General features: G+C 57.8%; 43 protein-coding genes (1 of these 43 only partly in view). 38 read left to right on the top strand and 5 right to left on the bottom strand.

All coding sequences use genetic code 11. The features are described 5' to 3' along the window. From RDQ42_RS03535 to RDQ42_RS03480, 12 genes are all read left to right on the top strand, one after another. The coding region (locus tag RDQ42_RS03535; protein WP_308588300.1) for a cobyrinate a,c-diamide synthase at nt 1-988 on the top strand (988 nt) is incomplete at its 5' end. Nucleotide 989: 1 nt separating this feature from the next. Further along, entirely contained in the window at nt 990-2,048 is a 1,059-nt protein-coding gene (gene cobT / locus RDQ42_RS03530; RefSeq protein ID WP_308588298.1) for a nicotinate-nucleotide--dimethylbenzimidazole phosphoribosyltransferase, read from the top strand. Between the two features lie 9 nt (nt 2,049-2,057). Continuing rightward, entirely contained in the window at nt 2,058-2,585 is a 528-nt protein-coding gene (locus tag RDQ42_RS03525) for a bifunctional adenosylcobinamide kinase/adenosylcobinamide-phosphate guanylyltransferase (protein ID WP_054330988.1), read from the top strand. Next, nucleotides 2,582-3,364 (top strand): adenosylcobinamide-GDP ribazoletransferase, encoded by a 783-nt coding sequence (locus tag RDQ42_RS03520; RefSeq protein WP_308588296.1) that lies wholly within the window; start codon nt 2,582-2,584, stop codon nt 3,362-3,364. Before RDQ42_RS03525 ends, RDQ42_RS03520 begins: the two co-directional genes overlap by 4 nt. Next, nucleotides 3,361-3,744 carry a bifunctional adenosylcobinamide kinase/adenosylcobinamide-phosphate guanylyltransferase gene (locus RDQ42_RS03515; protein ID WP_071427198.1) on the top strand — a complete coding sequence of 128 codons (384 nt, stop codon included), beginning with the start codon at nt 3,361-3,363 and terminating at the stop codon, nt 3,742-3,744. Before RDQ42_RS03520 ends, RDQ42_RS03515 begins: the two co-directional genes overlap by 4 nt. Next, nucleotides 3,741-4,337 (top strand): histidine phosphatase family protein, encoded by a 597-nt coding sequence (locus RDQ42_RS03510; RefSeq protein WP_308588294.1) that lies wholly within the window; start codon nt 3,741-3,743, stop codon nt 4,335-4,337. Before RDQ42_RS03515 ends, RDQ42_RS03510 begins: the two co-directional genes overlap by 4 nt. Nucleotides 4,338-4,340: 3 nt before the next feature. Next, nucleotides 4,341-5,306 carry an adenosylcobinamide-phosphate synthase CbiB gene (cbiB, locus tag RDQ42_RS03505; RefSeq protein ID WP_231358497.1) on the top strand — a complete coding sequence of 322 codons (966 nt, stop codon included), beginning with the start codon at nt 4,341-4,343 and terminating at the stop codon, nt 5,304-5,306. A 12-nt stretch (nt 5,307-5,318) separates the two neighbouring features. Further along, a complete protein-coding gene (locus RDQ42_RS03500; RefSeq protein WP_231358496.1) occupies nt 5,319-6,386 on the top strand; it encodes a histidinol-phosphate transaminase in 1,068 nt (355 codons plus the stop codon). A 214-nt stretch (nt 6,387-6,600) separates the two neighbouring features. Then, nucleotides 6,601-8,100 carry a cobyric acid synthase gene (locus RDQ42_RS03495; RefSeq protein ID WP_231358495.1) on the top strand — a complete coding sequence of 500 codons (1,500 nt, stop codon included), beginning with the start codon at nt 6,601-6,603 and terminating at the stop codon, nt 8,098-8,100. Continuing rightward, a complete protein-coding gene (locus RDQ42_RS03490) occupies nt 8,100-8,630 on the top strand; it encodes a cob(I)yrinic acid a,c-diamide adenosyltransferase (RefSeq protein WP_054330992.1) in 531 nt (176 codons plus the stop codon). The genes RDQ42_RS03495 and RDQ42_RS03490 overlap by 1 nt, the downstream gene beginning before the upstream one ends. Before the next feature lie 41 nt (nt 8,631-8,671). Further along, nucleotides 8,672-9,373 (top strand): precorrin-8X methylmutase, encoded by a 702-nt coding sequence (locus RDQ42_RS03485; RefSeq protein ID WP_231358494.1) that lies wholly within the window; start codon nt 8,672-8,674, stop codon nt 9,371-9,373. Between the two features lie 176 nt (nt 9,374-9,549). Further along, nucleotides 9,550-10,059 carry a CarD family transcriptional regulator gene (locus tag RDQ42_RS03480; protein WP_071427191.1) on the top strand — a complete coding sequence of 170 codons (510 nt, stop codon included), beginning with the start codon at nt 9,550-9,552 and terminating at the stop codon, nt 10,057-10,059. 61 nt (nt 10,060-10,120) lie between these two features. Here the strand turns inward: RDQ42_RS03480 and asnS are convergent, their stop codons facing one another. Beyond that, nucleotides 10,121-11,515, bottom strand: coding sequence for an asparagine--tRNA ligase (asnS, locus tag RDQ42_RS03475; RefSeq protein WP_231358493.1), 1,395 nt, complete (start codon nt 11,513-11,515; stop codon nt 10,121-10,123). Nucleotides 11,516-11,883: 368 nt separating this feature from the next. On the opposite strand from asnS, the gene RDQ42_RS03470 reads away from it, so the two are divergent. From RDQ42_RS03470 to RDQ42_RS03455, 4 genes are all read left to right on the top strand, one after another. Then, nucleotides 11,884-12,840, top strand: coding sequence for a hydroxyacid dehydrogenase (locus tag RDQ42_RS03470; RefSeq protein ID WP_231358492.1), 957 nt, complete (start codon nt 11,884-11,886; stop codon nt 12,838-12,840). Nucleotides 12,841-13,007: 167 nt separating this feature from the next. Beyond that, complete coding sequence (locus RDQ42_RS03465) at nt 13,008-14,288, top strand: aminotransferase (RefSeq protein WP_054330997.1); 1,281 nt, start codon at nt 13,008-13,010, stop codon at nt 14,286-14,288. 256 nt (nt 14,289-14,544) lie between these two features. Beyond that, nucleotides 14,545-15,942 (top strand): preprotein translocase subunit SecD, encoded by a 1,398-nt coding sequence (secD, locus tag RDQ42_RS03460; protein WP_071427190.1) that lies wholly within the window; start codon nt 14,545-14,547, stop codon nt 15,940-15,942. Beyond that, nucleotides 15,939-16,859, top strand: coding sequence for a hypothetical protein (locus tag RDQ42_RS03455; protein ID WP_308588292.1), 921 nt, complete (start codon nt 15,939-15,941; stop codon nt 16,857-16,859). Before secD ends, RDQ42_RS03455 begins: the two co-directional genes overlap by 4 nt. A gap of 54 nt (nt 16,860-16,913) precedes the next feature. Here RDQ42_RS03455 and RDQ42_RS03450 read toward each other — a convergent pair whose 3' ends face one another. Beyond that, complete coding sequence (locus RDQ42_RS03450) at nt 16,914-17,174, bottom strand: hypothetical protein (protein WP_071427188.1); 261 nt, start codon at nt 17,172-17,174, stop codon at nt 16,914-16,916. Between the two features lie 385 nt (nt 17,175-17,559). Here RDQ42_RS03450 and RDQ42_RS03445 point away from each other — a divergent pair, with 385 nt between their 5' ends. Beyond that, nucleotides 17,560-17,859: a hypothetical protein gene (locus RDQ42_RS03445; RefSeq protein ID WP_231358489.1), complete on the top strand. Its 300-nt coding sequence runs from the start codon at nt 17,560-17,562 to the stop codon at nt 17,857-17,859. A 469-nt stretch (nt 17,860-18,328) separates the two neighbouring features. Further along, complete coding sequence (gene nrdR / locus RDQ42_RS03440) at nt 18,329-18,790, top strand: transcriptional regulator NrdR (protein ID WP_054331004.1); 462 nt, start codon at nt 18,329-18,331, stop codon at nt 18,788-18,790. A 167-nt stretch (nt 18,791-18,957) separates the two neighbouring features. Here nrdR and RDQ42_RS03435 read toward each other — a convergent pair whose 3' ends face one another. Continuing rightward, on the bottom strand, nt 18,958-19,338 hold the full coding sequence (locus tag RDQ42_RS03435; protein ID WP_054331005.1) for a DUF4363 family protein: 381 nt from the start codon (nt 19,336-19,338) through the stop codon (nt 18,958-18,960). A 4-nt stretch (nt 19,339-19,342) separates the two neighbouring features. Further along, a complete protein-coding gene (locus tag RDQ42_RS03430) occupies nt 19,343-20,020 on the bottom strand; it encodes a DUF421 domain-containing protein (protein ID WP_071427187.1) in 678 nt (225 codons plus the stop codon). 198 nt (nt 20,021-20,218) lie between these two features. On the opposite strand from RDQ42_RS03430, the gene RDQ42_RS03425 reads away from it, so the two are divergent. The 5 genes from RDQ42_RS03425 (at nt 20,219) to RDQ42_RS03405 (ending at nt 27,137) form a co-directional block, all read left to right on the top strand. Then, nucleotides 20,219-21,754, top strand: coding sequence for a spore germination protein (locus RDQ42_RS03425; protein ID WP_308588290.1), 1,536 nt, complete (start codon nt 20,219-20,221; stop codon nt 21,752-21,754). After that, complete coding sequence (locus RDQ42_RS03420; RefSeq protein WP_071427186.1) at nt 21,747-22,826, top strand: GerAB/ArcD/ProY family transporter; 1,080 nt, start codon at nt 21,747-21,749, stop codon at nt 22,824-22,826. Before RDQ42_RS03425 ends, RDQ42_RS03420 begins: the two co-directional genes overlap by 8 nt. Further along, nucleotides 22,823-23,959, top strand: coding sequence for a Ger(x)C family spore germination protein (locus RDQ42_RS03415; RefSeq protein ID WP_308588288.1), 1,137 nt, complete (start codon nt 22,823-22,825; stop codon nt 23,957-23,959). Before RDQ42_RS03420 ends, RDQ42_RS03415 begins: the two co-directional genes overlap by 4 nt. A gap of 332 nt (nt 23,960-24,291) precedes the next feature. After that, nucleotides 24,292-25,476: a hypothetical protein gene (locus RDQ42_RS03410; protein ID WP_071427184.1), complete on the top strand. Its 1,185-nt coding sequence runs from the start codon at nt 24,292-24,294 to the stop codon at nt 25,474-25,476. 47 nt (nt 25,477-25,523) lie between these two features. Continuing rightward, nucleotides 25,524-27,137 carry a gamma-glutamyltransferase family protein gene (locus RDQ42_RS03405; RefSeq protein WP_054331012.1) on the top strand — a complete coding sequence of 538 codons (1,614 nt, stop codon included), beginning with the start codon at nt 25,524-25,526 and terminating at the stop codon, nt 27,135-27,137. A gap of 341 nt (nt 27,138-27,478) precedes the next feature. Here RDQ42_RS03405 and RDQ42_RS03400 read toward each other — a convergent pair whose 3' ends face one another. Continuing rightward, nucleotides 27,479-27,856 (bottom strand): hypothetical protein, encoded by a 378-nt coding sequence (locus RDQ42_RS03400; RefSeq protein WP_054331013.1) that lies wholly within the window; start codon nt 27,854-27,856, stop codon nt 27,479-27,481. A 329-nt stretch (nt 27,857-28,185) separates the two neighbouring features. Between RDQ42_RS03400 and spoIVB the strand changes: the two genes are divergently transcribed. The 15 genes from spoIVB to smc all read left to right on the top strand — a co-directional run. Beyond that, the gene (gene spoIVB, locus RDQ42_RS03395) at nt 28,186-29,418 is read left to right on the top strand and encodes a SpoIVB peptidase (RefSeq protein WP_161802806.1); all 1,233 of its coding nucleotides are present in this window, start codon (nt 28,186-28,188) and stop codon (nt 29,416-29,418) included. 128 nt (nt 29,419-29,546) lie between these two features. Beyond that, nucleotides 29,547-30,320 (top strand): sporulation transcription factor Spo0A, encoded by a 774-nt coding sequence (spo0A, locus tag RDQ42_RS03390; protein ID WP_054331015.1) that lies wholly within the window; start codon nt 29,547-29,549, stop codon nt 30,318-30,320. 489 nt (nt 30,321-30,809) lie between these two features. Then, nucleotides 30,810-34,148, top strand: coding sequence for a PD-(D/E)XK nuclease family protein (locus RDQ42_RS03385; protein WP_231358485.1), 3,339 nt, complete (start codon nt 30,810-30,812; stop codon nt 34,146-34,148). Continuing rightward, nucleotides 34,135-37,692, top strand: a complete 3,558-nt coding sequence (gene addA / locus RDQ42_RS03380) for a helicase-exonuclease AddAB subunit AddA (RefSeq protein WP_308588284.1) — start codon at nt 34,135-34,137, stop codon at nt 37,690-37,692. The genes RDQ42_RS03385 and addA overlap by 14 nt, the downstream gene beginning before the upstream one ends. A 227-nt stretch (nt 37,693-37,919) precedes the next feature. Next, a complete protein-coding gene (gene infC / locus RDQ42_RS03375; protein ID WP_074026294.1) occupies nt 37,920-38,465 on the top strand; it encodes a translation initiation factor IF-3 in 546 nt (181 codons plus the stop codon). Nucleotides 38,466-38,485: 20 nt separating this feature from the next. Next, nucleotides 38,486-38,683 (top strand): 50S ribosomal protein L35, encoded by a 198-nt coding sequence (gene rpmI, locus RDQ42_RS03370; protein ID WP_054331022.1) that lies wholly within the window; start codon nt 38,486-38,488, stop codon nt 38,681-38,683. Between the two features lie 48 nt (nt 38,684-38,731). Then, a complete protein-coding gene (gene rplT, locus RDQ42_RS03365; protein WP_054331023.1) occupies nt 38,732-39,085 on the top strand; it encodes a 50S ribosomal protein L20 in 354 nt (117 codons plus the stop codon). 82 nt (nt 39,086-39,167) lie between these two features. Continuing rightward, the gene (locus RDQ42_RS03360) at nt 39,168-39,959 is read left to right on the top strand and encodes an RNA methyltransferase (protein WP_195254346.1); all 792 of its coding nucleotides are present in this window, start codon (nt 39,168-39,170) and stop codon (nt 39,957-39,959) included. 22 nt (nt 39,960-39,981) lie between these two features. Beyond that, on the top strand, nt 39,982-41,130 hold the full coding sequence (gene dprA, locus RDQ42_RS03355) for a DNA-processing protein DprA (RefSeq protein ID WP_054331025.1): 1,149 nt from the start codon (nt 39,982-39,984) through the stop codon (nt 41,128-41,130). Between the two features lie 52 nt (nt 41,131-41,182). Beyond that, complete coding sequence (gene topA, locus RDQ42_RS03350) at nt 41,183-43,285, top strand: type I DNA topoisomerase (protein ID WP_231358482.1); 2,103 nt, start codon at nt 41,183-41,185, stop codon at nt 43,283-43,285. Continuing rightward, on the top strand, nt 43,282-44,616 hold the full coding sequence (gene trmFO / locus RDQ42_RS03345) for a methylenetetrahydrofolate--tRNA-(uracil(54)-C(5))-methyltransferase (FADH(2)-oxidizing) TrmFO (RefSeq protein WP_071427176.1): 1,335 nt from the start codon (nt 43,282-43,284) through the stop codon (nt 44,614-44,616). The genes topA and trmFO overlap by 4 nt, the downstream gene beginning before the upstream one ends. Nucleotides 44,617-44,620: 4 nt before the next feature. Further along, on the top strand, nt 44,621-45,646 hold the full coding sequence (gene plsX / locus RDQ42_RS03340; protein ID WP_071427175.1) for a phosphate acyltransferase PlsX: 1,026 nt from the start codon (nt 44,621-44,623) through the stop codon (nt 45,644-45,646). 81 nt (nt 45,647-45,727) lie between these two features. Next, on the top strand, nt 45,728-46,396 hold the full coding sequence (gene rnc, locus RDQ42_RS03335) for a ribonuclease III (protein WP_054331026.1): 669 nt from the start codon (nt 45,728-45,730) through the stop codon (nt 46,394-46,396). A gap of 7 nt (nt 46,397-46,403) precedes the next feature. Next, nucleotides 46,404-47,405, top strand: coding sequence for a radical SAM protein (locus RDQ42_RS03330; protein WP_308588282.1), 1,002 nt, complete (start codon nt 46,404-46,406; stop codon nt 47,403-47,405). Nucleotides 47,406-47,443: 38 nt separating this feature from the next. Then, on the top strand, nt 47,444-49,456 hold the 5' portion of the coding sequence (smc, locus tag RDQ42_RS03325; protein ID WP_308588281.1) for a chromosome segregation protein SMC. It continues 1,548 nt past the right edge of the window; the window shows 2,013 of its 3,561 coding nt (coding positions 1-2,013); it begins with the start codon at nt 47,444-47,446; the stop codon falls past the right edge of the window.

Here is a 49,456-nt window from a genome sequence, read left to right as displayed (position 1 = left end):
TAAAGGCATGGGACTTTCCATCGCTGCGGTGGTGTCCGGATACCAAAATTTTCAGGAAAACAACATCCGCGGGGTGATTTTCAATCAGATTTCCCCGGGGATGTACCCCTATTACAAAAAGATTGTGGAGGAAAACACCGGCCTGCGGGCCTATGGGTTCCTCCCTCCGGACCCGTCGGTGACCCTGAAAAGCCGCCATCTGGGGCTGGTCACCGCCCACGAAACCCAGGAACTGAAATCCGTTTTGACCTGCCTGGGCAACCTTGGGGCCAGGTACCTGGATTTGGACGGCCTCCTGGAGCTGGCCCAGTCCGCGGGGGAGCTTCCCGCCTGCCCCGAGAGGGAACTCCCCTCCGGCCCCCCAGTGCGGGTCGCCGTGGCCCGGGACCGGGCATTCTCCTTTTATTATGCCGACAACCTGGAACTGCTGGAACGGCTGGGGGCAGAACTTTGCTTCTTCTCCCCTATGAAAGATGAGGAGATCCCCCAAGGCTGTCAAGGGCTCATCCTGGGGGGCGGCTACCCGGAACTCTATGGGGCGGCCCTCTCGGACAACCATCCCATGCGGTCCAGCGTCAAAAGGGCGGTGGAGGCGGGGATGCCTACCATCGCCGAATGCGGGGGGTTCCTCTATCTCCAAGAGAGCCTCACCGGGCCGGATGGCCGGGCATATCCCATGGTAGGAGCGCTGCCGGGCAGGGCCCGCATGACCAAAAAACTGGTCCGGTTTGGATACCTGACTTTGGAGGCCAAGGAGGATTCCCTGCTTTTGGCCGCTGGGGAGCGGATACCCGCCCATGAGTTCCACTATTCCGATAGCGACTGCTGCGGCGACGGGTACCTGGCACAGAAGCCCAGCGGCAAGTGCTGGGAGTGCGGCGTGGTCAACGAGAACCTCTACGCCGGATATCCCCATATCCACTTTGGGGGGAATCCCCAGGCGGCCCACCGCTTTTTAAACCGCTGCCGCAGATTTGGAGGAATGTAACATGACCCTGGAAGAAGCACTTACCCTTTTGCGGGACAAGCGCCCGGATGCCTCTGCTCAGGGGGAGGCCCAGGCCCGGCTGGACGGCATTGCCAAACCGTTGCACAGCCTGGGCCTTTTGGAGGATATGGTGGTGAAGATCGCCGGCATCACCGGGTCAGCGGAGCTGGACCTCTCTAAGAAATGCGTGGTGGTCTTCTGCGCAGACAACGGGGTGGTTGCCGAAGGAGTGACCCAGACCGGCAGCGAGATCACCGCCTTAGTGGCGGAAAACCTGTCCAAAGGGATCACCACTGTCAACCGGATGGCGGCCTGTGCCGGGGCGAAGGTTCTCCCGGTGGACATCGGCGTCGCCCGGGAGGTGAAGGGCCCCCTTTGCCGCAAAATCGCCTTTGGGACCAAAAACCTGGCTGTGGAACCGGCCATGACCCGGCAGCAAACTACCGCAGCCTTGGAAGTTGGCATCCAGCTGGCTGGGGAGCTGAAACAGGAGGGCTTTTCCATCCTTGCAACCGGGGAGATGGGCATCGGCAACACCACCACCAGCAGTGCGGTGCTGGCCGCTTTGCTGCAAATCCCGGCAAGGCAGGTCACCGGTCGGGGGGCAGGGCTCTCCACCCAGGGCTTGGAGCGGAAAATCCAGGTGATTGAGCAAGCCCTCGCCCTCCACAGGCCCGACCCTGGCGACCCGCTGGACGTCCTCTCCAAGGTGGGGGGGCTGGACATCGCCGGGATGGCCGGTCTGTTCCTGGGCGGCGGGGTGTACGGCATCCCGGTGGTGATCGACGGCTTGATCTCCGGGGTGGCGGCCCTCATCGCCCAGCGGCTCGCCCCTGGCATTGAGGCGTATATGCTCCCTTCCCACCAGTCGGCAGAGCCCGCGGGGGAGCTGGTCCTCTCCGCCCTCGGCCTGACAGCGCCTCTGCGGTGTGGCATGTGCCTTGGGGAGGGGACAGGCGCGGTGGCCCTGTTCCCCCTCCTGGACATGGTGGAGGCGGTCTACCGGGAGACCAGTACCTTTGCGGAAATCTCTATGGAGCCCTACCGGCCCCTTGTTTAGGAGGATGTTATGATCGCCCTTGTCACCGGCGGCGCCGCCAGCGGAAAATCGGAATATGCGGAGTCTCTCGCCTGCCGGTGGGGGGACGGTCCCCGCATCTACTTGGCCACCATGGAGGCGCGGGACGGGGAGAGCCTTTCCCGGGTGGACCGGCACCGGCGCGCCCGGGCAGGCAAGGGGTTTTGTACGGTGGAATGCCCCCGGGATTTGGAGAGGCTTTCCATCCCTTCCGGTTCCACTGTACTGTTGGAGTGTCTGACCAACCTACTGGCCAATGAGATGTATCCCCAAGGGGACTTTATCCCCGACCCCACAGGGAAGATCCTAGCGGAGCTGGAACACCTGCTGGAGCGGGCCGCCCACTTGGTGGTGGTTTCCGGGGAGGTGTTTTCCCAGCCGGCGCCGGAGGGGATGGAGGCTTACCTCTTTGCTTTGGGAACCCTCCACCGGGAGCTGGCCCGCCGGGCGGATCTGGTGGTGGAATCGGTCTATGGCATCCCCGTATACGGGAAATGCCCGAAAGGATGGGTGGAATGAAGGCTTTTTGGGAGACTGTCGTGGTGGCGTTTTCCCTCTATTCGGCCCTGCCTATGCCCCAAATCCCTTGGAATCAAGGGAACATGGGTTATGCCATGGCGGCTTTTCCCTTGGTGGGTCTGGTGGTGGGCGGAGCCCAGGTTTTGTGGGCATGCCTCGTCCCCCAGATGGGGTTTAGCACCCCTTGGGTCGCCGCAGCGGTGGCTGCCATCCTGCCGGTGGCAGTGACCGGGGGCATCCATCTGGACGGCTTTTGTGACGTTTCAGATGCCCTTGCCTCCCACGCCAGCCGGGAGAAAAAGCTGGAAATTATGAAGGATTCCCACGCTGGGGCCTTTGCCCTCATTGCGCTGGGGTGTTATTTTGTCCTAACCTTTGCCCTATGGGCGGAGCTGTACGCCGCCCCCTCCCGACAGGCGGAGATCCTAGTGGGTTTGGGGTACCTCCTCTCCCGGGGGATGGCCGCCTGTTCGGTGGTGTCCTTCCCTAAGGCAAAGGACAGCGGCCTTCTGCGCACCTTTTCCGACAGCGCCCAAAAACGAGGGGTATTCCTGTGGGGGATCTCCTGGTCGGCTTTGGCCGCTGTGGGTATGGTTGCCCTCCAGCCGGTGCAGGGGGGGATCGCCCTTTTGCTGGCAGCCCTTTGGTTTTGCTATTATTTCTACAAAAGCCGCCGGGAATTCGGGGGGATCACCGGGGATCTGGCCGGTTGGTTCCTGACGGTGTGCGAACTGCTCATACTGGCAGGGGTTCTCATTGGGGGGAGGATTCTGGGATGATATTGCTGATTGGCGGGGCTTTCCAGGGGAAAACCGCCCTCGCCTTAGAAAAACTGAACGGTTCTCCCACGTGGATTCTGGGGGAGGAAACCGCTTGGCAGGGGGAAGGGCAGATTGTCTCCCACCTGGAGCGGTTCATCCGCCGGGAGATGGAGGCGGGCCGGGACCCGAAAGAGGAGGTGAAGGCCCTCTTAGAGCGGTCCGATCCCCGGGTTGTCATCGCCGATGAAATCGGCTGCGGCCTGGTCCCCATCGACCCTTTTGAACGGGCTTGGCGGGAGGAAACCGGACGGATCCTCTGCGCCCTGGCCCGGGAGGCGGAGGCGGTGGTGCGGGTACACTGCGGGTTCCCCCAGGCCATCAAGGGGGAGTGGCGATGAAGGTTCTCCTGCTGCGCCACGGCGAGACCCCGGGCAATCGGCGGCGGGCCTACATCGGTTCCACCGATGAGCCCCTCTCTCCCCAAGGGCGGGAACAGGCCCAGGCTGTGGCCGTCCCGCCGGTGGAACGGGTCTATGGAAGCCCCATGCTCCGCTGCCGCCAAACAGCAGAGATTTTGTTCCCCGGGGCGGAGTATCACCCGGTTCCCGATTTGCGGGAATGTGATTTTGGAGCTTTTGAGGGCAAGTCCTATGAAGAGTTGAAGGACGACCCTGCTTACCGAAGTTGGATTGATTCCGGCGGGGAAGGGGAGATCCCAGAGGGGGAATCCGCCCCAGCATTCCGCCGCCGCTGCACAGAAGCCTTTGCCTCCCTTGTGGAGGACGCAGCCGGAAGGGGCCTTTCCTCCTGCGCTGTGGTCTGCCACGGGGGGAGTATCATGGCAATTCTCGCCCACTACAGCGGCGAGGGGGATTTTTACCGCTGGCAGGTGAAAAACGCCGCCGGCTATTTCATTCTATGGGAGGAAAGCGCCTGGCGGGAGGAAAAGCGGGTCAAGGTTTTGGGCCCCTTCCCACCGGCGCCAAAGTAACCGATGTTGTATCACACGGCTGCCTTAGCGGCGGGCTTTTTATTGGATCAGATTTTGGGAGATCCCCGCTGGATGCCCCATCCGGTGCGGGCCATGGGGTGGTGTATCCAGCGGGGGGAGGCCCTTCTGCGCCGGGCGTTCCCCCAAACGCCTGGGGGAGAGCGGTTGGCTGGGGCGGTTCTCGCCCTCTCGCTGCCAGTGGGAACCTTCTTTCTCGCCGCTGGGGCAATTTGCCTGGCGGGCTGGGTTCACCCCTTGGCCGGATTTTTGCTGGAAGCGTTTTGGTGCAACCAGATCCTGGCTGCCAAGGGCTTGCGGCAGGAGAGCGGCCTGGTGTACGACGCCCTGAAGCGGGGCGACCTGGAGGGGGCCCGCAAAGCGGTGTCAATGATCGTGGGACGGGACACCCAGCACCTGGATGAAACCGGGGTGACCAAGGCAGCGGTGGAGACGGTGGCGGAGAACACCTCCGACGGGGTGGTGGCCCCCCTCCTGTTCGCGGCCATCGGAGGGGCGCCCCTGGGCCTGGCCTACAAGGCGGTCAACACCCTGGACTCGATGATCGGCTATAAAAATGATGCGTACCTCCACTTTGGCCGCTTTGCCGCCCGGCAGGACGACCTGTGGAATTTTTTGCCGGCCCGCATCTCCGGCGTTGCCATGGTGCTGGTTGCTTATCTTTTGGGATTTGATGGGAAAAACGCTGCCAGGATCTTCTGCCGGGACCGGCTTTGCCACAAAAGCCCCAACAGCGCCCACACCGAGGCCGCCTGCGCCGGGGCGCTGGACATCCAGCTGGCTGGAGATGCCTATTACTTCGGGGTGCTTCACCACAAGCCCACCATCGGCGACCCGCTGCGCCCGGTGGAGGCGGAGGACATCCCTCGCGCCGGGCGGCTGATGAACGGGACAGCGGTGCTGATCCTGACGGCAGTGGTGCTGATTCGAATGTGTCTCTATTTCATGTAAAGGGGGATTTTTATGGATCTGACCGCCCACGGCGGGGATATTTACACCTTGGCCAGGGAGCTGGGCCGCGCCCCAGAGGAAATTTTGGATTTTTCCGCCAACACCAACCCTTGGGGCACGCCACCCCAGGTGAAAGAGGCCATCAAGCGGGCGGCGGAGTTCTGCTGCCCTTACCCAGACCCGGCCTGCCGGGCCCTCTGCCAGGCCATCGGGGAAAAAGAAGGGGTTCCGCCGCAGGCTGTCCTCTGCGGGAATGGCGCCGCCGATCTCATCTTCCGGCTGGTTTGGGCTCTTCGGCCCCGTATAGGGCTGGTTTTGGCCCCCACCTTCAGCGAATATGAAAAGGCCCTCCGGTCGGTTGGGGCTGCCGTCCAGTATATTGGCCTTTCCCGGGAGGAGGACTTTGCCTTGGCTGGTTCCAACCTGGAAGTCCCGCTGGATGGGGTGGGGCTGGCATTCCTGTGCAACCCCAACAACCCCACCGGCCAGTGCACAACCCGGCAGGAACTCCGGCCCTTTTTGGAGCGCTGTCGAGGGCTGGGGATCCCCGTCCTGGTGGATGAGTGCTTCCAGGACTTTCTAAAGGACGGAGCAGGCTTCACCTTAGTCCCCTTGTTGGAGGAGTTCCCCAACCTGGTGGTGCTCAAAGCCTTTACCAAGATGTATGGGATGGCTGGAGTCCGGCTGGGGTACTGCCTCTGCTCCGACCCTTCCCTCCTGGATAAGATGGCTGCTGCTGGGCAGCATTGGGGGGTCTCCACCCTGGCCCAGGAGGCGGGTTTGGCCGCCCTCTCATTGGAAGGTTATGCCCAGCGCACCGCTGGCTACGTAGCTGCAGAGCGAGAAATCCTCTGCCAGGGATTGGAAAGACTGGGTTTGCGTGTCGTTCCCTCCCGGGCCAATTACCTGCTGTTTCACAGCCATGTTCCCGACCTGGATAGGAGGCTTCGGCCCCATGGCATCCTGCTGCGCAGCTGTGCCAACTACCGGGGCCTCGGACCCGGTGATTACCGCTCGGCAGTGAAGGACCGGGAAAAGAACGGAGCCCTATTGGCCGCCCTCCAAAAGGTGCTCCTCTAACTGGAAAGAGCATTGGCTACGGGCGGTTTTTCCCTTCGCGTTTGCAGGGGCGCATCCCTGCCAAGTCGAAGGGGAAAACCCGGACGGCGGCAAAATGCCAGGCCCTCCAGTTCCCAAAAGGCGTATGGGGGAGGGGATAAGAACCAAAAGGGGAGCGGGAGATTTTTCCCGTTCCCCAGACGAAAATCGATCGATCCATCAAAGGGGGAGCAGCATGGCAAAATCCATTATGGTGTGCGGCACTATGTCCAGCGCCGGCAAGAGCTTTGTCACCGCAGGGCTGTGCCGGGTGTTCCGGCAGGACGGCCACCGGGCCGCGCCCTTTAAATCCCAGAATATGGCCCTCAATTCCTTTATCACCCAGGAGGGGCTGGAGATGGGCCGCGCCCAGGTGATGCAGGCCCAGGCGGCGGGCATCCGCCCCCGGGTGGAGATGAACCCCATCCTTCTAAAGCCAACAGGCGACCGGATGAGCCAGGTCATTGTAAACGGCGAGGTCTTTGGAACCATGGAGGCGAAAGAGTACTACACCAAAAAACAGGAGCTGATCCCCCATATCCTGGGGGCGTACCGCAAATTGGAGGAGGAGTACGACATCCTGGTCCTGGAAGGGGCGGGCAGCCCGGCGGAGATCAACCTGAAAGAGCAGGACATCGTCAACCTGGGGATGGCCAAGCTCTCCCGCAGCCCGGTGGTGCTGGTGGGGGACATCGACCGGGGCGGGGTTTTCGCCTCCCTGGCCGGCACCCTCCTTCTGCTGGATGCGGAGGAACGCAGCATGGTCAAAGGGATGGTCATCAACAAGTTCCGGGGGGATGTCTCCATCCTGGAGCCCGGCCTCAAGATGCTGGAGGAGATCACCGGGGTGCCGGTGCTGGGGGTTCTCCCCTATGGGGATATCGACCTGGACGACGAGGACAGCCTCTCCGACCGGCTCACTGCAAAGGGGAAAGGTGGGTTGGTGGACATCGCCGTGATCCGCCTGCCCCGCATCTCCAACTTTACCGATTTCAACCCCTTGCAGATGCTCCCCCAGGTGAACCTGCGGTATGTAGCCCGCCGCCAGGAACTGGGGAACCCCGACCTCATTATCCTGCCGGGCACCAAAAACACCATGGCGGACTTGAAGTGGATGCGTCAGAATGGCCTGGAAGCAGCGGTGCTCAAACACGCTGCCCGGGGCGGTGCGGTGCTGGGCATCTGCGGCGGTTATCAGATGCTGGGGAAGGCCCTCCACGACCCCGATGGGGTGGAGGAAGGGGGATCCCTTTCTGGAATGGGGCTCCTGCCGGTCACCACCCGCTTTTTGAACGAGAAGACCCGCACCCAGGTCACCGGGCAGTTCCGGCGGTTGGAAGGGGCCTTTGCAGGGCTGTCCGGCCGGGAGCTGGCAGGGTATGAAATCCATATGGGGGCTACCGAAGGGGACTTCTCGCCGGCGGTGGAGCTCACTTCCCAAACTGGGGAAAGCAAAGGGGACGGCGCCCAGGCAGGCAACGTGCTGGGCTGTTATGTCCACGGCCTGTTTGACCGGGAGGACGTAGCCCAGGGGCTGCTCCAATCCCTTTTGGCGGCCAAGGGCCTAGACCCGGAGGAGGCAAAAGCCTTTGATTTGGACTCCTACCGGGAGGAACAATACGACAAATTGGCCGATTTGGTCCGGCAAAACCTGGATCTGCCATCCATTTACCGAATTATGGAGGAGGGGATTTGATGGAGAATCAACAGGGCCTTGTCCACCTGTACTGCGGCGATGGCAAAGGAAAGACCACAGCGGCCATCGGCCTTGGGGTGCGGGCAGCGGGCCGGGGTCTAAGGGTGTTGCTGTTCCAGTTTCTCAAGGACAGCGGCACCGGAGAGCTGATCCCCCTCCAAAAGCTGGGGGTGCGGGTGCTGCCGGGGGTGGAAAAAGCGGTGTTCACCTTTCGCATGACCGACGCCCAAAAGGCGGAGAGCCGACGGTTTCACGACCATAGGCTGCGGGAGTGCATCGACCTCTGCCAGCGGGGGGAGGTGGACCTCTTGATCTTGGACGAAGCAGTGGGGGCCTACAACAAGGGCCTCCTGGACCGGGAGATGCTCCTAGCCTTTCTGGATAACCGCCCCCAGGGGTTGGAGGTGGTGCTCACCGGCCGGGACCCTGCACCGGAGCTCCTCTCCCGGGCGGATTACATCACCGAGATGAAAAAGATCCGCCATCCCTTTGAACAGGGGATCCCCGCCCGCTTGGGTATTGAAAAATAAGGGGAAGAGGGTGGGCCTTTCTTTGGCCGCCCCCCATAGACATGGATAGAATTGGAAGTTCCACTGCGCAGTGGGACAAGGAGGTTTTGCCATTGAAGATCGAACGCATCCCCCCAGGGGAGATTGAGGCTCGCAGCTTTGCCATCATTGGGGAAGAATTGGGAGGCATCCATCTCGATCCCAGGGAAGAGCCCATTATTAAACGGGTGATCCACACCACGGCGGACTTTGAGTTCGCCCGGACCTTGGCTTTCTCCCCTGGGGCGGTGGAGAAGGGGATAGAGGCCCTGCGGGCCGGGGCCGCGGTTGTCACCGACACCAACATGGCCAAAGCGGGCATCAACAAAGGCAACCTGGGCAAATTGGGCGGGGATGTCTTTTGCTTCATGTCTGACCCCGATGTGGCGTCGGAGGCCAAAAGCCGGGGTGTCACTCGGGCGGAAATCTGTATGGAGCGGGCAGCGGCCCTCCGGCGGCCGGTGATTATCGCGGTGGGCAATGCCCCCACAGCGCTGATCCGCCTTTCGGAACTGATGGAAGAGGGGAGAATTTCCCCCGCATTGGTGGTGGGGGTACCGGTGGGGTTTGTCAATGTGATTCCCGCCAAGGAGCTGATTCTGCAAAGCGCCGTCCCCCACATCGTCATCAAAGGGCGCAAGGGGGGAAGCAATATCGCCGCCGCCATTGTCAACGCATTGATGCTGCAAGCCCTCGCCCAGGGAGAGGAATCCTCCATTTTGTAAGTCGGCTGTCTTTTTGGAGAAAAATGTGGTATACTTATACATAAGGCGTGTAGTTTGGCAAATGTGAGTCCAGTTGCCAACCTGCACGTTTTTCTTTGAGGAACCCCCTGCGAAAAGGAGCAGAAGGGGAGCCATCCTGGAAGCAGAAACGGAAGGACTTCATGGAGGTGTGACCAGTGTTTGCAGTAGGAGATTGGATCATGTATGGGATCAGCGGTGTGTGCCGGGTGGCCAAGATCGGCAAGCCGCAGTTTGCCAGCGGCGATCACAAAAAGCTATACTACACCCTGGTTCCCGAATATGGGACCGAAACGATCTATGCGCCAGTGGATACTACCGTATTTATGCGGCCTATCTTGACCAAAAAAGAGGCGGAGGAGCTTGTCTCCAAAATCCCCGATATTCCAAAAGGCGACTGCAGCGGCCGTAGCATATCGGTGATCAAAGAGCGGTATGAATCTGCCCTCAAAGCCCACCGGTGCGAGGATCTGGTGGGGATGATCAAAAGCATCTACGCCAAAAGCCGGGAAGCGGCCCGATGCGGGCGGAAGATCGGCCAGGTGGACCAGCGCTACATGAAGCGGGCCGAGGATCTTTTGTACGGTGAACTGGCGGTCTCTTTGGGGATTGACCGGGAGGAAGTTGTGCCCTATATTGAAAAGGCGGCAGGCGTCGCCGGCGAATAACCAGTGTTTGCTGCATAAAAAGGACCTTTCCTTTTGGGGAAAGGTCCTTTTCTTTTTGCTTTTAATATTCCGCAGTGCCCACAGTCCGGGGGAAGGGGAGCACATCCCGGATGTTGGATATGCCGGTGATGTACATGATCAGCCGCTCGAAGCCCAGGCCGTAACCGGCGTGCTTAGTGCCGCCGTACCGCCGCAGATCCAAGTACCAGCTGTAGTCCTCTTCTTTGAGGCCCAGCTCCGAAATGCGGCTGGTCAGAACATCCAACCGCTCCTCACGCTGGCTTCCGCCGATGATCTCGCCAATGCCGGGGACCAGAAGGTCCATGGCGGCAACGGTTTTGCCGTCGTCGTTGAGCCGCATGTAGAAGGCTTTGATCTCCTTGGGGTAATCGGTGACAAACAGGGGCTTTTTGAACACCTGCTCGGTGAGGTAACGCTCATGCTCAGTTTGCAGGTCAATGCCCCAGGAGACAGGGTATTCAAACCGGTCGCCGGCCTGCAGCAACAGGTCGATGGCCTCGGTGTAGGTCACATGGCCAAACTCGGAATGGATGATAAAGTGGAGGCGCTCCAGCAGCTCCTTGTCGTAGAAGTCGTTGAAGAACTTCATCTCGTCAGGGCAGGTCTCCAGCACATAAGAAAGGACGTATTTCATCATGGCAGTAGCCAGCTCCATGTTGTCCTTCAGGTCGGCAAAAGCGATTTCCGGCTCAATCATCCAAAACTCGGCGGCATGGCGGGCGGTGTTGGAATTTTCTGCCCGGAAGGTGGGGCCGAAGGTGTAGACCTTGGAGAATGCCATAGCCATAGCCTCCGCTTCCAACTGTCCGGAGACGGTGAGGCTGGTGGCTTTGCCGAAGAAATCCTGGCTGAAATCCACTGAACCGTCGTCGCAAAGGGGCGGATTGACCGGATCCAGGGTGGTCACCCGGAACATCTCGCCGGCGCCTTCGCAGTCGCTGCCGGTGATCAGGGGGGTATGGGCGTAGACAAAGCCGTTTTCGTTGAAAAATTTATGGATGGCAAAGGCAGCGGCCGAGCGGACTCGGAACACAGCGCTGAAGGTGTTGGTGCGGGGGCGCAAATGGGCGATAGAGCGCAGGAACTCTAAGGAGTGGCGTTTCTTTTGCAGGGGGTAATCGGGGGTGGAAGCACCCTCAATGAAAACATCGGTGGCATGAATTTCAAAGGGCTGCTTGGCATCCGGGGTGAGGACGATATCGCCATCCACCACAATCGCCGCGCCCACATTGAGCTTGCTGATCTCTTTAAAATTGTTCAATTTATTCTCCTCAAAGACCACCTGCAAATTCTTGAAGCAGGTGCCGTCGTTGAGTTCGATGAAGCCCAGGGACTTGGACACGCGGATGGTCTTGACCCAGCCGCAGACCGTCACCGGTGCGCTTGTGTAGCTTGCAACGTCACTGAACAATTTTTTCAGTTCTGTTTTGGTCATGGTGATACCTCCAATGATTTTTCTTTGTTTCCATCCTCTTCCCAGTGGGGGAACGGAGGCGGCCGGGCGTCGCCGCAGCCTTTCTAAAGATAAGTGCGCGCTCCCTCCTGCATAAAAAAGAGTGCGCACCAACAATAGCTTGCAGAAAGCTATTGTTTATTATAGTACAAATCCGGATAGGGAACAAGGGAAAAGTGATTTTTTTCAGGGAAAAACAGGCAATCCTCTCCATTTTTTTCCGGCAATGTGACGGATATGAGCTGGTTTGCTGCAAAAAACCGGCGGCACCGGCGGATTCTCTTGATTTTTGCCCCCACAAAGCATACAATGAAGCCAAGCAGACGATTTTGGGAAGGAGAGGGAACACTATGGCATATAAGGTGCTGATCCCCGAGGAAATCGCCCCAGAGGGCAAGGAATACCTCCGGGAAAAAGGGTATGAAATCAAAATGGGCAGCGGCCTCACGGAGGATGACATTGTCCGGGATGTGGCGGACTGCGACGCCATTTTAATCCGAAATCAGCCGCTGACCCGCCGGATTATCGATGCCGCCCCAAAACTGAAGGTGGTGGGCCGCCATGGAGTGGGGGTGGATGCACTGGATATCCCCTACGCCACTGAAAAGGGGATTTGGATCACCAACGCCCCTTTGTCCAACTATAAAGCGGTGGCGGAGCACACCTTGTTTTTGATGCTGGCCTGCGCCAAATACATCCATGTAGTGGACCGGGAATTCCACGCCGGCAACTTTGAAATCCGCAACAGCTTGATGACCATTGAATTGGAGGGCAAAACCCTGGGCCTGTTGGGCCTTGGACGCATCGGCCGCTCGGTTGCGGAGAAGGCCCGGGTGTTTGGGATGAACATCGTCGGCTATGACCCCTATCTCCCCCAGGAGCTGGTGCCTTCCTATGTCAAGCGGCTCTCCACCAAGGAAGAGGTGCTGCGGGAGGCGGACTTTGTCTCGCTGCACATGCCCTCCACCGCCGAGAACCGCCATTTGATCGGGGAAAAGGAACTCTCCCTGATGAAGCCCACCGCCTTTTTGATCAACACCGCTCGGGGCGGCATTGTGGAGGAAGGGGCCCTCACCCAAGCGCTGAAGGCGGGAATCATCGCCGGGTGTGCGCTGGATGTCTTTGAGCAGGAGCCGCCGGACACCACTGCTGAGCTTTTCCAGCTGGAAAACGCCATCCTCACCCCCCACAACGCGGCCCACACCTGGGAGTCCACCGCCCGCATGGGCCTGCACGCTGCCCAGGGCATCCATGAGGTGCTTTCGGGGCAAGAGCCCACCTGGCCGGTGAACCATCCCCAAAAATAGTTTTTTAAAGGCTCGTTCTTTCGCGGAACGGGCCTTTCTTCGGATTTTCTAGAAATTTATCGGCCCTATTTGCAGGTTTTAAAATATTATCCTGCATATTGCAATTTGACTGGAGAGCCAGTATAATGGAACAAAGACAAAGAAACACCACGGTTAGGAGGAACACTATGACCTATCAAGAATGTTCCAAAGAGGAGCTTGCTTCCCTTTTGGAAGAGACCAAAGCCGCCTATGAAGCCTTAAAAGCCAAGGGGATGAAATTGGATATGTCCCGGGGCAAACCCAGCGAGGAACAGCTCAATTTCTCCAATGGGATGTTTGACCTGTTCACCAGCTCCACTGATTTTAGAGATGAAAACGGGGTAGATGTGCGCAACTACGGCAACCTGGACGCCATGCCCGAGGCCAATCGTCTGTTCGCCGCGCTCCTTGGCGTCGGGGAGGATGAGGTCATTGTGGGGGGGAGCTCCAGCCTGACCCTGATGCACGACGCCATCTCCCGGGCGGTGACCAACGGGGTTTTAGGCGGCCGGCCCTGGGGCGAGTGCAAAGACCGCAAATGGCTCTGCCCTGTGCCTGGCTATGACCGCCATTTTGATATCACCGAGTTTTTTGGCTTTGAGATGATCAACATTGAGATGGATGAAAACGGCCCGGACATCGCCAAGATCGAGGAATTGGTCTGTGCCGACCCCTCCATCAAAGGCATTTGGTGTGTTCCCCAGTACTCCAACCCGGGCGGGGTCACCTATTCCGACGAGGTGGTCCGGCGGTTGGCAGCCTTAAAGCCCGCCGCTCCGGATTTCCGCATCTTTTGGGACAACGCCTACTGCGTCCACGACATCTACCCTGAACAGAAGGAACGGGTGTTGGACATCCTAAGTGAGTGCAAAAAAGCTGGAAATCCCAATATGGTTTATCTGTTTGGCTCCACATCCAAGATCACCTTCCCGGGCAGCGGTGTGGGGGCCATGGGTGCCTCTGCTGAAAATATCCGGTTTATCAAATCCCAGATGACCGTCCCGGTGATCAGCTGGAACAAGGTCAACATGCTGATGCATGTCCGCTTTTTTAAGGATAAAGCGGGAATTGATGCCCACATGCTGCGCCACGCGGCCAGTGTCCGCCCCAAGTTTGAGGCAGTGGAAAACACATTAACACGAGAGCTGGAAGGCAAGGGGATCGCCCAGTGGAGCCACCCCAAAGGGGGCTATTTTGTCTCGGTCGACCTGATGGACGGCTGTGCCAAACGGACCTATACCCTCTGCAAGGAGGCGGGTGTCGCCCTGACCGACGTGGGGGCCACCTACCCCTATTTCAATGACCCGCGGGACCGCAATCTGCGCCTGGCTCCCACCTATCCCACCTTGGAAAATTTGCAGGCGGCTTTGGATATTTTCTGCGTGGCGGCCCGTCTTGCCTGCTTGGAAAAATTGATGGCCCAGTAAGAAGTTTTCCACATTTTTTTCACAACCTAGATTCCACAGCTAGCGTCTGGGTGGCTTTGGCCACACAGGCGCTTTTTCCAAGTAAAAATCAGTATTTTTTGTTACTTACATGAAATATTTGGAAAATGTACAAAGAATGAAATTGACTTTTGTTTCCAATTGACATATAATAGCCCCATGAATGCCGGTGGAAAAGCAGGTAGCAGACGGTTGGGAACCTTGCCTCCATCGGGAATGGAACAAGGGGGGATCGCCAGTGAAGCGGGGCAAGCGCGCAGTATTCTTTGTGGTGTTGTTGTGCATCGCCGTGTTGGGTTATGCGTCGTTTTTGGGCGTCAGCAACACCTATGGCGATCTGACCCGAGTTTATGTCAAAGGGGCCGGCGACATCCAGCTGGGGATGGATCTGCGCGGTGGCGTGGAGGTGGTATTCGGTCCGCCGGAAGGGGTGGATGCCACAGAAGCGGAACTGCGCTTGGCGCAGGCCATATTGGAACGTCGGCTGCTGTCCCAGGACATCACGGATGGTGAAGTATACACCGATTTTGACCAGGCCAGAATCCTTGTCCGCTACCCGGCGGATGTGATGGAGGGTATGGAGGAAGACCTTTCATCCACAGTGGCGGAATTGGGGGAGACCGCCCAGCTGACCTTGCGGGAGGGTTCGCAGCGGGATGAAAACAACCGCCCTTCCGGCGTCACCAAAGAGACGGTGATTTTGACCAGCAAGGATGTGGTGAGCGCTTCGGTGGAGCCTTCCCAAAAGGACGTGGGGCAGTATGTGGTTCTCTTAGATTTGACCGAGGAAGGCGCCGCCAAATTTAACGAGGCGTCGGAACGGCTCTCCGGGACCGACACCACCATTTCCATCTGGCTGGATGACACGATGATTTCCGCTCCTTCTGCGGACACTCGGACGTTGGGCGGCAAGCCTGCCATCACCGGCCGGTTCACCCAGGAGAGCGCTACCCGCCTGGCGGATAAGATCAACCTCGGGCCTATGCCCTTCCGGATGCGGGTAGTCAGTTACGGCCCCATCGCTCCGGCGCTGGGGGAGGGGGCCAGGGGAATTCTTGCCAAGTGCGGCATCCTTGCCTTTGGGCTTACCGCGGCGCTGTTGGTGTTCCGCTGCCGGCTCCCCGGAGTTGTGGCCATGATCGCCCTATTCGGACAAGCAGCCCTGCTGGTGGCAGCAGTCACTGGATTTATTCCCCAATTTCCGGCCACGACCCTGTCCCTCCCCAGCATTGCCGCCATGTTGTTGGCTCTTTGGTTTGGCATTGACACCAACGTCCACGTGGCCGAGGGGATTAAAGAAGGCTTGCGAGACGGTAAAAATTTAGATGCAGCTGTGGACTTCGGGTTCCGGCAGGCATTCCCTTCCCTCTGGAATGGGTGTCTGCTCACCGCTTTGATTGCCTTTTTGCTGCTGGCGGCGTTCAGCCCGGAAAGCAGCCTGCTGGCCCGGCTCCCCTTCCTGGATTGGTTGGGCACGGCTTCCTCGACAGGGATTTCTTCTTTTGGCTTTGTGCTGTTGGCGGGGGCTCTTTCCAACCTGGCTATGAACGGATTTGCTTCCCGCCTGATGCTGAAATCCCTCTGCCGGATGAAGTCCCTGCGGGATCCGTCCCTGTACGGAGGTGGGAGAAGATGATGAATTTTGCAGCCGACCGCAAACGCTTCCTGGCGGTATCCGCCGTGCTTTTGCTTATTGCCCTGGCCGCCATCGCCTTGCTGGGGGTGCGCCGCGACCTCCCTTACCAAGATGGGTTTGTCCTCACTTACACTTACCAAGGGGAGCTGGACAGCCGTCCCTTCCAGGAAGCGGTGGAGACGGTGGTGGGCAGACGGGTGACCGTCCAGGCGAAAACCGATTGGGCGGCGGGGCTATCCAGCTATGAGGTCTCCTTCCCTGGGGACGTGGCGCTTACAACCCAGGAGCAGATGGGGCTCACCGCCACCTTGGCCAGCACCTTCCCCGACAACGAAATTGCACTTGATTCCGCCCTTGTGCTGAAAGCTGCAGTGGGCTGGGATTTTTGGTTGAAATGCCTCCTCTGCATGGGGGTGGCCGCCGCAGTGACTGTCCTGTTTTTCTCCCTTCGTTTTCCCTCTATCGGCGGCTGGCAGGCTGGGATTCTGACAGTTGCCGCCTTTGCCCATAACCTGCTGCTGGCAGCGGGAGGATATGCCCTGTTTCGTATCCCTTTTGGTGGACAGTTCTTCGCGGTAGCCCTGGTAATCCTGTTTTTCACCTTGTACAGCGCCGCCGGGCTCTTTGGCCACATCCGGGACAACCGGAGGCTCTTGGGGAAAAAAGTCTCCCCGGCTGAGCTTGTCAACCAGAGCATTGTGCAGTACCTGCCCCGGCTGCTGACGGTTTTGGCCTGTGCTGCTATGATGTTGGCCGCCCTTTCAGTGATGGCGCTTCTGGGGCAAGCAGACGCTATCCTGAGCTTTACCTTCCCATTGTTGGTCGGGATTCTTTCCTGCGGCTATGGGGCAATCTGCTTAGCCGGTCCCCTTTGGGCTGGGTGGCAGGGGGAAAAAAACTCTGAAAAACAAGGGTAAAATGCAAAAAAGGAACACCAACTTGGTGTTCCTTTTCTCATGTACAGGGCTGGATTAGCGCTCCCTGTCCTTTTCCTGCACCAAGGCTAGGTCGCAGATCAGCCCGGCCGCCACTCCAGCGGCAAAGGACGCAGGCGCGGCTTCCAAGCAAGCGCGGCGCAGGGCGAGCATTCCAAGATAGCTCTGGGCGTGGGGAGCCAGGAACAACGCGAACTGGGCGCAGATAAAATAGGCAATCATCATGGCAAAGCCCGCTTCGATTACCCCCAGCCCAAAGGGGTGAATTTGGCAGAGCTGCCGGTAAAACTGTTTCATGGGTGCACTCCCTTTCCTGGAATGATGGTACCACGAATGGGGGAGAGGGTGCAACGGCAACTTTTTTCCAGCATGGTGGGGGTCCAGTGGGGTTCATCCGCGATGGAACGAGAAGGGGATTGTCCGCTTGGGCAATAGGAGAAAGACAAAAAATACTTTTGTTGTTCTCCACCAAGAAGAAGCGAAAAATTCTGCACAAAATCGAGAGAAAACAGAAAAAACAAGAGTAATTCTCCTCAAAAAAACCTTTGCCTAAGACAAAGGTTTACACAAAGTTTTGTCGAGGCGTGTCGACATCTTTTTGTACCCACGACCTTGAAAAAATTGGCAGATTATGTATATAATGGTACTGCTGTCAAAAAACAGTTTGGGGAGGTAAGAGCACATGGGCCTACAAGCCGGTCCAAGCATACGCTACAGCGCGTTGTGTGAGGAAGTGGAATTGGATGCGATTGGAATACGCCGGACATTTGCAATATGCGGCCATGATAATGGCGGATTTGAAGTGTTTCGCTTGGGGAATGTGACGGTGAATAGCGATTTTGCCACCTGGATAGCAGAACTGCTCACAGCCAACCAAGCTTCGGCAATACATGCAAGAGACATAATCGAAGATTTGGTGGCGGAGTACGACCCAGAATTGCCAGAGAATGACAGCACTCTTGGCAATTTATGCAGAGACTAACCCTGCACATGCAAAAATGCGGCCTTTTGCCGCGGTGGGAACAACCTAAAATCACGGCCAGAATGACCTAGTCGACGGATTCTGAATCTGCGCAGAGCGGAACTTGCACCTTTTGGTACCAAAGGATGTAAAACAAACCGCAGAGACAGCCTCATCCAATTTATTTTGGCAATATGCTGAAAATTCTTGTGTTATATGGGCACTTTATGCTATACTTGTCCTGAAAGTATCTCTCGGATTTTTCTAGAATTCCAAGCGGAAACTGCGGCGTTTCCGGGAAAAATCCCCCTTTTTGTGAAAGAGACCTGTTTGTCGAATTTTGCATAATTATGGGCAGTTTTGTATTCTTTCAAGGACTGACAAGAACGTTTTAGAACGACACGATCTGCCGGGGGACTGCTGTACACCAACTGTACTGTAGCAGATTTGACAGAGTGCTTGCGGCATCGTGTGATTGGAGTGAGCTAGAGTGAAGTGCCCGTATTGCGGTTACCAAGAAAGCAAAGTAGTTGATTCCCGCCCCACCGACGAAGGGGAGCGCATCCGCCGCAGGAGAGAATGCCTTTCCTGCGGCAAACGGTTTACCACCTATGAGGTGATTGAAACCACGCCGTTGATGGTGATCAAAAAAGACAATTCCAGGGAGCCGTTTGACCGGAACAAACTGTTGTCTGGCATGCTGCGCGCTTGTGAGAAGCGCCCAGTCTCCCTAAACCAGTTGGAGCAGGCTATTGACGAGATTGAACAATCCTGCCAAAACAGTTTGGTGCGGGAAGTCTCCTCCCAAAAATTGGGGGAGTATGCCCTTGCCAAACTAAGGGAGATCGACCAAGTCGCCTATGTGCGATTTGCATCGGTGTACCATCAATTCCAAGACATCCATTCCTTTTTAGAGGAGTTAAACAACATCCTGGACTCCAATATCCACTGACGTCTACCTCCATTTTTCCACTGGAGCCATCAATTATGGCCGGCTATGGTAAGTTACGCCTATCTGCCCCGACTGTTTTTGCACACCGGTCTGCTTCGGCAGACCGGCGCGGGATTACCTCCGGCGCGGAATGTCCCCCATAGGACAATATTTTCCTCCTAAAAAATCTATAAAATATTGCGCATCAGGGGAAGTTCCGATTCCCATAAATGCAGAATCAGATACCGAATCTGGCTGACCTCGCTGAGAAATTCAGCGGGGTCTTTGTATTTTACCAGGTAGGGGAGACGGGCCATCCGGCTGGAGATGCTGTCCAGGTCGGTGTGGCGGACATAGCGGATCAGCCGGTTCTCCTCTTCATCCCACCGGTGAAAAAGCTGTTCTGACAATTCGTGAGCCCTGTCATATTCCTTGTCCTCCACCATCTGGGTCAGCTCATCCAGGCTGGCAATCATCTCATCCTTCACCTGGGTGAGCCCATAGAGGACCACCCCGCTGCTGCCCAGCATAGCGGCCATGATGACCACGGCAATTACAAAGCGTTTCATAAGGCTATTTCTCCTTTGGGATGATGTGGTATTGGGCCTTGCGGTTGCAGGTCATCAAAAAGATGTCTTGGGGCTGATACCCATTTTCTGACAGTACTTTGTGCAGCCATTCCGGTTTCAGGTTGCAAAAGCGCAGGCTGTCCTCCACCACCTCGCCGTCGCTGATCACCGCCACCGGCAGGAGGGCATCCTCCCCAGGGCTTTGCAGATTCAGCATCTGAGGGGTGACGTTGCGGGCCTCAAACCGCTGGTAAACTGAGAGTTTCCCGGTGGTTTCCACTATGGCGAAGGCCACGTCCTGGATATCGAACACATTGTTGGTGCGCAGCTGCTCCAGCAGATCATCCACCGAAAACCGCAGGTTCTGCATCTCCTGCTGATCCACTTTGCCATCCCGGATTAAGACTCTGGGATTGCCGGAGATGACCTTTCGGGCGGTTTTGCTCTTTAAGATGAGGGTGGAGATAAACACCTCAAAACACATCAATGTTAGAATGGGGATGGCTCCGCACAAGAGTGGGACGTTGGTATCCTCAATGGGCAGGGTGGCAATATTGGAGATGAGAATGGTGATGACAAACTCCGAGGGCTGTAGCTCCCCCAGCTGGCGTTTGCCCATAACCCGCAGGCTGAAGATGATTAAAATGTAAAGCAGGATGGTTCGAAACAAGACAACATACATAGGCCAGCCTCCCCAAAAAATCTAGTTGCAATCGCAGTTTAGTATGTGCCCTGTCCCATTTTTTATGCGATTTTGACGGTGTGCTGGACCATGGAAGGGGAAAAAATCCTCCCAAAACACATAAAGAGGCGCAGGAATGGCCATACTTGCCATAGAAATGGCTGCGGCGATGCCGCTGTTCTTGGGAGGGATATTCCAGTGTTTAACCTAAAAAAGTCCATGAAATCCATGGATTATGAGCCGCCGCAGGACGATGCCGCCCTGGAGGAAAAGCTGGGGGTCAACCTGCTTGACAACATCATCAAAGTGCGGGAGCTGTGTTCGGGGACCAGCGACCTCCTGGTCCGCCAGATGGAAGTCTGCGGCATACCGGTGGCGCTTTTGATGTGTGAGGGGATGTTCAGCCTGGCCAATACCACCAAACTGATCATCGAGCCGCTGACCCATTTGGAACTGGAAAAGGCCAAGCCAGAGGACCTGCTTTCTTGGATGCGCCACAAGACGATTCTTTCCGGCGACACCAGCGAGTGCTATACCTACGGGGAGTTGTTCCGGTTTATTATGTCCGGCTTTGTGGTCATCCTCCTGGATGGGAAAAATGTGGGCATGGCTTTGGGGCTCCAGGGCTTCCAGTCCCGCTCCATCTCTGAGCCGTCCTCGGAAACCAATGTCCGCGGCTCCCGGGAGGGGTTTGTAGAATCCCTGCGGGTCAACATGTCCATGGTGCGGCGCCGGATGAAAACCCCAAAGCTCAAGCTGGAGCTTTCCACCGTGGGGGAGAAGAGCAAGACCGATATCTGCCTGGTGTACCGCACCGACATGGTCTCCCCAGAGTTTCTAAAAGAGGTGAAGTACAAGCTCTCCAAGGTGAAGCTGGATGTGGTGCTGGAATCCGGCTATGTCCAGCCTTATTTAGAGCGCAAGCCCCTTTCCATCTTCTCGGAGGTGGGGGTGACCGAACGGCCGGACACCATCTGCGCCAAGGTCTCGGAGGGACGCATTGGCATTTTGTTTGACGGAACCCCCTTCGCCCTGGTGATCCCTTTTCTGTTCACCGAAAACTTCCAGAGCTTTGACGATTACGCCAACCGGCCCTATTATGCCACTTTTATCCGGTGGCTCAAATACGTGTCCTTCTTTCTGACCATCCTGTTGCCGGGGTTTTATGTCTCTATCGCCACCTTTCACCCGGAGCTTTTTCCCAACGCCCTTTTGTTCAATGTGGCGGCGTCGGAGGAATCCACCCCGTTCCCTATTATGATGGAAGCGCTGATCATCCACTTTTTCTATGAAGTGATGCGGGAGGCCGGCCTGCGGCTTCCCCGGCCAGTTGGCCACGCGGTGAGCATTGTAGGCGCCCTGGTTATTGGCGATGCAGCGGTGACTGCCGGATTGATCGGCGCACCCATGGTCATGGTGGTGGCTCTGACGGCTATCAGCTCCTTTGTGGTAGCGCCCTTGTATGAGCCGGTAACCATTCTTCGGTTCACCTTTATTTTATTAGGCGGCCTGCTGGGGATGTTCGGCATCACCTTGGGCCTCGCCGTGGTGATGGTCAACCTCTGTGCCATCAACACGATGGGAATCCCCATCACCAGTCCGGCCTCGCCCTTTGATTTGTACTCTATGCGGGACGTGCTGTTCCGCTGGGGCTGGAAGAGTCTTGGGAAAGAGGATCTCAGAGTGCAGGATCTTCCTGGCTCCCAGATCAAAGGGGGGAATAACGATGACTAAGCGCGTGGAGATTTCCGCCTCTCAGCTTGTGACCCTCCTCTTTTTAAGCCGCGCCTTCACTCTGCTGACCTACTCCACCAAGACCGACCAGATTTCCCAAAATGCCGGCATCATTTTCGCTTTGGCCTTGAGCGCGATGCTGTATGTGGCAGCGCTGATCCCCACCTTTCTGCTGGTTCGCCGAAGAAGAGATTACAGCATCATTGAATGGTCATTTGCAGTAAAACCTTGGTTTGGCAAAGGTGTGGCAGCGCTGTACTTTGCGTTTTTAGTTCTGGTGACCGCCAACACCATTAGCCACTTTGAGTTTTTCCTCACCTCCTCTATCTACCCCAACGCCTCTCCCACTTTGTTTGTAGTGCTCTTTCTCTTGGCGGTTGCCTATGCCGCTTACATGGGGCTGGAGGCGTGCGCCCGGATGAGCGGATTTGTGTTTTGGGGTGTGGCCGCAGGGACGGCATTCCTCTTTTTGTGCCTTTTTCAAAAGGCCGACCCCATCTTCCTACGAAGCCCTTTTTCCATTGATTTAAAAACCACTGTCGCCACCGGATTCAGCGGGGTAGGGGCCTCCCTGGAGATCACCACCATCCTTTTGCTGATCCCCATGGTGCGGGGCAATTTAACCAAGGCTTCGGGCGCTCTTTCCGCTATGATTATGGTCTATTATCAATTGATCAGCGTATTTGCCATCACCAGTCTGGGGGAGTACGCCCAAAGCCATCTGTTCCCCATATACAGCATGGCTGCCGTAGCTGAGTTTTCGGTGATGCAGAGGCTGGATTCCCTTTTTATGGCCATGTGGGTGTTTATCGCTTTTGTGCGCACAGCGCTGTTCTTTTACCTGGCAGTTCATATGTTGGGGTATCTGGCGCCAAAGCCGGTGGCTTCCCGCGGCATTGGCATCGTGGGGGCCCTGGTGTTGTTGCTTTCCCTCGTTTTAGCCAACAACTACCAAGCGATGCGGCTGATCCGGAGCTTTTTTGCCTCCGGTATCGCTGTGGTACTTTTCCTGCTGGTGGTGCCGGGGATCGTCCTATGCACCGCTGCCCGCAAAAAGGAGGTTTCTCAATGAGGCGATGGATGGCGGTAGTTCTCCTGTTTGCTGTTCTTTTATGCGGCTGCATGCAGAGCGTTGAACTAAAGGAGCGGGGGATTGTCCAGGCCATTGGGGTGGATTATGACGACGGATTTTACACCGTCACACTGCAGATTTTCAACCCTCAAAGCACAGGGCAAACCTCCTTTGACGCAAGTAAACTCAACAACAAGGTAATTCAGGTGCAGGGCTCCAGCATCTCTGATGCCCTGCGCCGGGCCACTTTACAAAACGGGCGGAAGATGTTCCTGGGCAACAACAAGATCATCGTCATCGGCAGGGAAACCGCTGAAGGGGGGATCTCCCGGGTGCTGGATTACTTTGATTCTGACCACGAGACCCGTCCGGGGACGGTGGTCCTCGTGGCCGACGGCCGGGCGGATGAAATTGTCTCCGCCCAAATCAACCAGGGAATCGTCCCCGCCAATGCTATTGAGATGGTAGTGGACCAGTCCCTGGAGGATGGGAGCGCGGTGAAAAGCACCTTGATGCAGATGAGCCGCGCACTGGAATCCGATCCCAAAGCAGCCTACGCCACCTACGTCAAGGCGGGCAAGGATTATAGTGGGGAGGATGCGGTTGCCATTGAAGGGACGGCGCTGTTCCTCAATGACCGTATGGTGGACACCTTTGATACAGAAGAAACCCGCGGCTTTCTCTTCCTGAAGGAGAGCCCCCAAAATACCATTTTGGTGGTGGAGAACGACCAGGTGGGCCGGGTTTCCGCCAATATCAACGAAAGCAAACGCAAGATCCAGTGCAATATAGAAAATGGAATCCCTCGGTTTACCGTAGAAATCCAAGCGTGGGGCACCTTGGAGGAATTGGTCCAGGAAGGGGAAGAGGCCCTTTCGCAGCAGGGGGAGGCAGACATTGAAAACCTGTTGGCCCGCAAAATCCTGGAGGATACCCAGCGGGCTATGATGAAAGCCCTGCGGGAGAATAAAATGGATATCTTTGACCTTTACCAGGTGGTGGACCGCAAGGACCACACATTCTGGGAGGAAAACAAAGAAAATTGGGGGGAGATGCTCACCACAGTGCCGGTGGATATTGAGGTTTCTGTCCATATCCAGCGGATCGGCACAGACAATAAGGAAAAGAAGTGAAACACCCTTCTGTGGGCTTGAACATGTGGTGCGCCGGCAGTTTGCCGGCGCCTTTCTTTATGTTAAAATTGACCAAAGAAATTGGATAAATAGCTATGACCATATAGTAAAAATCTATATGAGATTCTCAACAAAAATCTCTAAATGGAGTTTGGTTAAGGTTCTGAAAAGATCTGGGAACCATTGCTTTTCTAATTTTTAGGTGATACGATGAAACCCGTAAGATTATATAATCTTGCAAAGGAGTTGCAGCTCTCATGACCTGCCCAGGGGGAATCCTTCTTCCGCCATGCTCGAGATGGTTTCTGGGATGATGAATGGAGGGAACAACTATGTCTATGTATCTGGCTTTATTTATTGTCCTCGGCTTCTTTGCCATAGGCGACATTTTAGGTGTGGCCACCAAAGCAAAGCTTTCCTCGGTGTTTGTCGCGCTGATGCTTTTTATGATCTGTTTTATGACAGGCCTCATCCCCGGCGATATCATCGACCAGGCCAACCTAACTGGCGTCAGCAAAATGGCCAGTGCTTTTATTGTGTTTAACATGGGCACTTCGGTCAACCTGGATGAGATGAAACGGGAGTGGAAAGTCGTTGTCATGTCCATTGTCGCTATGGGTATCGCCATCGTATCGGTTCTGTGTGTGATTCCCATTATCGGCAAACAGGCGGCCATTGTCAGCATCCCCATCGTAAATGGCGGTTTGGTCGCCACAAACATCATGACCTCCGGTGCTTTGGAAAAAGGCTTTACCATGGCGGCTGCCCTTGGCACAGTGGTTTTTGCAGTGCAGAAGTTTGTGGGCACTATCCCCGCTTCCCGGTTTGGGTTGAGTGAGGCGAGAATCCTGGTGAAGAACTACCGGGATGCCCAGGCGCAGGGGATTGACCTGATGGCCAAGGAGATGGCGGAAGCCTCTGCCGGCAAGGCGCAGAAGGTGAGCTTTGCCCAGAAAAACGACAAATATTTCACCCAGTACACCTGCATTGCCATCGTCGCGTTTTTCGCTTGGATTGGATTTTTGATCGAGGAGGCCACTGGTATTTCCATGTCCATCTGGTGCCTGCTCCTAGGCATGCTTACCAACCAAATTGGCCTCATCCCCGCCAAGGTGCTGGACAAAGGCAAGGCATCTGGCTTGTTCATGGCCGCTATGTTCTGCACTTTGATTCCATCCCTTGCAAAAATCTCCATCTCCGATTTAATGGAGCTGAGCGTGCAGACGGTCACCGTATTTGCTGCGGTTCTGGCAGGTACCTTCCTTTTCATGTACATCCTGCCCCTGTGGAAGTTTGTGGGTTCCAAAAACCTGGCTATGGGCATTGCCATGAGCCAGTTGCTGGGTTTCCCCGCTACCTATTTGATCGTCAATGAGGTGGCGACCGCCGTGGCCGAAACCGAAGGGGAGAAGGATTACATCGTCAAAAAGCTGACCCCTGCCTTTGTTATCTCCGGCTTTGTGTCGGTGACGACCATTTCCATCCTGATTGCAGGCGTGTTTGTTCAGTTTATCTAAGCGGGCTTCCCGTCCGTTTTGGCATTACATAAGGAGGACACTATCCTATGAGCTTTCAATTCGATTCCCTCAAGTACAACTATCCCACCACCCGCAAGGCTGTCTTTGGGAGAAAGGGCATGGTTTGTACTTCCCAGCCGCTGGCTGCCCAAGCCGGCCTTGATATCCTGAAAAAAGGCGGCAACGCCGTCGACGCTGCCATCGCCACCGCCGCCTGCATGACGGTACTGGAACCAACCAGCAACGGCATTGGCGGAGACGGCTTCGCCCTGGTTTGGATGAAAGACAAATTATATGGCTTAAATGCCAGCGGCCCCGCCCCCATGGGCATTGACCCGGAGGAGCTGCGGGCCAAATACGGTGATACCCTCCCCAAACGGGGCTGGGTGCCGGTGACGGTTCCTGGCATTCCCTCCGCTTGGGCGAGCCTCTCCGAACGGTTTGGAAAGCTCCCCTTTGAAGAACTGCTGGAGCCCGCTATCCGCTACGCGGAGGAAGGATACCCGGTTTCCCCGGTGATCTCCCGGCTGTGGGACAACGCTTACAACGAGTTTAAACCCACCCTCAAAGACGATTATTTTAAATATTGGTTTGAAACCTTCTGCCCCAAAGACCGCGCTCCCAAGCCGGGTGAGATGGTCTACCTGAAAGATCACGCGAAAACCCTGCGGGAGCTGGCGGCCACCAAGTGCGAATCTTTCTACCGGGGCGCCATCGCTGAGAAAATCGATGCCTTCTCCCGGGAATGCGGGGCCTACCTGCGCAAAGAGGATCTGGCCGCTTTCCACGCCGAGTGGGTGGAGCCGATCAGCACCAACTACAAAGGCTATGACGTTTGGGAGATTCCCCCAAATGGCTATGGCATCACCGTGCTGATGGCGCTGAACATCCTCAAGGGATTTGAGTTCAAGGATCCCCATTCGGCGGAGACCTACCACAAACAGCTGGAAGCTATGAAGCTGGCCTTCATCGACTCCCAGAAATACGTGGCCGACCCCCGGTTTATGAAAACCACGGCGGAAAAAATGTTGGATCAGGGCTATGCGGACAGCCGCCGCGCCTTAATTGGCGACACTGCCCGGATGCCTGAGGCAGGTGACCCCAACTGCGGCGGAACCGTCTACCTCTGCGCCGCGGATGAAGAGGGCAACATGATTTCCTACATCCAGAGCAATTACAACGGCTTTGGCTCCTGCGTGGTCATCCCCGAAACCGGCATCTGCCTGCACAACCGGGGCCGGAACTTCTATCTGGATCCCGCCAGCGGCAACTGCATCGCCCCCGGTAAGAAGCCTGCCCACACCATCATCCCCGGTTTCCTCACCAAGGATGGCAAGGCAGTCGGCCCCTTTGGGGTCATGGGTGCATTTATGCAGCCTCAGGGTCAAGTCCAGGTGCTGATGAACACCATCGACTTCCATATGAATCCTCAGGAGGCGTTGGACGCCCCCCGTTGGCAGTGGACTAGCGGCATGAATGTAGAAGTGGAGCGCGCCTTCCCCTACGCGGCCACCGAGGAACTGATCCGCAGAGGGCACAAGGTCACCGTCCCCGCGGAGTCCCTGCTGTTCGGCAGAGGGCAGATCATCTGGCGGGATGAAGATGGCGTTCTTTGCGGCGGAACCGAGTCCCGGACCGACGGCACAGTTGCCGCTTGGTAGCCCTATCACACTGACTTATATTTTTAAAAAAAGAGGACCTGTCGCCAAGTGACAGGCCCTCTTTTTTGATGGCAAAAGCCATTATTTTTGAAAAAACCGGGCAATCTAACAAGGTATACAGGCACTGTTTGATTTCGAACAGCGCCCCTGTCCCTTGGGTGTATCCGAAGTCCCAAAGGAGCGGAAGTGCTTTCATAAAAATAGGGAAAAGCCATATTTTTGCGGCACGCCGGCGAATTGGGAAAACTCCAACAAAAACATATAAAGGGCCGTGCAAGCCGGTTGCAGGGCATCCGGTTTTTGGAAACCCCCAAAAGTGGGTTTGTGCAAAATCCCCGACTTTATCGGGTAAGGGTCTCCCCCTCGGGCAATTCGTATTCGTGAAGGGGGAAGATGCGGAAGGGGACCCTTTTTTGGATGCAGAGGTTCAGCGTACCGGCGGTGCCGCGGGAGGAAAGATCCCAAAAGGCGAGGACCAGGTCCGCCCGCCCCACAATCTGCTGGTTGCGCATCATCGGCGCTTTCGCCCCGTAGCGGCTGTACTCAGGTGGGAACTCGGTGTAGATGGCCCCTAGCACCTGGGCAATGGTTTTGGCTGCGGCGTCCACACCCTTGGCCCCGCCGCTGATAATCTCCGAGCAATTGCGGGGCACCCGCTGGATCATCTGAAAAATATCCAAATTTTTGGCGTTCCTCGATCCGATGATAGCTACGCGCATGCCGGTTCCCCTTCCCTTTATCCTGCATATAAAATGAAAAAATTGGCTTGCAAACGGGCTGTATGAAGGAAAATTCCCTGTGCCTCCGCCTGTTTTCAATGGTGGCGAGTAAAAACAATTCCAATTAAGAGGAAGGACTTGCCAGGAAGGATCCCCCAAAAATCAAATTTACCTGTATTGTAGCACATTCCCGCCGGTTGTGGGAATTCTTTCCCCCGAAAAGTTTTGCTAGGCGGGGAACATTCCGCTAATAGACGGTAATTTTACATCCCATATCGGCGGCCATCGGTGGAACAGTAAGAAGGAACTTAAAATGGGGGATGCTTAAAATGAAAAGATTGTATCAAAAGTTTGCGTCGGTGACCTGCGTGGCCATCGCCGCCCTGCTGTGTTTTACCTTATATATGCAAGTGACCTTGCCCGATGATTTTTATGTGGTGGAAGGGGAGCCCTTTTCCATCCGGGCCGGGCGGTATATCACCGCCATGGAGCCGGCAGAAGGGTTGCCTGCCCACGCATACGATCAATCGGGGAACAGCTACCACCTGGACCTGAAAATGTTTGGCGCCATCGGCATCAAACAGGTCAACGTCCAGGTGGTGGAGCGCAACTATGTAATCCCAGGGGGAAATCCTTTCGGGCTGAAGATGTTCACCGAGGGGGTGATGGTGGTGGGCCTTTCCGACATCAATCTGGACGGCCAGGCGGTCAACCCGGCGAAAGAGGCGGGCATCGCCACCGGGGATATCATCCTCTCTATTGGCGGGAGGAAGGTCTCCTCCAATGAAGATGTTGCAGCCGCGGTCTCCGGTTCCCAGGGGAAAGCAGTCGCTGTGGAACTCCGCCGCAAAAACACCCGGATGAAGGTCAGCCTGAAGCCGGTGAAATCCCCGGATGACGGCAGCTATAAAGCTGGAATCTGGGTGCGGGACAGCTCCGCAGGCATTGGCACCATGACCTACTACAATCCCACTTCCATGGCTTATGGAGGGCTTGGACACGCCATCTGCGACGTGGATACCGGCGAATTGATGCCCCTTTCCAGCGGCGAAATTGTGGGAGTGACCATCACCGGTGTTGGAAAGGGGGTCAGTGGGAAACCTGGCGAACTGCGGGGTTCCTTCAACGGCTCCGGACGGATGGGTTCGCTGGAGATGAACAACGAAACCGGCGTTTTTGGCTTGCTGGAACGGATTCCCGTTTCTGGGGAAGCCATACCGCTGGCCGTTCGACACGAGGTACAGACAGGACCCGCAGAGATTCGCACCACCCTTTCGGGGGATAAACCACAAAACTATTCCATTGTGATTGAAAAGATCAATTTTAGCGATTCCAACCCCACCAAGAACATGGTGATTCGTGTCACAGACCCCACTCTCTTGGAAAAAACAGGGGGAATTGTTCAGGGGATGAGCGGCAGCCCCATCATCCAAAACGGCCGTTTGGTAGGGGCGGTGACCCATGTTTTTGTCAACGATCCGACACGGGGGTACGCAATTTTTGCAGAGAATATGGAAAAATCCTCGAAGATCATCGAAAGTGGAAGCAGAAAAGTCTCGTGATAATTGACAATTTTTACCTGGAATTTTATAATGGTGTTGGAACTTCTTTTATTTGACAAACTCTTGCAATCACTTCCAAAATATGGTAATCTATAGACGTGGAAAAAATTTACAATTGAGGTGCGAATATGACAAACAAAATCAAGGTCCTCATCGCAGATGACAACAAAGAGTTTTGCGCCCAATGCTCTGCACTCCTTCGGACCTATGGCTATGAGACGGTCGTGGCCCCAAAGGATGGATTCCGTGTTGTGGAGCTGGTGGAAGAAAATCAGCCGAATATTGTCCTTTTGGATGTGTTCATGCCTCGGCTGGATGCCATCGGCGTGATGAAAACCATCCGCGAATCCCAAATTTCAGTCCAGCCCTTGTTCATGATGATGTCCACCTTCGACAACCCAGTCCTGGAGCGGGAACTGCTCAACTCCGGTGCCTCTTACTACTTCCTCAAACCCTTTGACACCGACGTGCTGGTGGAGCGGATTGTCCAGATCTCCGGGTACAAAAAAGCGGACATCCTAGACCTGCCCGGCGCTGGTAAACTCCAGCCCGACCTGGAAATGATGGTGACTGAGATCATCCATCAAATCGGGGTGCCCGCCCACATCAAAGGCTACCATTACCTGCGGGAATCCATCCTGTTGGCAGTGAACAACGCCGACATCATTAACTCGGTGACCAAACAGCTGTACCCCACTGTAGCCAAAAAATTTGGCACCACCTCTTCCCGGGTGGAGCGGGCCATCCGCCACGCCATTGAAGTCGCCTGGGACCGCGGGGATGTGGACATCCTCAACTCCTACTTCGGGTATACCATCCACAACGGCAGAGGGAAGCCAACCAACAGCGAATTCATCGCGATGATCGCCGATAAGCTGCGCCTGCGCCTCAAAATCAGCTAAATTCCTATTATTATGCCAACCACAATTGAATCATACAACCGCAAAACCGCCAAAAGACAGAATTGTCCTTTGGCGGTTTTGCGTTGGGGGAGAGATTGTGGTACAATGGTCGCAAAGCGACCATTGGGGAAGAAATCCTCTCTCCATTGCTACAAGCGCTGCTTGTAACATGCGCAAAATTGCTTCCTGCCACACAGTGGCAACGCAATTTTGAGGGGCCGCCCTCCCGCCGCAAAGCGGCACCGGGATTTTTCCAGCCTGTGCGGACTTTGTGGTATCATAGCCACAACAAAGTTGTGTCATTCGAAGAATTTCTTGCAGGGCGCAGCCCTTTGCGGCGAGGGCCGCACCGCAATTTAAAAGGTTCTGAAAAATACAATCCGCAAAGCGGGCTATTGTCCACAGGTTGAGACTGCGGCCCTATTAAATATTCAACCGATCCGCGGGGAACACCCGCTCTTTTCATTTACGCCATCAGGAGGGGTGAAGATGCTGCATTTGATTTTAGGCCCGGCCGGTTCGGGAAAGACCACCCGCCTCTATGAGGAATTGGAACACTGGGTTCAAGGCGGGAAAAAAGCCATCCTCCTGGTGCCGGAACAATACTCTTTTGAAAGCGAAAAAGCTTTGTACCGCCGCCTTGGCCCCACTGGAGCTGCCCGGGTTGAGGTGCTCAGTTTTACCCGGTTGTGCGACCGCATCTTCCGGGAATACGGCGGCCTTGCGGTCAACGCCCTGACCGACACCGGCAAAGCGATGCTGATGAGCCTAGCCCTTGGGGAGGTGCGGGACACCTTGCAAATCTATGCCCGGCAGGTTGGCAGCGCCGCCTTTGTGGAGAGCTTGTGCGCCGCGGTTTCGGAATTTAAAAACGGCGGGGTCTCACCAGAGGAGCTGGCTGCTGCCGCCCGGGAGAGCGGTGATGCCCAACTGCGGGAGAAAGCAGCGGAGCTATCCACCATCTACGAGGTGTACAACGCCTTGCTGGAAAGCCGTTATACCGACACTGCCGACGATTTGCAGCGGGCCTGCCGTTTGGTAGAAGATCACCCCTTTTTTGCAGGATATGGGGTGTTTGTGGACTCCTTCATGACCTTTATGGCCTCAGAATTCCGCATGTTGGAACTGGCGATTGGGGGGGCGCCTCACTGCACCTGCGCCTTCTGCTGTGATGGCATGGCCGACCAGGAGGGGGGGAACGGGGTGTTTTCTACCGCCAAAAAAGCCATAGCCCGGCTGATCCGCGCCGCACGGCAAAGCGGGGTAGGGGTAGCTGTGCCGGAGGTGCTGGAGGGTTCCCACCGGTTTCAAAATGAAGAACTGTCCTGTTTGGAGCGCAGTTTCCTGCGGCCCCGGGTGATCCCCTGCCCCGGGACGTCCCAGTGGGTGCAGGTCTCCGCCGCCCCAAGCCCTTGGGAGGAGATCCAGTGGGTGGCGGCCAACATCGTCGGTCTCGTGCGGGAAGAAGGGTACCGCTACAGCGATGTGGCGGTGATCTGCCGAAGCTTGGAGCGGTACCGCACCCCGGTGGAGCGGATTTTCACCCGCTATGACATCCCTTGCTTCTTTGACCGCAGGGTGGAACTGGAATCCAAGCCTCTGACCGCCCTGCTGCTGTCTGCCCTGGAGGCGGTGCGGGGCAATTATTCCACCGAGGCCATCCTGCGTTTTGCCAAGAACCCAGCTCTGGGCCTTTCTGCCCCGGAACTGGCCCGGCTGGAAAACTACTGCTACATTTGGGGGGTAGAGGGCCGCCACTGGCTCACCCCCTTTGAAAACCACCCCGAAGGCCTCTCGGAAGCCTTCGATGAGGCGGCGGTCCTCCAACTGGAGGAACTGAACCTTCTGCGGGCACGGGTGATCCAGCCGTTGAAAAACCTGAAGGGACAGCTGGCCCAAGGGGACGGCATCTCCTTTGCCGCAGGGCTGTTCACCCTTTTGGAGGAGGTGGAGGCCCCCCGCCACCTGGAGGATTTCGCCGCCTCCCTCCCGCCGGAGGAAGCTGCACTCTTTTTAGAAGAACAGTCCGCCCTTTGGGACGCCTTGGTGGATATATTAGATCAATTTGCCCAGATCGTGGGGGAGGCCGGCATGAGCCAGCAAAGGCTCACCGACCTGCTGCGCCTGGCCATCGGCAAAACTGACATCGGCCAGCGGCCCCAGACCTTGGACCAGGTGATGGTGGGCATGGCCGACCGCATCCGCCCAGGGGAGCCGAGGGCCACCTTTGTCATCGGTGCGGTGGAGGGGGAGTTTCCGGCGGTGGTCACTGCCGGCGGTGTGTTCACCGACCAGGAGCGAACCCGCCTTCTGGAGGCGGGGGTGGAGCTCGCCCAAAACATCGAGGAAAAATCGGTTTACGAAAAATTCTACGCCTATTTTGCGGTCACCACCCCACGGGAGCGGCTGTACATCAGCTACCCCAAAGAAGATGGAAAAGGCGGCGCCCTGGCGCCGTCGGTGATCCTCTCTCAGGCGGCGAAAATCCTGGGGTGTCGCCTGAGCCCCGCTGCCGTCGACCCCATCAAGGCGGCGGCCAACCTTCCGTCAGCGAGGGAGGCGTTCTCCTGGGTCTACCACCAGGACAGCCCCCAGCGGGCATCTCTCCAGGCGTTTTTGGAGGAGAGGGACGGGGAACTCCTGGACCGGATGGAAGCGGCCCAAAACCGGGATGGATATGCCATCCAGAGCCCGGTTCTCGCCCGGCAGCTGTTCGGCAAGCGGATGCGTCTCTCCCCCTCCCGGGTGGAGCAGTACTTCGCCTGCCCCTTTGGGTATTTCTGCGCCAGCGGCCTTCGCATCCGGCCCCGGCGCAAGGTGGAATTCTCCCCCCTGGAGTCTGGCTCGGTGATCCACTTTTTGCTGGAGCGGATGGTCTCCCGTTATGGGGGGAAGGGCCTCTCCCAGCTGACCCAGGAGCAGATGCACCGGGAGGTGGAGGAGCTTTTGACCCAATACCTCTCCCAGCGGATTGACAACATGGACGCGCTGCCCACCCGCTTCCGGTACCTGTTCAACCGGCTGGTGGCCCTGGTGACCCGGCTGCTGGAACAGTTGGGCGCGGAATTCTCCCAAAGCGCCTTTGCCCCTGTGGCCTTTGAGCTGAAAATCGGGGCGGATGGCCCGGTGAAACCTTTGGAGCTGACCACCCCCGACGGGGTCACCGTCTCGGTGGAGGGGGTTGTGGACCGGGTGGATGTGATGGAGAAGGACGGGAAGAAATACGTCCGGGTCATCGACTACAAATCCGGCTCCAAGACCTTCAACCTGTCGGATATCTTCTACGGCCTCAATATGCAGATGCTGATCTACCTCTTCTCCATCTGCCAAAATGGCACCGGGGAACTGGAGGGCGCCCTGCCCGCCGGGGTGCTTTACCTGCCGGCTAAAAATGTCATCGTCACCGCCGACCGGGGGGAGAGCGATGCATCGGTGGCCGCCCAGCAGCAGAAAAAACGGCGGATGAACGGCCTGATTTTAGAGGATAAGGACGTAGTGCTAGGCATGGAACAGGATGGCAAAGGGGTGTTTATCCCCGCAAAGCTCAAGGCGGATGGGGAGCTGGACGCCCGATCTTCCCTGGCCAGCTTGGAAGAGATGGGTCAGCTGAAAACCAAAATCGAGGAGGAGATCCTCGCCATGGCCAAGGAGCTCTCCGCTGGGAAGGTGGAGCCGCTGCCAGTCTCTGGCCTGGGGTACGACCCTTGTGTTTACTGTGAATACCGACAGGTCTGCGGGTTTGAGGACGGCGACCGGGTGCGGACGATCGCCGAGCTGGACAAGCGAGCATTCTTTGCGGAAGGAGGAGAAGGGATTGGCAAGCCGTAATTGGACAAAAGAACAGCTGGACGCCATCACCGCCCGGGGCGGGACCGTCCTGGTCTCGGCGGCGGCAGGCAGCGGAAAGACTGCCGTCCTGGTGGAACGGGTGATCCAGCGGATATTGGACCCCATCGCCCCGGTGGATGCCGACCGGCTGCTGATCGTCACCTTTTCCAAAGCCGCGGCCCAGGAGATGAAACAGCGGATCAGCCTCAAGCTCTCCCAGCTCATCGAGGAGAATCCCCAGGACGCCGCTTTGGCCCGGCAGCAATCCCTGTTGGCCCGGGCGCAGATTAGCACCATCCATTCCTTCTGCCAGGAGCTTCTGCGGCAGAATTTCCAGGCCCTGGACCTGCCGCCGGACTTCCGGGTGGGGGATGAGAAGGAGCTGGACCTGCTGCGGGCCGACGCCGCGGCGGAGGTCATCGAGGAATGTTATCAAAACCCCGAGGACAGCGCTTTTTTCAGCCTGGTGGAGCTGCTGTCCACCGGGCGGGACGACAAGCGCCTGACCCAGACAGTACTGCGCCTCTACGACTTTGTCCGCTCCCACCCCTTTTACCAGGATTGGCTGGCGGACAAGCTGGCCTTTTACGGCAGCGGCCTCCCGGTGGAGGAGACAGTCTGGGGCCAGGCGATCCTCGCCTATGGCAAAAACGCCCTGGAATATGCCGCCTTCACCTTAGAGGAAGCCCTGTGGGAGATCCGCTCCGATGAGAAGATGGAGGCGGCCTATGGCCCCGCCTACGAGAGCGACCTGCAGGGGGTGCGTGCCGCCTTAGAGCGTGTAGAAGCCGGCGACTGGGATGGGGTGAAAGCCGCCCTGGACAGTTTCAGTTTTCCCCGGCTCAAGGCCCTGCGGGGCTTTTCCAATGACCCTTTAAAAGAGCGGGTGCAGGCCGCACGCAAGCAGGTAAAAGAGCTGATCGAAACACTGGCGGAAAAGCAGTTCTGCGCAACCCGGGCCCAGTTCCGGGAGGATATCGACGACCTGCTGCCCAAAATCACCCGGCTGTTTGAGGTGACCCTGGCCTTCGACCGGCGGTTCACCGAAAAAAAGCGGGAAGGCAAGCTGGTGGATTTCTCCGACCTGGAACACCTGGCCCTCGCCCTCCTTTGGGAGAAGGAGGAAGGGGGATACCATCCCACTGCCTTGGCCAAACAGGCTTCACAGCGGTTTGAAGAGGTGTTTGTGGACGAGTACCAGGATACCAATGAAGCCCAGGACATGCTCTTCCGGGCGGTTTCCCGGGAGGAGAAAAACCTCTTTTTGGTGGGGGATGTGAAACAGAGCATCTACCGGTTCCGCCAGGCCATGCCGGAGATTTTCCTGGAAAAGAAGAGGCATTTTGCCCCATACGACGGGGAGCATTACCCGGCAAAGATCCTTCTGGGGCGCAACTTCCGCAGCCGGCCGGAGGTCACTGCGGGGATCAACTTCCTCTTTTCCATGGTGATGAGTGAGGAAATCGGCGAGATGGACTACACCGCCGAAGAGGCGCTGATCCCCGCTGCCAGCTACCCGGAGGCCCCCGGGATGGGTTGGCAGGTGCGGGTGCTGGATTCCTCCCAATTGGGGGAGGAGGACGGCGTGGCCCTGGAAGCGGAGTATGTGGCTGGACAGATCGCCCGGATGTTGGGGGAGAAGACCCTTGTAACAGATGGGGGGGAGCTTCGCCCCGTGCGGCCGGGGGATATCGCCATCCTGCTGCGCTCCACCAAAAATAAGGCGGAGAAATACCTGGAGGCCCTGCGCCGCCGGAAGATCCCCGGCTGGGCGGACAGCCAGGGGGGATTCCTCGCCCGGCGGGAGATCGCCGCGGTGGTCTCCCTCCTGCGGGCGGTGGACAACCCCCTTTTGGATGTGGATTTGACTGCCGCCATGCTTTCACCCCTCTTCGGCTTCACCGCCGATGAGCTGGCCCAGCTGCGGCTCTCTGCCCCAAAAGCTTCCATCTATGAGGCGGCCATCGCCTACAGCGGCACATCGGAGAAAACCGCCCGGTTTTTGGAGACCCTCGCCTACCTGCGGCGGGAAGCAGCGGTGCTCCCCGCCCAGGAGCTGGTGCAGAAGGTCTACGATTGCACCGGGTTTGAGCTGATCGCCGGAGCAATGCCAGGGGGCGCCCGCCGGAAAGAAAACCTGCGGGCCTTCCTGTCCTACGCGGCGGAATACGGCGGGGGAAAAGGCCTTGTCGGGTTTATCCGGTTTTTGGACCGGCTGGCACGCCAGGGGGAGGACTTGGCCCCACCCACCGGCAGCGGTGGGGAGGACGCGGTGCAGATCCTCTCCATCCACCGCTCCAAAGGGTTGGAGTTCCCGGTGGTCTTCCTCTGCGACACCGCCAAACAGTTTAACAAAGAGGACCTGCGAAGCCCTACCCTCCTCCACTCCCAGATGGGGTTTGCCTGCATGCGGCGGGATGAACAGCTGATGCGCCAATTCACCACCGTGCCCATGGAGGCGATGAAGATTGAACTGGAGCGGTCGATGCTCTCGGAGGAGCTGCGGATTTTATATGTGGCTCTCACCCGGGCCAAGGAGCGGCTGGTTGTCACCATGCAGCTCAAAAATCCGGAGAAGAAGCTCTCCGCTTTGGCGGGGGGCCTTGATAAGGGCGGCCGGGTGCCCTCCCGCCGGGTGCGGGCGGGGAGCAGCTACGCCGATTGGCTGTTGATGGCTCTTCTCCACCATCCGGATTCTGGGGAGCTCTGCCGCCTGGCCGGGTGTGAAGTCTCGGGCGGGGACGGTTCCAGCCATTTCTCCATTCAGGTGGAAAGTCTCCACCCCCGGGAAGAAGCTGGGGAAGAGGGGGGAGGCCGGTTGGAATCTCTGCCAGATCCTGGGATGGTAGAGGCCCTTCGGCGGCAGTGTGCTTTCCAGTACCCCAACCGGGCAGCGACCCTCATCCCCACCAAAATGGCGGTCTCGGCTATTTCAAAGGGGCAGGGGGAGGGAAACTATTTCATCCGGCGGCCCAAGTTCTTGATTGGAAAGGGGCTCACCGGTGCGGAGCGGGGCAACGCCGTCCACAAATTCATGCAGTTTGCCTCCTATGAAGCGGCTCGGGACAACCCCGCCGGGGAGATCGCCCGGCTGGTGGAACAGGGCTTCCTCCTCCCGGCGGAGGGTGAGGCCATCCCAGTGGCCAAACTGGAGCGGTTTTTTTGCTCGGATTTGGCCCGGCGGATCTTCTGTGCCGACCAGGTGCTGCGGGAATACCGGTTTTTGGCCGAGGCGGGGGAGGAGCTTCTGGCCCCCTACCTGGACTGGGAGTTCGGGGGCAACCAAACCGCTGTCCAGGGCGTTGCCGACTGCATCTTGGTGGAAAATGGCCGGGGGACAGTCATTGATTACAAAACCGACTATGTCAAAACCCCTCAGGAGCTGACGGACCGGTACCGGGTCCAGGTGCTTCTCTATCAAAAAATATTGGAGGAGAGCTTGCATATCCCCATCGGGGCGTGTATACTATATTCATTCGCCTTGGATGAAGCCATACCGGTTTCACTGGGGGATGTCCGCGCGGACCCCACAAAGATCTTGTAAAAAGATCGTGGTAAAAGCCTTGACAAATCCCCTTTTGCCTGGTAGAATAGATTAGAAAACAAAGTAGAACAGAATTCCGTTCTCACCTATCCACGCGATAGTGGCCTGGGTCAATAGAAACACAAGGTGCGGCTAGTGGCCGTTCTTGGTTTGTATTGCAAGCGCAGACGGAATTGGTCTGCGCTTTCTTTGTTTTATCCGGCGGCTTTGCCGCCTTGTAAACCACGATTTATGGATTTTGGAGGTGCTTTACCATTAGCAACAAAGAACTGCTTATCAATGAGGAGATCCGGGATAAGGAAGTGCGTGTCATCGATGCCGACGGCAGCCAGCTGGGCGTAATCCCCACAAAGGACGCTCAGAAAATTGCCCTGGAAAAAAATCTTGACCTAGTCAAAATTGCTCCTCAGGCCACCCCTCCCGTCTGCCGGATTATGGACTATGGAAAATACCGGTTCGAGCAGGCCAAAAAGGAGAAGGAAGCAAAGAAAAATCAGAAGACCATGGACGTCAAGGAGGTTCGCCTCTCTTTGAACATCGACGTCCACGACTTTGACACCAAGCTCAACCACGCCAAGAAGTTCCTGGCCGGCGGCGACAAAGTCAAGGTTGCCCTGCGCTTCCGTGGCCGTGAGATGGCGCATCCCGAATTGGGCGAAGCTATCGTTAAGCGCTTCATTGAAAGTTGCTCGGAGTTGGGCTCGGTTGACAAACTGCCCAAGATGGAAGGACGCAGCATGGTCGCGTTTATCTCACCGAAGAATGCCAAGTAAATTTAAGGAGGAAAATCCACATGCCTAAGCTGAAAACTCATACCGGCGCCAAAAAGCGTTTTAAACTGACCAAAAACGGGAAGGTAAAAAGAGCGCACACCAACAGAAGACATATCCTGAACCACAAGACCACCAAGAGAAAGAGAGCTCTGCGGAAAGCTACCTATGCGGATAAGACCAATATGAGAGCACTCAAGCTCCTCATGCCCGCAAGATAATTTTTGAAGAACTACTTTTAAGAAAGACCAAAACGGAGGTATAACGATATGGCTCGTATTAAGGGCGCTACCATGACCCGCAAGAGAAGAAAAAAGGTACTCAAACTGGCTAAAGGCTACTTTGGTGCTAAGAGCAGACTGTTTAAAACCGCAAAAGAAGCGGTTATGAAATCCGGCCAGTATGCTTACATTGGCAGAAAGCAGAAGAAACGCAACTTCCGCTCCCTGTGGATCACCCGTATCAGCGCTGGCTGCAAGATGAACGGCATCAACTACTCCACTTTTATGAACGGTCTCAAAAAGGCTGGCATCACCCTCAACCGCAAAATGCTGTCTGAAATCGCCATCAGCGATCCCGCAGCATTCACTTCCTTGGTTGAGAAGGCAAAAGCCGCTCTGTAATTTTGACTAGAAAGAACGCCCGGGTCGCGATTGACACGGGCGTCTTTTACTACCTTAGGCGTACCGCCGGAAAGGGGAAGGGATGGAACGGATCACCTCACGGGAGAACCCCCAGATTAAACAGCTGACCAAATTGATCGCTCAGAAAAAAGAGCGCACCCGCACAGGGCTTTTTGTGGCCGAGGGCGCGCGGATCGCCGCTGATGCGGTGAAGAGCGGCCTTGCCGTAGAGCAACTGTTCCTCACCCCTCAGGCGCGGGAACGCTATCCTCAGGAGGCAGCCCTCCTCACAGAAAAGGCCCAAAAAATCTACGAAATCACCCCGGAGCTGGCGCAGAAAATTGCCAATACCAACACGCCCCAAGGGGTTTTCTGTGTCCTGCCCATGCTTGACAATCATTTCCAGACTGCTACAATATGGGGTACAGGGCATTATTTGGTGCTTTGCTCCCTCCAAGACCCGGGGAACTTGGGCACCATTATCCGCAGCTGTGAAGCCTTTGGCATCGACCGGCTGTTTTTGACCGATGATTGTCCCGACCTCTACAGCCCCAAAGTGCTGCGGGCCACCATGGGGGGCGTGTTCCGCCTACCTATCACAGTGGTGGACAATCTGCCGGGGCTGTTTGAAAAGTTCTGGGGGGAGAAGGTACCAGTGTATGCTGCCGCCCTCCAGGAAGGGGCCAAGGACATCACCCAGCTGCCCCTGAACCAAGGGGGCGCAGTGGTCATCGGCAACGAGGGGAAGGGATTGCCGCCGGAGGTTGTCGCCTTGTGCGACAGCGCGGTAATCATCCCCATGGCGGGGCGGGCGGAGTCTCTCAATGCCTCGGTGGCGGCGAGCATTGTCGCCTGGGAGATGGCCCGGCCCTAGGGCAGGGAAAAGGGGGAATACCATGGAAGAAGCGCTTTATTGGATGTGGTTCCAGCAGGTGTTTGGCGTGGGTACCCGCCGGGCGGAGGAAGTCCTCTCCCGGGTCGGCCACCCGCGGAAATTGTATGAGATGGACCGCATAAACCTGGCCCGGCTGGGCATCTTCTCCCAGAAGGAGCTCTCTTTGTTGGGCAACACCACCTTGGATCAAGCGCGAAAAAACGCCGCCGAGGCCAGGCGGCTCGGGTTTGAAATTTTGACGCCTGAGGACCTTAAATACCCTAATTTATTGAAGAACATTTATTCCTGCCCCCTGGTGCTCTATGTGGAGGGGGAACTGCCCGACCTCTCCCAACAATTGCCCATCGCTATGGTGGGCACCCGCAATTTTACCGAATATGGCAAGCGGGTGGGAAAAACTCTCTCCGGCGACCTGGCCAGGGCCGGGGCGGTGGTGGTCAGCGGACTTGCAGTCGGCATTGACGCCATCTGCCACGCAGGGGCCATCGCCGGCGGCGGAAAGACAGTCGCTGTGCTGGGCTGTGGTCTCGATGTGGACTACCCCCGGCAGAACAGCGACCTTCACCGGCTCATCTCCCAAAACGGGGCAGTCATCAGTGAATATCCCCCGGGCACGCCGCCCAACCCCGGCCATTTCCCCTGCCGCAACCGGATTATCTCCGGCCTCTCCAAAGGGGTCGTGGTGGTGGAAGCGGGGGAGCGCAGCGGCTCTTTGATCACAGCGGGCCTGGCCCTTTCCCAAGACCGGGATGTTTTTGCAGTGCCCGGCCGGATTGAGGAGCCGAATTCCAAAGGAACCCATAAACTGATTCAGCAGGGGGCAAAGCTGACGGCCTGCGCTCAGGATGTTTTGGAGGAGTACCTCTATAGCGGGTACGCCTTCCACCTTCCTCAGCAGCCGGCGCCGGAGCGCAAATCCAAAGAAAGGCCCCCAACCATCAACCAGAAAACACAGCCTGCGGCGCGCCCACCGGAGTATCTCAATCCGCCGCAGCTTTCCATATACAAGCTGTTGGAGCAGGGCCCACGCAGCGCCGAGCAGATTGCCCAAGAGGGCCGGATGCCGGTGGCAAAGGTCCTCTCCACCCTAACCGAATTGGAGATCTACGGGGCAGTCACCGCCTTGCCTGGCGGCCGATACAGCCTGTAGCCATAGAACCCCCCCGGCCAACTGCGGCCGAATCCTTTCATGGAGGTATTGGATGTCAAATCTAGTGATTGTGGAGTCGCCGGCCAAGGCGAAAACCATCCAGAAATATCTGGGCGATAATTATGAGGTGGTGGCCTCCATGGGCCACATCCGCGACCTGCCCAAAAGCAAAATAGGGGTGGATATCGAACACGGTTTCACCCCCCAATATGTCAACATCAAAGGCAAGGAAGATCTGATCTCCTCCTTGGTCAAAGAGGCCAAGAAGAGCGACAAAGTCTATCTGGCCACCGACCCCGACCGGGAAGGGGAGGCCATCTCCTGGCATTTGGCCCACCTGCTGGACCTGGATCTCAAAGACGAGAACCGGGTCACCTTTAATGAGATCACCAAGACCGGCGTCCAGAACGGCATGGCCCATCCCCGGCAGATCGATCAGGCGCTGGTGGACGCCCAACAGGCCCGACGCATCCTGGACCGGATTGTGGGTTATAAAATCAGCCCCTTTTTGTGGAGGAAAATCCGCCGGGGGCTCTCCGCCGGGCGGGTTCAATCGGTGGCAGTCAAGCTGATCGTCGACCGGGAAGAGGAGATCCGCGCTTTCAAGTCAGAGGAATACTGGACCATCGATGCCAGCCTGCTCGCTGAGGGCAGCCGCAAGGCGTTCCCCGCCAAATACCACGGCCATGGGGGCAAAAAACAGGAGATCAAGGACAAGGAGACCGCTGATGCCATCCTGGCCGCCCTCCAAGGGGTGGAGTTCCAGGTGGGCACGGTGAAGAAGGGGGTCCGCAAGAAATCCCCTGCTCCGCCGTTTATCACCTCCACCCTCCAGCAGGAGGCTTCCCGCAAATTGGGCTTCCAGGCGCGGCGGACCATGAAAGCCGCCCAGGAGCTCTATGAAGGCGTGGAAGTGGAGGGGATGGGCGCCATGGGCCTCATCACCTATATGAGAACCGACTCCCTGCGCCTTTCCGACGAAGCGGTGAAGGACGCGGCCGCCTTCATTGAAGAGAAGTACGGCAAGCCCTACCTGCCCCAGACCAAGCGGGTGTACAAATCCAAGGCCAGCGCCCAGGACGGCCATGAGGCCATCCGGCCCACCGTGGCCAGCCTCACCCCTGACAAGGTCAAAGGCAGCCTGACCAGTGATCAATACAAACTCTACAAACTGATCTGGGAGCGGTTTATCGCCAGCCAGATGGCCACCGCCCTGCTGGACACCGTCTCCGCCGACATCCACGCCGGCGACTACCTCTTTAAAGCCTCCGGCTACTCAGTGAAGTTTGATGGTTTCACCGTGCTGTATGTGGAGGGCAAGGACGAGGAGGAAGAGGACTCCGGCGCCCTGCCGCCTTTGGAGACCGGCATGGTCCTCAAGGTCAAAGCCCTGGACGGCAACCAGCACTTCACCCAGCCGCCGGCCCGGTTCACTGAGGCTTCCCTCATCAAGACGTTGGAGGAAAACGGCATCGGCCGCCCCAGCACCTACGCCCCCACTATCACCACCATTTTACAGCGCAACTATGTGGAGCGGGACGCCAAGGCCCTCAAACCCACCCCTCTGGGGGAGGTGACCACCAAGTTGATGGAAGACCAATTCTCCAACATTGTGGATGTGGACTTCACCGCCAACATGGAGAAGAACCTGGATGGGGTGGAGGAGGGCAAGACCGACTGGGTCAGCACCCTTGACAACTTCTACAAAGATTTTGCCGCTACCTTGGAACAGGCGGAGAAGAATATGGACGGCACCCGGATCAAGGTCCCGGATGAGGAGACCGATGTGGTCTGTGAATTGTGCGGCCGAAAAATGGTGATCAAAATGGGCCGGTTTGGCAAATTCCTGGCATGCCCCGGCTTCCCCGAGTGCAAGAACACCAAAAAGATCGTCCAGGAAACCGGCGGCATCTGCCCCTTGTGCGGCGGCAAGGTGCTGGCTAAAAAATCCAAAAACGGCAAGGGGTACTACGGCTGTGAAAACAACCCCACCTGCTCCTTTATGACCTGGGATAAGCCTTTGACCGACCTGTGTCCCCAGTGCGGCTCCACCCTGTTTAAAAAGGCGGGGCGGTATGGCCGGATTCACTGCCTCAAGCCGGACTGCGGTTATGAGCAGGCCACCGGCAAAGAGAAAAAGGAGAAGGAAGAATGATCCGGGCCGCGGTAGTAGGGGCGGGCCTGGCCGGCTGTGAAGCCGCCTGGGCTTTGGCCCAAAGGGGAATCGGGGTGGACCTTTTTGAAATGAAGCCCCAGCGGTACAGCCCTGCCCACAAATACCCCGGCTTTGCGGAGCTTGTCTGCTCCAACTCCCTGAAAGCCTCCCGCCTGGGGTCGGCGGCCGGGCTTCTGAAAGAGGAGATGCGGATGCTATCCTCCCTCACCATGGCCTGTGCGGAAGAGACCAGCGTCTCCGCCGGCGGGGCCTTGGCGGTGGACCGGGAGAAATTCTCCGACCTGGTGACCCAGCACATCAAAAGCCACCCCAATATCACCGTCCATGTAGGGGAGGTTACCGCCATCCCGGAAGGCCCGGCGGTCATCGCCACCGGCCCCTTGACCGACGGCGCTTTGGCCCAGGCTATCCGGGAGCTGTGCGGCAGCGATACCCTCAGCTTTTTTGACGCTGCCGCCCCCATCGTCTCCTTTGACTCCATCGACCAAGAGCGGGTGTTTTTTGCCGCCCGCTATGGCCGGGGGGAGGATGACTACATCAACTGCCCCTTTAATAAGGAGGAGTATGAGGCCTTTTACGATGCCCTGATCCACGCGGAATCCGCCCCGTTAAAGGAATTTGACAAGCGGGATTTCACCGTCTACGAGGGCTGTATGCCGGTGGAGGTAATGGCCAAACGGGGGCCGGACACCTTGCGCTTCGGGCCTATGAAGCCGGTGGGACTCACCGATCCCCGCACCGGCCGCCGCCCTTGGGCAGTGGTGCAGCTGCGGCGGGAAAATGCCGAGGGCACCATGTTCAACTTGGTGGGCTTCCAGACCAACTTGAAGTTCCCGGAGCAGAAGCGGGTGTTTTCTATGATCCCGGGGCTGGAAAACGCATCTTTCCTGCGCTATGGGGTGATGCACCGCAACTCCTTTTTGGATTCGCCCCGGCTGCTCACGCCCACCTTCCGCTTCCGAGGCAGGGAGGACCTCTACTTCGCCGGGCAGCTGACCGGGGTGGAGGGATATACCGAGTCGGCGGCCTCCGGCATCCTGGCGGGGCAGAATTTGGCGCGGCAGCTGCTGGGACAAGCCCCTCTTGTCCTCCCCCGGGACACCATGTTGGGGGCTCTGTGTGCCTATATCAGCGACCCAAACGTAAAAGAATTCCAGCCCATGGGGGCCAATATGGGTATTTTGCCACCTTGGCCGGATAGAATCCGGGATAAAAGCCAACGCTATATGTTGGTGGCCCAGCGAGCAGTGGACAGCCTTCGGGCTTATTTGCAGGAAGAGACACCTTTGTATGGGAAAGGGGATAACTAGCATCATGCGGATTATTGTAGACGCTTTCGGCGGAGACAACGCCCCCCAGGCAGTCATCGAGGGCTGCCTGCTGGCAAAACAGGAATACGGTGTGGACCTGGTCCTCACCGGGGATGAAGAGAAAATCCGGGAGGCGGCCAAGGAGATGAACGCCGACCTCACCGGGATTGCCATTGAAAATGCCCCCGGTATTATGCCGGTGGAAGCTGACCCCACCGATATCTTGAAAACTTATAGCGATTCCTCTATGGCGGTGGGCCTCAAGATGCTCAGCGAGGGGAAAGGGGATGCCTTCCTCTCGGCGGGGAGCACCGGCGCACTGGTGGTCGGCTCCACCCTGATTGTCAAACGGCTCAAGGGCATCAAGCGGGCGGCCCTTGGCACTGTGATCCCCACCATGACCGGCCGGGGCAATTACCTTCTGATGGATGCTGGCGCCAACCACGAATGCCGGCCGGAGATGCTCTGCCAATTCGGGGTGCTGGGTTCGGTGTACATGGAAAAGGTCATCGGGGTCAAGAATCCCAAGGTCGGCGTGGTCAATATCGGCGCAGAGGAGACCAAGGGCCTTCCCTTGCAGATCGATGCAGGCGCCCTGCTCAAAAAAGCGCCGGTGAATTTCATCGGCAACGTGGAAGCCCGGGGCTTGCCCTTGGGCGAGGTGGATGTGGCGGTGGCCGACGGCTTCACCGGCAACGTCATCCTCAAATTGAGCGAGGGGCTTGGCAAATCCTTTAGCGGAGCCATTAAGGACCTGTTTAAACAGTCGCTGCTGACCAAGATCGGCTACCTTTGCGTGCGGGGGGGCCTGGACGGCTTCCGCAAGAAGATGGACTACACCGAACACGGCGGCGCGCCCCTGTTGGGCCTTACCAAGCCGGTGATCAAAGCCCACGGCAGTTCCAACGGCTATGCCTTTAAAAATGCCATCCGGCAGGCTAAGCTGTGCTGTGAAAGCGACATGATTGGCACCATGCAGAAAGCGCTGGAAGAACTCAAAACCAGCACGGCGGCAGTTGCCGAAGAATAAATGGAAGGCCCAAAAGGCGGGAGATCTGCTCCCGTCTTTTGGCGCATCCTGTGGAGGAACGAATGAAAGGAGGGTTTCCCGGTGGATTTGGAAAAACGGATTGGCTACCACTTTCGGGAAAAACAATATTTGCAGACGGCGGTCACCCATTCCTCTTATGCCAACGAGATGAAGGACCCGACCCCGTACAACGAACGGCAGGAGTTTTTGGGGGACGCGGTGCTTTCCATCGTGGTGTCCGACTACCTCTTTAAAAACTCCAGCTTGGCGGAGGGGGATTTGACCAAGCTGCGGGCGGCTCTAGTCTGTGAAAAATCCCTGTGCGGCTTCGCGGCCAAAATCGACCTGGGTTCCGCCATCCGGCTGGGCAAGGGGGAAGAGATGATGGGCGGCCGGACCCGGCCATCCATCCTGGCAGACGCCTTTGAGGCGCTGATCGCCGCCATCTACCTGGACGGCGGCATGGAGGCGGCCCGGGAGTTTGTCCTTCCCTTTGTCATGGACACCTTGGAGAGTGAGAGCAAAATCCGCTTCCACGACTACAAGACCGCCCTCCAGGAGATCGTGCAGAAAAACCCGGAGGAAAAACTCTCCTATGTGCTGGTGGAGGAATCCGGCCCTGACCACAACAAGCGGTTTGAAGTGGAAGTCCGCCTCAACTCCAACGTCATAGGCCACGGGGTGGGCAAGAGTAAAAAGGACGCCGAGCAGATGGCGGCCAAAGAGGCCTTGGAATTGATGGGGCAATGATGGGGCAATGATGGGGAAACACGCCAATGTAGCCATCTTTGTCCCCCATTTGGGATGCCCAAACCAGTGCAGCTTCTGCGACCAACGGGAAATTTCCGGGGCCGTGTCTGCCCCCACCGCCCAAGAGGTGAAGGCGGCCTGTAAACAGGCTCTCCGGCAGTTGGGGGAGGGAGCCCGGCAGGCGGAAATTGCCTTTTTTGGCGGCAGTTTCACCGCCATCGACCCGGCTTACCAGCGGGAGCTGTTGGAGGCGGCATTTTCCTTTGTGGGGCCGCAGGGCTTTGGGGGTATCCGCCTTTCCACCCGGCCGGACGCCATCGACCGGGACATCCTCTCGATGCTGAAAAGCTATGGGGTCACCGCTGTGGAGCTGGGGGCCCAGAGCATGGACGACCGGGTCCTGGAGATGAACCGGCGGGGCCACAATGCCCAGGCGGGGCGGGATGCCTCCCGGCTCATCCGGGAAGCTGGGCTGGAGCTGGGCCTTCAAATGATGTTGGGCCTCTACGGGGACAGCCCCCAAGGGGCCATGGAAACCGCCCGGGAATTCGCCGCTTTGGGGGCGGATACAGTGCGGATCTACCCCACGGTGGTGCTGCGCCGTACCCAGTTGGAAACGCTGTACCAATCGGGGGAGTACCTCCCCATGGAATTCGAGGAGGCGGTGGAACTTTCCGCCCGCCTGTTGGAATTTTTCGGGGAACAGGGGATTCGGGTCATCCGCTGTGGGCTCCACGACAGCCCGTCTTTGGAGGAGAACCGGGTGGCCGGGCCCTATCATCCCGCCTTCCGGGAGGTCTGCGAGGGGAGGATGTTCCTCCGGCGGGCTCTCCGGCTGCTGGAGGGGATGCCCCAAGGGGAGGTCACCCTTTGGGTGGAACCCCGCAACCTCTCCCGGATGATCGGCCAAAAGCGGTGCAACCTTTTGGAGTTGCAGCGACGGGGCTACCGGGTGAAGGTGAAAGCCGACCCTGCCCTTACCGGGGATGGAATCCGCATATCATTTTGATGGAAGACCGAAACGACCGCGAAAGGGGGGAATGCCGCATGCAGCTGAAAGTGCTGGAAATCCAGGGGTTTAAATCCTTTCCCGACCGCACCCGGCTGACCTTCGGCCCGGGGATCACCGCAGTGGTGGGCCCCAACGGCAGCGGGAAAAGCAACATCTCCGACGCGGTGCGCTGGGTACTGGGGGAACAGTCCAGCCGCACCCTGCGGGGCGCCAAGATGGAGGATGTCATCTTCGGCGGCACCCAGACCCGCCGCTCCCAGGGGTACGCCTTTGTGTCCCTCACCATCGACAACCGGGACCGCGCCCTCCCTATGGAAGAAGATGAGGTCACCGTGTCCCGCAAGCTCTACCGCTCCGGGGAGAGCGAATACCGCATTGGCAGCGCTCAGGTCCGGCTGCGGGACGTCTACGAGCTGTTTCTGGACACCGGCCTGGGGCGGGACGGTTACTCGGTCATCGGCCAGGGGAAGATCGCAGAGATCGTCTCCGCCAAGGACAGCGACCGGCGGGAAATTTTTGAGGAAGCTGCCGGAATCGCCAAATTCCGGTTCCGCCGCACCGAGGCGGAGCGCCGCCTGGCCGCCGCCCGGGAGAACCTGGACCGGCTGCGGGACATTTTGGGGGAGCTGGAAAGACGGGTGGAACCCCTGCGGCAGGAGAGCGAAAAGGCCAAGGAATTCCTCGTTTTAGCGGGGGAGAAAAAGACGCTGGAAATCTCCCTGTGGATGGATAACCTGCGCAAGGCCCGGGCCCTCATCCGGGCGGAGGAGGACAAAATCCTGGTGGAGCAGTCCCGCCGCAAGGAACTGGATGGGGAGATCGCCGGGGTGGAGGCTGAAATCGCCGCCCTGTACCAAAAGATGCAGGAGGCGTCGGTGCAGGCGGAGGAAGCGCGCTCCCAGGTGAAAAGCCGGGAGGAGGCCGCCGCCGCCCGCACTGCCGAGATCGCCGTGTGCGAAAACAACCGGGAGCACAACCAGCAGGCACAAAGGGAAATCGCTGCCCAGCTGGAAGAATCCGGCCAGGCCGGGGCGGAATCGGAACAGGCCATTGCCGCCCTGGAAAGCCTGATGCAGGAGAAATCTGCCGCTCTCGATGCCCTGCGTCAAGAAGGGGAGGCCCTGGGCAGGGAATTGGCTGCATCTCAGGAGGAGGGGACCGCCATCCAGCGGGAGATCGACCGGCAGCGCGCCCTGCGGGATGCGGTGTACCTGGACGTCTCCAAGGCCGGGGCGGAAAAGGATGCCTCCGCTTCCTTGTTGGAGGAGGCCCGGGCCCGGATAGAAGAAGGGGCACGGCAGGACTTCGCCTCCCTATTGGCGGAGGTGGAGGCCCAGCTGGCCCAGGCAAAAGAGGACCTCACCGCTTTGGAGGAGGAAGCCTCCGGGCTGGAAAATACCGGAAAGGGCTATCGCCTGCGGCTGGAGCGAAAGGCCGCCAAGCGGGAGGAGCTCCTCGCCCAGCGACAAAAATGGGAGGACCAGCTGCGGGAAAAATCCCAGCGGGCCCGCCTGTTGGAGGACCTGGAAAACAGCATGGAGGGCTTTGCCCAAAGTGTGAAATACATCGTAAAGCAGGGGAAGAAGGGCCTCTTGCAGGGCATTGTGGGGCCGGTCTCCCAATTGATCGCCGCCAAGGGGGAACACGCCTTAGCCATCGAAACCGCTTTAGGCGGCGCCATGCAGAATATTGTGGCTGAGGATGAGGAAGCCGCCAAGGCGGCCATCCGGCAGCTTTCCCGGGACCGGGCTGGGCGGGCCACCTTCCTGCCCCTCACCTCGGTGAAGGGAAACCGGCTGGACGTCCGCTCCCTCTCCCGCCAGGCGGGGTTTGTAGGGCTGGCCGCTGACCTGGTTACATACGATCCCCGTTTTGAAGGGGTCGTGGCCTGGCTTCTTGGCCGGGTGGTTGTGGCGGAGGATTTGGACGCCGCTGTGGCCATCGCCAAGGGGGCCAGGTATCAGTTCCGGGTGGTGTCGCTGGATGGCCAGGTGGTCAACGCAGGGGGCTCCCTCACTGGGGGTTCTACGGCAAAATCCGCCGGCGCC

This window comes from uncultured Merdimmobilis sp. (assembly GCF_902471145.1).
In the GTDB taxonomy this organism is placed as follows: domain Bacteria; phylum Bacillota; class Clostridia; order Oscillospirales; family Ruminococcaceae; genus Merdimmobilis; species Merdimmobilis hominis.
This window is presented reverse-complemented; position numbering and strand designations above follow the sequence as displayed.

Coding starts and splice junctions, on each gene's coding strand:
- cobT (WP_308588298.1), top strand. CDS start 990: ATGACCCTGGAAGAAGCACTTACCCTTTTGCGGGACAAGCGCCCGGAT.
- RDQ42_RS03525 (WP_054330988.1), top strand. CDS start 2,058: ATGATCGCCCTTGTCACCGGCGGCGCCGCCAGCGGAAAATCGGAATAT.
- RDQ42_RS03520 (WP_308588296.1), top strand. CDS start 2,582: ATGAAGGCTTTTTGGGAGACTGTCGTGGTGGCGTTTTCCCTCTATTCG.
- RDQ42_RS03515 (WP_071427198.1), top strand. CDS start 3,361: ATGATATTGCTGATTGGCGGGGCTTTCCAGGGGAAAACCGCCCTCGCC.
- RDQ42_RS03510 (WP_308588294.1), top strand. CDS start 3,741: ATGAAGGTTCTCCTGCTGCGCCACGGCGAGACCCCGGGCAATCGGCGG.
- cbiB (WP_231358497.1), top strand. CDS start 4,341: ATGTTGTATCACACGGCTGCCTTAGCGGCGGGCTTTTTATTGGATCAG.
- RDQ42_RS03500 (WP_231358496.1), top strand. CDS start 5,319: ATGGATCTGACCGCCCACGGCGGGGATATTTACACCTTGGCCAGGGAG.
- RDQ42_RS03495 (WP_231358495.1), top strand. CDS start 6,601: ATGGCAAAATCCATTATGGTGTGCGGCACTATGTCCAGCGCCGGCAAG.
- RDQ42_RS03490 (WP_054330992.1), top strand. CDS start 8,100: ATGGAGAATCAACAGGGCCTTGTCCACCTGTACTGCGGCGATGGCAAA.
- RDQ42_RS03485 (WP_231358494.1), top strand. CDS start 8,672: ATGGATAGAATTGGAAGTTCCACTGCGCAGTGGGACAAGGAGGTTTTG.
- asnS (WP_231358493.1), bottom strand. CDS start 11,515: ATGACCAAAACAGAACTGAAAAAATTGTTCAGTGACGTTGCAAGCTAC.
- RDQ42_RS03470 (WP_231358492.1), top strand. CDS start 11,884: ATGGCATATAAGGTGCTGATCCCCGAGGAAATCGCCCCAGAGGGCAAG.
- RDQ42_RS03465 (WP_054330997.1), top strand. CDS start 13,008: ATGACCTATCAAGAATGTTCCAAAGAGGAGCTTGCTTCCCTTTTGGAA.
- RDQ42_RS03455 (WP_308588292.1), top strand. CDS start 15,939: ATGATGAATTTTGCAGCCGACCGCAAACGCTTCCTGGCGGTATCCGCC.
- RDQ42_RS03450 (WP_071427188.1), bottom strand. CDS start 17,174: ATGAAACAGTTTTACCGGCAGCTCTGCCAAATTCACCCCTTTGGGCTG.
- RDQ42_RS03445 (WP_231358489.1), top strand. CDS start 17,560: ATGGGCCTACAAGCCGGTCCAAGCATACGCTACAGCGCGTTGTGTGAG.
- RDQ42_RS03435 (WP_054331005.1), bottom strand. CDS start 19,338: ATGAAACGCTTTGTAATTGCCGTGGTCATCATGGCCGCTATGCTGGGC.
- RDQ42_RS03430 (WP_071427187.1), bottom strand. CDS start 20,020: ATGTATGTTGTCTTGTTTCGAACCATCCTGCTTTACATTTTAATCATC.
- RDQ42_RS03420 (WP_071427186.1), top strand. CDS start 21,747: ATGACTAAGCGCGTGGAGATTTCCGCCTCTCAGCTTGTGACCCTCCTC.
- RDQ42_RS03415 (WP_308588288.1), top strand. CDS start 22,823: ATGAGGCGATGGATGGCGGTAGTTCTCCTGTTTGCTGTTCTTTTATGC.
- RDQ42_RS03410 (WP_071427184.1), top strand. CDS start 24,292: ATGTCTATGTATCTGGCTTTATTTATTGTCCTCGGCTTCTTTGCCATA.
- RDQ42_RS03405 (WP_054331012.1), top strand. CDS start 25,524: ATGAGCTTTCAATTCGATTCCCTCAAGTACAACTATCCCACCACCCGC.
- RDQ42_RS03400 (WP_054331013.1), bottom strand. CDS start 27,856: ATGCGCGTAGCTATCATCGGATCGAGGAACGCCAAAAATTTGGATATT.
- spoIVB (WP_161802806.1), top strand. CDS start 28,186: ATGAAAAGATTGTATCAAAAGTTTGCGTCGGTGACCTGCGTGGCCATC.
- spo0A (WP_054331015.1), top strand. CDS start 29,547: ATGACAAACAAAATCAAGGTCCTCATCGCAGATGACAACAAAGAGTTT.
- RDQ42_RS03385 (WP_231358485.1), top strand. CDS start 30,810: ATGCTGCATTTGATTTTAGGCCCGGCCGGTTCGGGAAAGACCACCCGC.
- rpmI (WP_054331022.1), top strand. CDS start 38,486: ATGCCTAAGCTGAAAACTCATACCGGCGCCAAAAAGCGTTTTAAACTG.
- rplT (WP_054331023.1), top strand. CDS start 38,732: ATGGCTCGTATTAAGGGCGCTACCATGACCCGCAAGAGAAGAAAAAAG.
- RDQ42_RS03360 (WP_195254346.1), top strand. CDS start 39,168: ATGGAACGGATCACCTCACGGGAGAACCCCCAGATTAAACAGCTGACC.
- dprA (WP_054331025.1), top strand. CDS start 39,982: ATGGAAGAAGCGCTTTATTGGATGTGGTTCCAGCAGGTGTTTGGCGTG.
- topA (WP_231358482.1), top strand. CDS start 41,183: ATGTCAAATCTAGTGATTGTGGAGTCGCCGGCCAAGGCGAAAACCATC.
- trmFO (WP_071427176.1), top strand. CDS start 43,282: ATGATCCGGGCCGCGGTAGTAGGGGCGGGCCTGGCCGGCTGTGAAGCC.
- plsX (WP_071427175.1), top strand. CDS start 44,621: ATGCGGATTATTGTAGACGCTTTCGGCGGAGACAACGCCCCCCAGGCA.
- RDQ42_RS03330 (WP_308588282.1), top strand. CDS start 46,404: ATGATGGGGAAACACGCCAATGTAGCCATCTTTGTCCCCCATTTGGGA.